Origin of the sequence: Photobacterium sp. SP02 (assembly GCF_038519165.1) — a bacterium.
Taxonomy (GTDB): domain Bacteria; phylum Pseudomonadota; class Gammaproteobacteria; order Enterobacterales; family Vibrionaceae; genus Photobacterium; species Photobacterium halotolerans.
The window spans coordinates 114525-172195 of the sequence record NZ_JASJOJ010000003.1; the positions used below are offsets into that span (position 1 = coordinate 114525).

At 49.2% G+C, this 57671-nt stretch carries 47 protein-coding genes (2 of these 47 cut by a window edge); 31 read left to right on the top strand and 16 right to left on the bottom strand.

The genetic code is table 11. The annotated features are described in order from the left end of the window. A protein-coding gene (locus tag P0Y67_RS02410; protein ID WP_027251068.1) for a helix-turn-helix domain-containing protein crosses the window boundary here: on the bottom strand, positions 1–430 show its 5' portion. The gene continues 200 nt to the left of window position 1, outside the view; only the first 430 of its 630 coding nucleotides appear in the window; it begins with the start codon at positions 428–430; its stop codon lies beyond the left edge, outside the window. Positions 431–1002: 572 nt separating this feature from the next. Between P0Y67_RS02410 and P0Y67_RS02415 the strand changes: the two genes are divergently transcribed. The 3 genes from P0Y67_RS02415 (at position 1003) to gcvP (ending at position 5764) form a co-directional block, all read left to right on the top strand. Then, entirely contained in the window at positions 1003–2298 is a 1296-nt protein-coding gene (locus P0Y67_RS02415) for a serine hydroxymethyltransferase (protein ID WP_027251067.1), read from the top strand. A gap of 101 nt (positions 2299–2399) precedes the next feature. Beyond that, on the top strand, positions 2400–2774 hold the full coding sequence (gene gcvH / locus P0Y67_RS02420; protein WP_027251066.1) for a glycine cleavage system protein GcvH: 375 nt from the start codon (positions 2400–2402) through the stop codon (positions 2772–2774). Positions 2775–2881: 107 nt separating this feature from the next. Then, positions 2882–5764: an aminomethyl-transferring glycine dehydrogenase gene (gene gcvP / locus P0Y67_RS02425; protein ID WP_342390591.1), complete on the top strand. Its 2883-nt coding sequence runs from the start codon at positions 2882–2884 to the stop codon at positions 5762–5764. 99 nt (positions 5765–5863) lie between these two features. On the opposite strand, the gene P0Y67_RS02430 is transcribed toward gcvP, so the two are convergent. Further along, the gene (locus P0Y67_RS02430) at positions 5864–6499 is read right to left on the bottom strand and encodes a LysE family translocator (protein WP_342390592.1); all 636 of its coding nucleotides are present in this window, start codon (positions 6497–6499) and stop codon (positions 5864–5866) included. Between the two features lie 272 nt (positions 6500–6771). Between P0Y67_RS02430 and P0Y67_RS02435 the strand changes: the two genes are divergently transcribed. The 11 genes from P0Y67_RS02435 (at position 6772) to P0Y67_RS02485 (ending at position 19973) form a co-directional block, all read left to right on the top strand. After that, entirely contained in the window at positions 6772–7698 is a 927-nt protein-coding gene (locus P0Y67_RS02435) for a zinc dependent phospholipase C family protein (RefSeq protein WP_342390593.1), read from the top strand. Continuing rightward, positions 7695–8096 (top strand): hypothetical protein, encoded by a 402-nt coding sequence (locus tag P0Y67_RS02440; protein WP_342390594.1) that lies wholly within the window; start codon positions 7695–7697, stop codon positions 8094–8096. The genes P0Y67_RS02435 and P0Y67_RS02440 overlap by 4 nt, the downstream gene beginning before the upstream one ends. A gap of 515 nt (positions 8097–8611) precedes the next feature. Then, positions 8612–9853: an ATP-grasp domain-containing protein gene (locus P0Y67_RS02445; protein WP_342390595.1), complete on the top strand. Its 1242-nt coding sequence runs from the start codon at positions 8612–8614 to the stop codon at positions 9851–9853. Further along, positions 9838–11049 carry an MFS transporter gene (locus tag P0Y67_RS02450; protein ID WP_342390596.1) on the top strand — a complete coding sequence of 404 codons (1212 nt, stop codon included), beginning with the start codon at positions 9838–9840 and terminating at the stop codon, positions 11047–11049. The genes P0Y67_RS02445 and P0Y67_RS02450 overlap by 16 nt, the downstream gene beginning before the upstream one ends. A 4-nt stretch (positions 11050–11053) precedes the next feature. Further along, a complete protein-coding gene (locus tag P0Y67_RS02455) occupies positions 11054–12565 on the top strand; it encodes an FAD/NAD(P)-binding protein (RefSeq protein WP_342390597.1) in 1512 nt (503 codons plus the stop codon). Positions 12566–13140: 575 nt separating this feature from the next. Continuing rightward, positions 13141–15027, top strand: coding sequence for a thiamine pyrophosphate-binding protein (locus P0Y67_RS02460; RefSeq protein WP_342390598.1), 1887 nt, complete (start codon positions 13141–13143; stop codon positions 15025–15027). 94 nt (positions 15028–15121) lie between these two features. Next, a complete protein-coding gene (locus tag P0Y67_RS02465) occupies positions 15122–16747 on the top strand; it encodes a flavin monoamine oxidase family protein (protein WP_342390599.1) in 1626 nt (541 codons plus the stop codon). 244 nt (positions 16748–16991) lie between these two features. After that, on the top strand, positions 16992–18029 hold the full coding sequence (cobT, locus tag P0Y67_RS02470) for a nicotinate-nucleotide--dimethylbenzimidazole phosphoribosyltransferase (RefSeq protein ID WP_342390600.1): 1038 nt from the start codon (positions 16992–16994) through the stop codon (positions 18027–18029). Then, complete coding sequence (locus tag P0Y67_RS02475) at positions 18030–18809, top strand: adenosylcobinamide-GDP ribazoletransferase (RefSeq protein ID WP_342390601.1); 780 nt, start codon at positions 18030–18032, stop codon at positions 18807–18809. It begins immediately after the preceding gene. Position 18810: 1 nt separating this feature from the next. Beyond that, on the top strand, positions 18811–19365 hold the full coding sequence (gene cobU / locus P0Y67_RS02480) for a bifunctional adenosylcobinamide kinase/adenosylcobinamide-phosphate guanylyltransferase (RefSeq protein WP_342390602.1): 555 nt from the start codon (positions 18811–18813) through the stop codon (positions 19363–19365). Next, positions 19362–19973 (top strand): histidine phosphatase family protein, encoded by a 612-nt coding sequence (locus P0Y67_RS02485; RefSeq protein WP_342390603.1) that lies wholly within the window; start codon positions 19362–19364, stop codon positions 19971–19973. Before cobU ends, P0Y67_RS02485 begins: the two co-directional genes overlap by 4 nt. Positions 19974–20096: 123 nt before the next feature. On the opposite strand, the gene P0Y67_RS02490 is transcribed toward P0Y67_RS02485, so the two are convergent. Then, positions 20097–21557 carry an aerolysin family beta-barrel pore-forming toxin gene (locus tag P0Y67_RS02490; protein ID WP_342390604.1) on the bottom strand — a complete coding sequence of 487 codons (1461 nt, stop codon included), beginning with the start codon at positions 21555–21557 and terminating at the stop codon, positions 20097–20099. Positions 21558–22101: 544 nt separating this feature from the next. On the opposite strand from P0Y67_RS02490, the gene P0Y67_RS02495 reads away from it, so the two are divergent. From P0Y67_RS02495 to P0Y67_RS02505, 3 genes are all read left to right on the top strand, one after another. Continuing rightward, complete coding sequence (locus P0Y67_RS02495; protein ID WP_342390605.1) at positions 22102–22452, top strand: GlpM family protein; 351 nt, start codon at positions 22102–22104, stop codon at positions 22450–22452. A gap of 105 nt (positions 22453–22557) precedes the next feature. Then, positions 22558–23022, top strand: a complete 465-nt coding sequence (locus tag P0Y67_RS02500) for a DUF3291 domain-containing protein (protein ID WP_342390606.1) — start codon at positions 22558–22560, stop codon at positions 23020–23022. A gap of 101 nt (positions 23023–23123) precedes the next feature. Then, entirely contained in the window at positions 23124–23537 is a 414-nt protein-coding gene (locus P0Y67_RS02505) for a cupin domain-containing protein (protein ID WP_342390607.1), read from the top strand. A 110-nt stretch (positions 23538–23647) separates the two neighbouring features. On the opposite strand, the gene P0Y67_RS02510 is transcribed toward P0Y67_RS02505, so the two are convergent. Beyond that, positions 23648–24436 (bottom strand): hypothetical protein, encoded by a 789-nt coding sequence (locus P0Y67_RS02510; protein WP_342390608.1) that lies wholly within the window; start codon positions 24434–24436, stop codon positions 23648–23650. A 326-nt stretch (positions 24437–24762) separates the two neighbouring features. On the opposite strand from P0Y67_RS02510, the gene P0Y67_RS02515 reads away from it, so the two are divergent. Both P0Y67_RS02515 and P0Y67_RS02520 read left to right on the top strand, forming a co-directional pair. Further along, entirely contained in the window at positions 24763–25191 is a 429-nt protein-coding gene (locus P0Y67_RS02515) for a DUF2000 domain-containing protein (protein ID WP_342390609.1), read from the top strand. 16 nt (positions 25192–25207) lie between these two features. Continuing rightward, positions 25208–25840 carry a LysE family translocator gene (locus P0Y67_RS02520; protein WP_342390610.1) on the top strand — a complete coding sequence of 211 codons (633 nt, stop codon included), beginning with the start codon at positions 25208–25210 and terminating at the stop codon, positions 25838–25840. A gap of 48 nt (positions 25841–25888) precedes the next feature. Here the strand turns inward: P0Y67_RS02520 and P0Y67_RS02525 are convergent, their stop codons facing one another. Then, positions 25889–28318, bottom strand: coding sequence for a metallophosphoesterase family protein (locus P0Y67_RS02525; RefSeq protein WP_342390611.1), 2430 nt, complete (start codon positions 28316–28318; stop codon positions 25889–25891). Between the two features lie 297 nt (positions 28319–28615). Here P0Y67_RS02525 and P0Y67_RS02530 point away from each other — a divergent pair, with 297 nt between their 5' ends. Together P0Y67_RS02530 and P0Y67_RS02535 are read left to right on the top strand one after the other, a co-directional pair. Next, positions 28616–30034, top strand: coding sequence for an aminotransferase-like domain-containing protein (locus P0Y67_RS02530; RefSeq protein ID WP_342390612.1), 1419 nt, complete (start codon positions 28616–28618; stop codon positions 30032–30034). Positions 30035–30128: 94 nt separating this feature from the next. Next, the gene (locus tag P0Y67_RS02535; protein ID WP_342390613.1) at positions 30129–30353 is read left to right on the top strand and encodes a hypothetical protein; all 225 of its coding nucleotides are present in this window, start codon (positions 30129–30131) and stop codon (positions 30351–30353) included. Positions 30354–30407: 54 nt separating this feature from the next. Here the strand turns inward: P0Y67_RS02535 and P0Y67_RS02540 are convergent, their stop codons facing one another. Further along, positions 30408–31025: a glutathione S-transferase family protein gene (locus tag P0Y67_RS02540; RefSeq protein WP_342390614.1), complete on the bottom strand. Its 618-nt coding sequence runs from the start codon at positions 31023–31025 to the stop codon at positions 30408–30410. 545 nt (positions 31026–31570) lie between these two features. On the opposite strand from P0Y67_RS02540, the gene P0Y67_RS02545 reads away from it, so the two are divergent. Continuing rightward, positions 31571–32491 (top strand): M14 family metallopeptidase, encoded by a 921-nt coding sequence (locus P0Y67_RS02545; RefSeq protein ID WP_342390615.1) that lies wholly within the window; start codon positions 31571–31573, stop codon positions 32489–32491. Positions 32492–32556: 65 nt separating this feature from the next. On the opposite strand, the gene P0Y67_RS02550 is transcribed toward P0Y67_RS02545, so the two are convergent. From P0Y67_RS02550 to P0Y67_RS02570, 5 genes are all read right to left on the bottom strand, one after another. After that, positions 32557–34938, bottom strand: coding sequence for a glycoside hydrolase (locus tag P0Y67_RS02550; RefSeq protein ID WP_342390616.1), 2382 nt, complete (start codon positions 34936–34938; stop codon positions 32557–32559). Between the two features lie 196 nt (positions 34939–35134). Next, positions 35135–36061 (bottom strand): DUF2861 family protein, encoded by a 927-nt coding sequence (locus P0Y67_RS02555; protein ID WP_342390617.1) that lies wholly within the window; start codon positions 36059–36061, stop codon positions 35135–35137. Between the two features lie 3 nt (positions 36062–36064). Then, positions 36065–36709 (bottom strand): response regulator transcription factor, encoded by a 645-nt coding sequence (locus P0Y67_RS02560; RefSeq protein WP_342390618.1) that lies wholly within the window; start codon positions 36707–36709, stop codon positions 36065–36067. Beyond that, a complete protein-coding gene (locus P0Y67_RS02565; RefSeq protein WP_342390619.1) occupies positions 36706–38142 on the bottom strand; it encodes an ATP-binding protein in 1437 nt (478 codons plus the stop codon). Before P0Y67_RS02565 ends, P0Y67_RS02560 begins: the two co-directional genes overlap by 4 nt. Before the next feature lie 104 nt (positions 38143–38246). Beyond that, the gene (locus P0Y67_RS02570; RefSeq protein WP_342390620.1) at positions 38247–39665 is read right to left on the bottom strand and encodes an aminotransferase-like domain-containing protein; all 1419 of its coding nucleotides are present in this window, start codon (positions 39663–39665) and stop codon (positions 38247–38249) included. 119 nt (positions 39666–39784) lie between these two features. On the opposite strand from P0Y67_RS02570, the gene P0Y67_RS02575 reads away from it, so the two are divergent. Then, complete coding sequence (locus P0Y67_RS02575; RefSeq protein ID WP_342390621.1) at positions 39785–40702, top strand: EamA family transporter; 918 nt, start codon at positions 39785–39787, stop codon at positions 40700–40702. Positions 40703–40809: 107 nt separating this feature from the next. Here the strand turns inward: P0Y67_RS02575 and P0Y67_RS02580 are convergent, their stop codons facing one another. Next, positions 40810–41535, bottom strand: coding sequence for a glutamine amidotransferase-related protein (locus P0Y67_RS02580; RefSeq protein WP_342390622.1), 726 nt, complete (start codon positions 41533–41535; stop codon positions 40810–40812). Between the two features lie 83 nt (positions 41536–41618). Between P0Y67_RS02580 and P0Y67_RS02585 the strand changes: the two genes are divergently transcribed. Continuing rightward, positions 41619–42434 carry an AraC family transcriptional regulator gene (locus P0Y67_RS02585; RefSeq protein ID WP_342390623.1) on the top strand — a complete coding sequence of 272 codons (816 nt, stop codon included), beginning with the start codon at positions 41619–41621 and terminating at the stop codon, positions 42432–42434. 15 nt (positions 42435–42449) lie between these two features. Here P0Y67_RS02585 and P0Y67_RS02590 read toward each other — a convergent pair whose 3' ends face one another. Continuing rightward, entirely contained in the window at positions 42450–43868 is a 1419-nt protein-coding gene (locus P0Y67_RS02590) for an MATE family efflux transporter (protein ID WP_342390624.1), read from the bottom strand. An 864-nt stretch (positions 43869–44732) separates the two neighbouring features. Here P0Y67_RS02590 and P0Y67_RS02595 point away from each other — a divergent pair. The 3 genes from P0Y67_RS02595 to P0Y67_RS02605 all read left to right on the top strand — a co-directional run bounded on the left by P0Y67_RS02595 (position 44733) and on the right by P0Y67_RS02605 (position 48471). Then, positions 44733–45431, top strand: coding sequence for a PEP-CTERM sorting domain-containing protein (locus tag P0Y67_RS02595; protein ID WP_161457051.1), 699 nt, complete (start codon positions 44733–44735; stop codon positions 45429–45431). A gap of 76 nt (positions 45432–45507) precedes the next feature. After that, complete coding sequence (locus P0Y67_RS02600) at positions 45508–47679, top strand: cytochrome-c peroxidase (RefSeq protein WP_342390625.1); 2172 nt, start codon at positions 45508–45510, stop codon at positions 47677–47679. Between the two features lie 255 nt (positions 47680–47934). Beyond that, positions 47935–48471, top strand: a complete 537-nt coding sequence (locus P0Y67_RS02605; protein ID WP_342390626.1) for a hypothetical protein — start codon at positions 47935–47937, stop codon at positions 48469–48471. Between the two features lie 59 nt (positions 48472–48530). Here the strand turns inward: P0Y67_RS02605 and P0Y67_RS02610 are convergent, their stop codons facing one another. From P0Y67_RS02610 to P0Y67_RS02620, 3 genes are all read right to left on the bottom strand, one after another. Continuing rightward, on the bottom strand, positions 48531–50093 hold the full coding sequence (locus P0Y67_RS02610) for a cytochrome-c peroxidase (protein WP_342390627.1): 1563 nt from the start codon (positions 50091–50093) through the stop codon (positions 48531–48533). Between the two features lie 162 nt (positions 50094–50255). Then, on the bottom strand, positions 50256–50573 hold the full coding sequence (locus tag P0Y67_RS02615; RefSeq protein WP_342390643.1) for an AzlD domain-containing protein: 318 nt from the start codon (positions 50571–50573) through the stop codon (positions 50256–50258). Beyond that, positions 50573–51349: an AzlC family ABC transporter permease gene (locus tag P0Y67_RS02620; protein ID WP_342390628.1), complete on the bottom strand. Its 777-nt coding sequence runs from the start codon at positions 51347–51349 to the stop codon at positions 50573–50575. The genes P0Y67_RS02615 and P0Y67_RS02620 overlap by 1 nt, the downstream gene beginning before the upstream one ends. A gap of 280 nt (positions 51350–51629) precedes the next feature. On the opposite strand from P0Y67_RS02620, the gene P0Y67_RS02625 reads away from it, so the two are divergent. The 4 genes from P0Y67_RS02625 to yegD form a co-directional block, all read left to right on the top strand. Next, positions 51630–54554 carry an MHYT domain-containing protein gene (locus tag P0Y67_RS02625; protein ID WP_342390629.1) on the top strand — a complete coding sequence of 975 codons (2925 nt, stop codon included), beginning with the start codon at positions 51630–51632 and terminating at the stop codon, positions 54552–54554. A gap of 1 nt (position 54555) precedes the next feature. Beyond that, a complete protein-coding gene (locus tag P0Y67_RS02630) occupies positions 54556–55536 on the top strand; it encodes an HD domain-containing phosphohydrolase (RefSeq protein ID WP_342390630.1) in 981 nt (326 codons plus the stop codon). A 413-nt stretch (positions 55537–55949) separates the two neighbouring features. Further along, on the top strand, positions 55950–56426 hold the full coding sequence (locus tag P0Y67_RS02635) for a hypothetical protein (RefSeq protein WP_342390631.1): 477 nt from the start codon (positions 55950–55952) through the stop codon (positions 56424–56426). Between the two features lie 108 nt (positions 56427–56534). After that, positions 56535–57671 carry the 5' portion of a molecular chaperone gene (gene yegD, locus P0Y67_RS02640; protein WP_342390632.1) on the top strand. It continues 216 nt past the right edge of the window, so the window shows 1137 of its 1353 coding nt (coding positions 1–1137); the start codon lies at positions 56535–56537; the stop codon falls past the right edge of the window.

Consider the following 57671-nt stretch of genomic DNA (forward strand, 5'->3'; position numbering starts at 1 on the left):
CAAAATGACGGGCACGAACCCGCGACTTAAAAGGCATCATTTTCTTATTGCGTAACTGGGTCGCCAGCAATTCATGCTCATAGGTCGTGGTGGGATGTGGCTTGCCTTCACCCTGGCGAGTGATATCTCTCCGCCCGGTGGCAACCAGCTGCTTGGGCGGCGCAAACAGTTGCGGAATATCTATCTGTAATCCGGTGGCCAGTTTCTGCATCGCCTGGAAAGTCGGCGAGATTTGTTCATTCTCAATTTTAGACAAGGTTGAACGCGCCAATCCGGTGCGCTTGCTGGCCTCTTCCAAGGTCAGACCATGAGCCATACGTATTTCTTTCAACCGCTTGCCTAACTGCAACGGCTCAATATTCTCTGACTCCCGTTCCCTGGCGACAGTCAGTGATGGGTACGGATCCACTTGCTGTTCATCACTACTCATTTTGCCCTCCGAGGCACGTCTTTCAATCATTCTTACACAAGCTGTTAACAAGTGGGAAGCCAGGCAAAGGCAAAACCATGACCTACACAACATATTTGAAATAAAGTTTCCAATAGGAAACACAAGGTAAACCCTGACGCTTTTTCCAGGGCCAGACACTCAGATTTTCCAACGCAGATATCGTTACAATGACAACGCAAAAAGCAGCATAATCGGCCATCAGAGTGCATGATTACTGGCATCAGCCACTAAAAAGAATTAGAGCTGACACACATTTCCGCCAGATAAATAGCGAAAATTTGGTCCCTATCATAGAAATTTACATGACAAGAAGCAAACGTTTGCGTAAGATTGCGGCCACTAAAGTGAACGATAATCCACTATTGGAAATTCTGGTTTGATCCGTTATCAATAGAAACGTATGTAACGCACTTGTTAGGCAAATGCACTTCGGTGCTTCGCTTAAGCCAGGGAAGCGATAACAACGAGACATAACGACATATACCGCTCTGCGTACCGATATCACCGTACAGCACGAACCGGTTCAGAGCGCGAATTGAGGATAACGTGAAATGAAAGCTTCATACCAAAACCACGACTTGGAAATGTTCTTCTCAACCAACCTTGCCGAGGTTGATGGCGCAGTGAATGCCGGTATTGCCGCAGAGCTGAACCGCCAGAATCAGCAAATTGAGCTGATTGCCTCTGAGAACATCGTCTCCAAAGCCGTCATGCAAGCTCAAGGCACCTGCCTGACCAACAAATACGCTGAAGGTTACGCAGGACGCCGTTACTACGGTGGCTGTGAGCATGTTGATGAAGTTGAGCGTATTGCCATTGCGCGCGCCAGACAGCTTTTCCAGTGTGAATACGTCAACGTTCAACCGCACTCGGGCGCCCAGGCAAACGGCGCTGTCATGCTGGCACTGCTGCAGCCGGGCGATACCATTCTGGGGATGTCTCTGGATGCCGGCGGCCACCTGACTCACGGTGCGCGCCCTGCCCTGTCGGGCAAATGGTTCAACGCCGTTCAGTACGGCGTACGTCAGGGCAGCTGCGACATTGATTACGATCAGGTGCGCGAGCTGGCACTTGAGCACAAACCCAAAATGATCATTGCCGGCGGTTCTGCGATTCCGCGTCAGGTGGACTTCGAAAAATTCCGCGCCATTGCCGATGAAGTCGGTGCCTATCTGATGGTCGATATGGCGCACATCGCAGGTTTGATTGCAGCCGGTGAACACCCGTCACCCCTGCCGCACGCGCATGTTGTCACCACAACAACACACAAAACCCTGCGTGGCCCTCGTGGCGGTATGATTCTGACCAACCACGAAGACATTAATAAAAAGATCAATTCTGCCGTGTTCCCAGGCCTGCAGGGCGGCCCGCTGATGCATGTCATTGCCGGTAAAGCCGTTGCCCTGGGTGAAGCGCTGGAACCCGAATTCAAGTTGTACATCAAAAATGTGATCAACAATGCCAAGGTGTTGGCAGAGACGCTGCAGGCACGCGGTTGTGACATTGTCACTGGCGGCACGGATACCCATCTGATGCTGGTTGACCTGCGTCCGAAAGGCCTGAAAGGCAATCAGGCGGAAGAGGCACTGGAACGCGCCGGTATCACCTGCAATAAGAACGGTATCCCGTTTGATCCTGAAAAGCCTATGGTGACATCAGGTATCCGCCTCGGTACACCGGCTGGCACCAGTCGCGGTTTTGGCGAAGCCGAATTCAAACAAATCGGTGAGTGGATCGGCGATGTGCTGGATGGCCTGGCAGCCAGTCCGGACGATAACAGCGAAACAGAACAACGCGTGAAGCAGCAGGTACAGAAACTGTGCAGCCGCTTCCCGCTGTACCAGTAAATTCATTTTAATGTGACAGAAAATGGTCGGCAGGCAGCTTTCGATTCCCGCCTGCCCTCACAAATAACAAAGATGCAGAAACATTGCGCGAGGAGATTTAAATGAGCAACCTAAAGTTTACTGAAAGCCACGAGTGGGTCCGCGACAACGGCGACGGTACTATCACCATGGGTATCACTGACCACGCTCAGGGCCTGCTGGGCGACGTGGTTTTCGTAGACCTGCCAGAAGTGGGCGACAGCACCGAAGCCGGTGAGTCTTTCTCTCTGGTTGAATCTGTGAAAGCGGCCTCTGACATTTATGCCCCTGTGACAGGCGAAATCGTTGAGATCAACGAAGAGCTGAGCGACAGCCCGGAACTGATCAACGAAGCACCGTTCGAAGGCGGCTGGATTGCTAAAATCAAGATTGCTGACGTTGAAGAACTGAGCAAACTGATCGATGCTGACCAATATCAGGCGGCTATCGAAGAGTAATGGAACACCGCGGCTTTCAACACGAAAGCCGTTTTTCCACCCAAGAGAATTCTCGCCATTGCCCAGATATTCACTGGCAATGTGTAGTAACTGTTCAGGAAAGAACCATGACCGACATGAACCTTTTACATGCACTCAGTGACGACAAAGCTTTCGCTGCCCGTCACAACGGCCCAAATGACGCACAGCAGACAAAAATGCTGCAGACCATTGGCGCCGACAGCATTGACAAGTTGATTGAAGAAACTGTACCGGCTTCCATCCGTCTGAAAGAAGCGATGAAGCTGGATCAGCCACAAAGCGAAGCAGACATGCTGTCTGCGCTGAAGACTGTTGCCCGTAAGAACGTCATCAACCGCAGTTTCATCGGTCAGGGTTACTACAACACCTTAACGCCGAATGTCATTCTGCGTAACGTGCTGGAAAATCCTGGCTGGTACACGGCTTACACACCGTATCAGCCAGAAATTTCTCAGGGCCGCCTGGAATCACTGCTGAACTACCAGCAGATGATCATGGATCTGACCGGTATGGAACTGGCGAATGCCTCCCTGCTGGACGAAGCCACTGCAGCCGCAGAAGCCATGACCCTGTGTCAGCGTGCCAGCAAGAGCAAGAGCAAAGCCTTCTTCATCTCTACCGACCTGCACCCGCAAACCATCGACGTGGTCGTGACCCGTGCAGAATACATAGGTATTGAGATCATCCGTGGCCAAGCTGAAGAGCTGGGCAACCACGAGGTATTCGGTGCGCTGGTTCAATACCCGGGCACAACAGGTGCTATTGCCGATCTGACTGACATCATTGAAAAAGCACACGCCAAGAAAACACTGGTGGCGGTTGCTTCTGATCTGCTGGCACTGACTATCCTGAAAGCGCCGGGCGAAATGGGTGCTGACGTGGTCATCGGCAGTGCACAACGCTTCGGCGTACCAATGGGCTTTGGTGGCCCGCATGCTGGCTTCATGGCAACTAAAGATCAGCACAAACGTACCATGCCAGGCCGTGTTATCGGTGTATCAAAAGATGCCAAAGGCAATCAGGCGCTGCGTATGGCGATGCAAACGCGTGAGCAGCATATCCGCCGCGAAAAAGCGACCTCCAACATCTGTACCGCTCAGGCGCTGCTGGCCAATATGGCGGCCTTCTATGCGCTGTACCACGGTCCGGAAGGCCTGCGTAAAATCGGTCGCCGCGTTCACCACCTGACGGCGATTCTGGCTGCGGGTCTGCGTAACGCGGGTCTGGAACTGGTGAACGATACCTTCTTCGATACTGTGACCATCAACTCAGGCAAACAAACCGATGCTATCTACAAGAAAGCACTGGCTGCCGGTATCAATCTGCGCAAATACAGCGACAAGCTGGGTGTCAGCCTGGATGAAACCACCAAAGTCACTGACGTCGAAGAACTGCTGGAGATCTTCACCGGTCAGGCACTGAAAGCCACTGCTTTCACAGACGATATTGCCGCTGACGAATTTGCCGCTATTCCGCAAAGCTGTCGCCGCACTACAGAGTTCCTGACTCACCCTGTGTTTAACCAGTACCACAGTGAAACGCAAATGATGCGTTACATGAAGAAACTGGAAAACAAAGACTATTCTCTGACCCACGGTATGATTCCGCTGGGCAGCTGCACCATGAAGCTCAATGCCGCAGCAGAAATGATCCCTGTGACCTGGCCTGAATTTGGCGGCTTGCATCCGTTTGCACCGGCCGATCAGACTCAGGGTTATCAGGAACTGGCGAGCAAGCTGTCTGAAATGCTGTGTGAAATCACCGGCTACGATGCCTTCTCACTGCAGCCTAACTCTGGCGCGCAGGGTGAATACGCCGGTCTGATTGCCATTCAACGCTACCATGCGGCCAATGGCGACAGCCACCGTAACGTGTGTCTGATCCCAAGTTCGGCGCACGGTACTAACCCGGCTTCTGCTGCCATGGTCTCGATGAAAGTTGTGGTGGTTGGCTGTGATGCCAACGGCAACATCGATGTCGAAGATCTGAAAGCGAAAATTGAAAAACACCGCGATAACCTGTCGTGCATCATGATTACTTACCCGTCGACGCACGGTGTGTATGAAGAAGCGGTGCGCGAAGTGTGCGAACTGGTTCATGCTGCTGGCGGTCAGGTTTACCTGGACGGCGCCAACATGAACGCTCAGGTTGGCCTGACCAACCCTGGTTTTATCGGTTCGGACGTCTCGCACCTGAACCTGCACAAAACCTTCTGTATTCCACACGGTGGTGGCGGTCCGGGTATGGGACCAATCGGTGTGAAATCACACCTGGCGCCTTTCCTGCCGGGCCATGTTGAATCAGTGAAAGCAACCGAAGGTGCTCAGTACGCAGTTTCTGCTGCCGAACTGGGTTCAGCCTCGATTCTGCCAATCTCTTACGCTTACATTGCGATGATGGGATCTGAGGGACTGACGCAAGCCACGAAACTGGCCATTCTGAACGCTAACTACGTGATGGAGCGCCTGCGTGATCACTACCCTGTGCTGTACCGCGGTACTCACGGCCGTATTGCGCACGAGTGTATTATCGACATCCGTCCGCTGAAAGAAGCCTCTGGCATCTCAGAAGAAGACGTCGCGAAGCGTTTGATGGACTATGGCTTCCACGCGCCGACTATGTCTTTCCCGGTCGCCGGCACCCTGATGATCGAGCCGACCGAGTCGGAAGATCTGACCGAGCTGGATCGCTTCTGTGACGCCATGATTGCCATTCGTCAGGAAATCGCCCGCGTGCAGTCTGGTGAGTGGACGCTGGAAGACAACCCATTGGTCAATGCACCGCACACTCAGGTTGATCTGATGGATGCGGAATGGACCCACGCTTACAGCCGCGAGCTGGCTTGCTACCCATCCGCGCACAGCAAAGGTGCCAAGTACTGGCCAACCGTCAACCGTGTTGATAACGTCTTCGGTGACCGTAACCTGGTCTGTTCTTGCCCTGGCATTGAGAACTATATCGAGGATTAATCAATCCTGATAGCGACGTAAAACAAAGCGAGGCGCATGGCCTCGCTTTTTGTTTATACCCCACACAGCAATAATTCATGCTTCTCTACTTCCTACCGGTTAGCTTTGTGAAGTGAGCAACAACCGGATCCCAAACACCCCAAACAGGCTTGCCGTAAAGCGGGATAACCATTTCTTGGTCGCGACACCAACTGACAATCTATGGCTAAGCGACGCAGAAATCCAGGCGATAAAATGGCACCACAACATGCCGTTAACGTTAAAAATCAGTCCGAGAACGATAAATGCCAATGCCTTATTATCGCTGGATACCGAGATAAACTGCGGCATAAATGCCAGAAAGAAAACAGCGATTTTGGGGTTAAACAGGTTGGTGATGAATCCCTGATAGTAAATTCGCTTCAACGATGCCTTTGGCTTTTTCATTACCTCAGTATTACCGGCCGCACTGCTGCTTCTGAGCATACTGATTGCCATATAGATAAGGTATGCCCCACCCAGCACCTTAACCACAGTAAACGCGGTCGCAGAAGTGGCCAGCACAGCGGATAATCCCAGGGCGGCGGCGACAATATGGATCAGCGTCCCGGAACCAATCCCGAGCGCAGCCGCAGAGCCCGCTTTAAACCCCTGCGTTGCCGCTCGCCCGGCAATCAGCAACGAGTCAGGGCCGGGAATCATATTCAGTAACAAGCCGGAGACAACAAACAACCATAAATTCTCAATACCCAACACTTTTCTTTCTCTCCTCGCTTTACACCCGGAAACTGCTCAACTCAGCAACACAACTACTGCAACCCAATGATCCGATGTCAACATTCTCTCGGGATGACCAGAAACCCGCACACTGATTAGCCGACGCACAATATACGGAAAGAGAAACACAGAAAAAAGCACTAAATCATACCAAATCGCGACAGAACCACACTGTCATTGTATGAATCAGATCGCATAATTATTCATTCACACCGTCTACAATCTCTCCAGCCATATGAATGGAGAAGATTATGCCTGGTGCATTTGCTCATATATCAACCGTCAATAAAGCTTCTGAGAATACAGCGCTCAGAAATCTGAACGTTCCGAAACACGTGAAGAAAACGCTGTCTCAATACAAAGCGTTCTTAGAATTTGGCTGTGTCAGCCCAGATTACCCCTACCTTGCAGTCGGAAATCATGCTCAAAATAAATGGGCGGATGAGATGCACTACAACGAGGTAGGTAAATTCATTGCTACCCTGATCGATCTCATCAAAAGACTGGACGAGCGCAACCAAGAGAAAGCATTCGCGTGGTTGTGTGGGTTTGTTGCTCATGTGGCTGCGGATATCACCATCCACCCGGTTGTAGAGCTGAAGGTTGGCCCTTACAGTGAGAACGCCAAAGATCACCGGATCTGTGAAATGCATCAGGATACTTATATTTGGTATAAGGTCATGAATTTAGGGGACATTGGTCTCGCAGACCGGGTAAAAGAAAATATTGGCAGCTGCGTGGATGATAGCAATGAGGATTCCATCGATCTGATCATTCATGATGTCTGGCAGACTGCCCTGGTCGCGGTTTACCCTCTCTATGCTCAAGAGTGTCCACCAGACATTAACCGCTGGCATCACGGTTTTCAATTCGTGGTTAATAACGCAGAAGAATCCCACAAACTTTTTGCCTGGGCTCGACATGTTGCCTCTTCGCAAGGCCTGACTTACCCGCTTTCAGAAGAAGTAAATCGTGAATTCATCGCAGAATTACAAACCCCGCATGGCATCCAACACTATGACGAGGTATTTGAGCGGGCCGTGTCGACCATCCAATTGTTTTGGGAGAAAACGGCTGAGGCTGTCTTTGAAAATGGGCCCACAGACTTCTTTAAGGACTGGAACCTTGATACTGGCCAATGTGAAAACGGTGTATTAACCGCATGGGAAAAATTATGAAACTGTTAATCAAGCTCGCTCTGTTGATGGCATTAACGTCATGCTCCGCCCAGGCAGAGTATTCCGATGAAACCATGTATGACCTGGCGTCTATCTTAAAAGATGTCGCACAAGCAGTAGATGGTGAGATTAAGTTTGGCGAGATAAACAATCTTGCTGATGACCAAATCATTGCGAAAGCCATGTCTTCCGCACCCGACAAACTGGCTAAACTCAACGAGTATCAGGTGATTTTAGAGATTCAGGGCGATAATGCCGTGATGTTGTTGTGCGACGGTGATGTGGCACTGATGGAAGATGCTGGCTGCAACACTGCTTTTGACAATAGCTACTGGCATCAGCCTCAGCACAACACATGTAAAATTTCGCTCAGCGCCAGTTCTGTCTGCACTGAGTAGACGCTCCTGAACGAGCCTCTCAGGCGCACGACCGGAAGTGAATATCATCAAAAACCGCCCAACGGTGAGCGGTTTCTGATGTGACTTCTTTATAACGTCACTGACTTCAGTGCTTATTTCACTTGAATCGTTACGGCATCAGACTCCGGCCATTCTATCTCGGTATCATTCAGATAACGGTCAAAGAAAGTCCCCACACTTTGTTTCACAATCGCGTGCATCCGATCGCCATCAATCCCTGAAAAATAACCAACAACACAGAGCGAAACTATTAGTTTCAGAGGCGCAATCCACCAGTAAACACTGTCAATCTTCCATGTAATTCGATCATGATCACATAGTTGCATATATAAGTACCACATTAATTCCATTTCAGCGCTGAATGGGCAAGTATCCCTGCCGATACTACGGATTGATGAACCATAAAAACCTTATTTCTTGGTTATTACATCTACATTACTGCTACAAATAAAAACAATCGAATCAATAAACAGGTGGTACAACAGAGGATCGTTATGTCAGCTCTCATTTTATCCAGTAAAAAGTTTATATTGTCTATTCAGCACCGCATCCGGGAAACATATTTTCAGGGAGACAGCATCTTAATCACAGAACAGTTATCTGCAGAAAACAGAAGCGAACTGACATCTCAATTTGGTGTGATCATCGAATTGGATCACTATTTTTCCCACCCGGCGACTGAGCTTTTACAGCGATTAACCGATAATGGGGTGCTGCCTGCTATTGAAACTGTCATCGCCTTTTCCGAAGGAGACATACTTAGAGCAGCGCACATCCGTGAAATTCTTGATATTCCCGGACAGCGTTTTGACCAAGCCATACTGTTCAGAGATAAAATCCTGATGAAACAGCATGCCGCCCGTTATGGCGTGGTCACCGCAATGCCGCAGGATGCCAATCAGGTTGCCAATTGGCAGTCGTTACCTTATCCCGTCGTGATAAAGCCGAAATCTGGCCGCGGCTCCCAGCAAACGCTCAAAGTCACCTCTTGCGAACATTGGGCTGAAATCGGTACCGACATTGACCCAACGGATATGATCATTGAACCCTTCATTGAAGGGGAAGTCTTTCACGTCGACGGTCTGGTAGTAAACGGAAAAATGTCTGTATGCAGCCCTGCCAAGTATGTGGGGAACTGTATGGATTTCGTTGGTGGCCAAAGCCTTGGCTCGTACACTCTGTCTGAATCAAACCCTCTTTATCGCCCTTTGACTGAATTCAGCAGATATTTACTCGAACATGTCTTCCCGACTCCTGAGCACTCCCTCTTCCATATTGAATGCTTCGTGGGAAACGATCAGCACATCACCCTGTGTGAGATTGCCTGCCGGTTAGGAGGCAACGATCTTGTCACTGAAGTTGAACTGGCTTACGGCGTGAATGTCGTTGAAGCCTATTTGCATGCCGAATTCAACTCAGAGTCACTTTGCCCGCAAGCCATGACTCCGGGGCAGCTCGGAGGCCGATTCCAGCTTCCGCCACAAACAGGCCGTTTGAGCTGTTCCGGAAATCCCCCCTTCAGACATGAGGGAATCGTCAAATTCCAATCCAGAGCAATTTCCGGACAGCACTACAATGCCATGACTATGTCAAACGATGCTCTGATTCACGTGATTGTCAAAGCTGATAGCGAAGCGAGTATGGAAAAGATTTTCCGCGACATTGCGCAATGGGCTGCCAGCGAATTCATCTGGTCTGCAGAGGCTGAGGAGGTGACATCATGCATGCAGAGTTAATTGCTGTGGCAAGAAATCCGAAGTATCGCCATTTCTGGCTGGCGAACATCATGAGTAACAGCGCAATTTGGATTCAGAATACAACCTCTTCAATCGCTTTAACGCATTTGTCGACCTCCCCTGCCGTCAACTCGCTGGTACAGGTCGCAGCAACCTTACCCTTCTTGTTGTTTGGCATTCTGGCGGGTCAGATTGGCGACAGATTCAGCAAGCCTCTGGTTCTGACTGTCGCTCAGCTCAGCCTTGGCCTGGTTTCGTTAACCCTAGCAGCCGCAACCTGGCAGGGGCTGCTTTCCCCGGCATTGCTGGTTGGGGTGACGGCTGCATTCTCTGTCGCAACCGTCTTCCGCATGCCCGTTGCACAGGCAGGGATTGCGCTGACCGTGCCCGGCGACCAGGTCAAACATGCGGCTGTCCTCAACAACCTGGGTTTCAATATTGCCCGTGCTGTCGGCCCTGCCGTCGCAGGAACATTGCTGCTTATGCTGGCTTACTATCAGGTTTACTTGGTCACGGCGACTTTGCTGCTTGCCGTTTCAGCCTATTTTTTCCGGGGATTTTACAACGAACGGACGGCCAGTACCGACCAGCCCGCTTTTGTATCCATTCGTAATGCGTGGCAACAAATTTCTGCCTCCGGGCTGTTTCGCCGCTGCACATTTGATGCCTGTGTTTTGTTCTTTGCTGGCAGCGTGATCTGGTCAATGATGCCTTTTATCGCCAAATATCACTTAAACCAGAGCACGGCCGGACAAGGCACCTTGATGGGAGCCACAGGTCTGGGCGCACTGTTAACGGTTATCGTATTACCGGCTGTGCTGAAACTTCGCCACAATCACCAGGGTTACTGGTTGTGCTATAGCCTGATGATCTCGTCGATTGCCACCATCTGGCTAAGCAGTAATCTGACTGTCATTTTCGCTGCTCTCATGGTTTTTGGGCTGAGTTGGAGCATGGCAGTCACCTTGCTCAATGGTGAGATTCAATCCTCTTTTCCACGGCAAATCCTCTCGCGTGTCATCGCGATATACCTGATTGTCATGTATCTGGCTCAGGCAACCGGTTCATTCTGGGCAGGCCTTATCAGTCAGTTCTTTGAGACAGATTCGGCCTTGCTTTTCTCGGTGGCTGTTTTAGTGCTGGGGCTGGGGTTACGAAGCTTACTTTTTACTTCCACTGATGCATGTGAGGAATAGAATGATGAAACGAATCACCTTAACCCTTGTCGGCGGCGGAGCGTCATCACTGGCCTTTCTTGATGCTTTTACTCGTCACTGGAACTGTCAACCCAATCAGGATGTTGTGATTTTTGTCATTGAGAAAAAAAGTGTCTGGGGTGTGGGTAATGCTTATACGGAGGATAGTCATTCCAATCTTCTTAATACCCAGGCAGGTGTGATTTCCGGACTGCCCGATCTACCCGGTGACTTCATGCACTGGCTCAAAGCGCACGAGTCAAAATGGCAACCGGATTATCCAGATTTCACCATTGAATCATCCAGCTATGCTCCCAGAGCGTTATTTGGCCGCTATATGCAAGATCGGTTTTACCGGGTTATCCGGCAAGCGGCCGAAAAAAACATCTTCATTTTGACGGTTGCAGCAGCCGTTTCCTCAGTTGAGATTTGTTCCGACTCTACCGGATATAGCATTTCCACAGAGTGCGGACACCAATTAAACAGTGATGCTGTGATTCTTGCTTGCGGCACACATAATAAAATCATGGAGCATTCACAGCACTCAGCGAAAGTCTTTTCAAGCCCGTATCCCGTACGTTCAGTGACCCGTGCCATTGACCTTAATGACGACGTCGTCATCGTCGGCGCCCGGCTCAGCGCTATCGACGTCGCCATTGGACTACTTGAACGCGGCCATAAAGGAAAGATCCAGTTCCGATCACGAGGTGGTTTTTTCCCAAGTGTGCGGGGAACGCAAGGGACATATCGAAATCAATTTTTATCTCCGGGATATATTGAACGGAACTTCGGGACAGTAACGCTTGCTGATTTAGCTCGGTTATTCCAGCAAGAACTCAACCATTACCGAAAACATAATGAAGATACACTGGAATCGCTGCAGTTCCCTACACCACCCGTGACTAATTTTCACTACTTTCTCAGCACAGAAATTGAACTCGCCAACGGGCCCAGAGGCTGGCAAGCGATTCTTTACAGCGCCAATGCTGCATTAGATATTATCTGGCGCAAGCTGATCGAGGAAGATAAACAGCGTTTCTTCACTGATAGCTGGTCTAATGCCATGGCACTACGGGTATCTATTCCGAAAGAGAATGCAGTAAAATTATTTAACGCTGTCAAGTCCGGGCAATTAAGCTATCAGGTTGGCGTCGAGACTAATCCGCAGGCTGATGCCATTGTGTATGCGACCGGGAATGCGCGGGATCTCACTCAGGCAGACTCGCCTCTATTACATCACTTGTTTGAGTCAGGACTTGCCGTCAGTCATCCCCATGGCGGGTTACAAATACTCAATAAAACCTATCAGGTTCTTGATGACAGAGGATTCGCACATGCCAACATTTTTGCTTTGGGTGAAATCACTAACGGAAACTTCTTATTTACCAGCGCTCTGGATCTAATTGTTGAACATGGATCACGATGCGCCACTTCTGTGATTGCTTCACTAACGCAACCTGAACCGCCTGTAGAAGAACTCCCCAGGAAACAGGAAGTCAGCAATAAAGTATGCTGAAACCGTTTATTCAGCGTTAGAACACTCATGACCACTGTCTTTGACTTCCAGAAGCTGGATTAGTGGCCCTCGTGAAAAATCCCTTCATTGCAAAAAAACAGGCGGCTTGAAAAAGGCCGCCTGTGTATCACAACTTTCAATGCTCAAATTTTAATGTCACTCGATTGTGGTATTAAAAAATTTTGGCTCAATAGTTATTAAAATTCTACAAACTTGATTTGTATTTATTAATCCCCCTTACCAAGGTGATTAATGGCAAAATCTTCCCTAGAAAGATAAAAACAGTTCCTAAAAAAGCGAGTATCTCCATTGCTTTATCCTGTTCTGAAAATACGCTCAATAAAGAACTGGATTTATAATCCATCAAATCCCTTTTTTCTTAACGCGTTAACCTTGAGTAAATATTTTAATGACATTAATGTCAATTAAAAACCATTCAGACACATCTTAAAACTTAACCAATAAGTTTGAAGAACACTCAACCCTGAACTAATGTCGAAATACCAAAAAGTAACCTTCTAATTACATCTTATTAACAGGGAGCGAGCTGTACCCTCTATCAACAAGGATAATTCATGTCTGACATGCCTCCTCGCATCATGCGCGATTATTTATATGATGCGCTCAATGAACTCAATATCCGCCAAATTTTTGGCGTTCCTGGCACCAATGAAATTCCAATTATCGACGGCACCTCCTACGCTGAAAATAATGTCGAGTATGTCGAATGTTTACACGAAAACATTGCTATGGGTGCGGCCATGGGCGCGGCACGCATGACGGGTGAACCCGGGGTGCTGGTCGTTCACATCACACCGGGCATCGCACACGGTATCGGCAACCTGTTCAACGCTTATCGCTCTCACACGCCGCTGGTTATACTCTGCTGCCAGCAACAAAACGAGCTGGTCACGCAAGAACCTCTGCTTTCGTCCAACATCAAAGAGTTAGCCAGTCAGTACTGTAAATGGTCGCATGAACTGCGCACACCTTACGAATTCCCACTGGTGCTGCAAAGGGCCTTCAAAGAAGCCAAAGCCCCGGCTTGTGGCCCGGTGTTTATCTCTATTCCCTGGGAATTCATGATGGCAAAACCCTTGCCAAGCCTGCCTGAAAAGCTGCCGGGTATTACTCGTATTCCGACCAATTTCGCCGGTGATCCGGATGAAATCAGGCGTTTGGCTGAGCGCTTTGCACAGGCCAAAAACCCTATCATCATTGCCGGTGACGGTGTCGGGTACGACAACGCCTCGGAACAATTGCAAGTATTAGCGCAAACTGTCGGTGCGCCTGTGGCGTTGCAGACCTTCAGTAGTTTGGCAAACTTCCCGAACGATGACTATCACTGGCAGGGAGAGCTGCCGGGTAATCAGGCCATGCTGCAAGCCATCTATCAGCAGCATGATGTGGCTTTTCTGGTGGGCTACAGTAATCAGGCCCAGGTTACTGTGTTTAATTATGCGGATGGGCCGCTAATCCCGACGTCTGTGGACATTTTGTACCTTTCAAATAATACCTGGGACATAGGTAAAAACTACTACGGCAGGCATGCCGTGCTGGGTGGGATCAGAGCCAGCCTGGAAAAACTGAATCAAGTCATGGCCGAATTGCCTGTTTCCGGTGACATGCAGCGCGAAAGGGACGCCCGCAATCAGTTATTGAGCAAGCTTTGCGAACAGCGCCGTCAGGACTGGGATGCGTATTTACAGCAAGCCCAGCAAGACGCCTCAGGTACCATTAACCCGGCACTGATCCCGCACTATTTATCTCAGGCCATTACCCAACAAGGGCTGGCGAACGAGTTTGTCTATGTGCATGAGGCCGTGTCTGACAGCCCAAGCTTTCAATACCTGATGCCGCTGAATCAGGAAATGAGTAAGCCGGTAAGCTACTACTGCGTATCAGGCGGTTCACTCGGCTGGTCAATGCCCGCATCGCTGGGTATTAAAATTCAACCCACCGCGATTCAGGGTGTCACCCCCAAACTGGTGATCAATGCGGTCGGTGATGGTTCGTCCCTGTTTTACCCGCAAGTGTGGTGGAGTGCCGCCAAATATCAGCTCGCCGTGTTATACATCATCACCAATAACCGGGAATACCATACCTTGCAAAATGGCCTCGAAGAGGTGATTGGCTCTTATGGCTGGGAACCAAAGAAAAAGCCGGTAGAGCCCGACCCTGCCGATCCAACCAGTTACCATAATTACGACGTTGATTATCTGTCGTTGCAGCATCCTCAGCTCAATTTCCATCAGATCGCCAATGCAATGGGGGCGGATATTCAGGGGCAAGTAGTAGAAAAAACAGGCGACCTGAATGCCGCTTTACAGCAAGCGATTCACTACGTACTGAATGAAAACAAACCTTATGTGCTGGACATCCGTACTGAACGCGATCCAGCCGCAGTCCAACAAAGCGGGGGGCGCTCAAAACGTCACCGACGTATCGACGTCCGCCTCTGAATTATTTCCACAAGCAGCTTCTGGATGAAATCAATCCGGATAATGTCAGCACTCTGGCCTGATCCGCCACATTCTATCTACAAGGAAAAGTAATATGAGTGAACATTATGATGTCGCCATTATTGGTGCTGGTGTATCGGGCGTTTACAGCGCCTGGCAGTTAAAAAAGAACTTCCCCGGTAAGCGCATTGCTGTTTTTGAAGGCAGCGATCGCGTCGGTGGCCGTTTACTGTCGGTCAAGGCGCCGGATGTCAATAACATGGTCGCTGAGCTGGGTGGCATGCGCATTCTGGATGTCAAGCGGCAGCCACTGATCCACGCATTACTGAATGAAATCAACCAGTTTTCTTCGCTGCCAGATCCGATAGAAACCTACCCTTTCCCGGTCGATACACCGGCCAATATCGCCTTTTTACGCGATGTACGGCTCCGGCTCTGGGATTATCAAAATAACCCGCATGCTGTGCCATACAACTACAGTCCTGACGCTTTCGGTAAAACACCCGGCGCTTTGGTTATTGAGGCATTCGATAAAATCGTTCCCGGCATTACCGCCATTGATCTTACGGAACAACAGCGCCGTGAAATGGCAATGAATGCGGAATTCAATGGCAAAATGCTGTACGAACAAGGCTTTTGGAATGTTCTGCAAGTTGTCATGAGCAGCGAAGACTACAGTTACTGCCGCGATGCCGGTGGCTACAATTCTACCTTGTCTAACTGGAATGCCGCCGATGCCATCCCCTGGTTTCTGACCGATTTCGGTGATGGTGTCGAATACCTCGGCTTTAAACAAGGCTTCCAGTCAGTACCATTAGCGCTGGCCAGAGAACTTCAGGCGATTGGTGGCGAGCTGTTACTCGGTCACAAACTGAATGGTTTTGAACAGGTGAACGGTGTATTTAGCCTCAATTTCACCAGTGAATTGGCGGACACGGCATACAATGCTATCCAGTGTACAGCCACGCATGTTGTGCTTGCTATGCCAAGACGCGCCATCGACTTACTGGAACCAAATTGTCCTGTTTTGCAGCAACCAGAAGTAAAAGCCTTAACCGGCAGTGTTACGCCAAGGCCGCTGTTTAAATTATTTACCACTTACGCATCCCCCTGGTGGGTTGAGCAATCCGGCATTGAAGCAGGACGCAGCGTGACTGACATGCCCGTCCGGCAAACCTATTACTGGCCAACCGACGAGGGGCAGCCTGCGTTACACGGCCCGGCAATCCTGATGGCAAGTTATGATGACGGCGTCAATGTGGGGTTCTGGGATGGCTACAGACAAAAACGTGGCCTGGCATGGAAACAACAGCTGGAAGTCCTGCCCTTACCAGAACACAAGGCATTTACCGGGCGTCTGTTGAAACAGCAAAATGTCGATCCGCAATGGGAAGCGCATCAGGCGCCTGAGTCTATGATGACCGAAGTCACCCGCCAGGTTAACCTGATGCATAATGTGTCTGCCACAGATGAGGCGCAAACGCTGCCGCTTCAGGCGGCATTTCGTGACTGGGGTGATGACCCTTATGGCGGCGGCTGGAACAGCTGGAATATTGGTGTGCAAAGTGATGATGTGGCCAATAACATCGTCCAGCCATTAGCGAATACTCACCTTTATATCTGTGGCGAGGCCTACTCCCACAGCCAGGGATGGGTCGAAGGCGCTCTGCAGACCGCACAGCTTATGCTGGCGAAACTGGACGTTCAGCTCAAGGCGTAAGGAAATGAATCACAGGCCAGGTATTATCTGGCCTGTGATGTCAATAACTGACAAAGCAGTGCCTTCTTTTAAGATAAGAACCGTCCCGTCCAAAAATTTGAGCTCTCCTGCAAATTCCATTCTCTGTTCCTGTCATTTTGGCGTAACAATATCAAACACTTTGCTTTCACTGGATAGTGGCCCCACTGGCGAGTAAACTGCAATACAGTGATTATGGAAACACTTAACCGGAGCGTTAGAAATCATGTTAGACACTCGCCACGCATCAGTCATTCAGGAACGCATAGATAACAAAACCAAGCCTCTGGGCGCGTTGGGGCAACTCGAAACCACAGCCCACCAGCTTGCTTTATTACAAAGTCAGGGGCAGAAAGAGGCGGTTTCTCAAATTTCCTTAACTCAGCCCACCATGCTGCTGTTTGCCGGCGATCATGGCATTGCCAAAGAAGGCGTCAGTATTGCCCCCAGCGAAGTAACCCAGCAAATGGTGCTCAATTTCCTTGCCGGCGGTGCGGCTATCAATCAGTTCTGCCGCATTAACAACATTGTTCTGAAAGTCATTGATTGCGGCATTCTGCTACCGGTGGAAACCGATCATCCTGATTTCATCGTCCAGCGTCTGGGTGCCGGAACACATAACCTCGCCCAGAAAGCCGCCATGAGTCAGCAGCAGGTTGCCGAGGGGCTGGAGTTGGGCAGTGCGATTGCAAAACAGACCATAGCAGCGGGCTGTAATCTGCTGATGTTCGGAGAAATGGGCATTGCCAATACCAGCAGCTCTTCCGCCTTACTGTCGGCGCTCAGTATGACAGACGCGGCCTATTGCGTCGGTAAAGGCACAGGGATCAGCGATGCCCAACTGGGCAACAAGATCAGTCTGATTCGTCAGGGTGTTGCCAGATACAATGAAAACGGTGAACCGGGTCCATTACGTGCCCTCGCAGAGCTGGGCGGTTTTGAAATCGTTCAGATGGTCGGCGCATTTCTGGCCGCCAGTGACCAACGCGTCCCGGTTTTGGTGGATGGGTTTATCGTTTCGATCGCCGCTTATATTGCCACATTGCTCAAGCCGGAAGCTCGTGATGTGATGATTTTTGCGCACCGTTCTGAAGAGCAAGGACATCAAAAAGTGCTAGCCCTTCTTGAAGCTCAACCTATGCTGGATTTAGGCTTGCGTCTGGGTGAAGGAACAGGTGCGGCACTGGCCTACCCTCTGCTTCGTGCCAGTGCTGAATTTTACAATAACATGGCCAGCTTCGCCGATGCCGGAGTCACGGTGTAAATGTTCAACCTTCGTTATCAGTACCAGTTGTTTTGTCTGGCGGTGTCTTTTTTCAGCCGCCTGCCCATTCCAGCGTCAACCCCTTATTCCGACGAACGTATGAATCGGGCCGGGCGTTACTTTGCGCTGGTTGGGCTAGTGCTGGGGGCGCTGTGTGCCATTGCTTACAGCCTGTCGGCAGCCTGGTTACCACCACAGTTTGCCGTCTTTATCACTATGGTGTTCAGCCTGCTTCTGACCGGGGCTTTTCATGAGGATGGCCTGACCGACATGGCTGACGGCATTGGCGGTGGCATGACGACTGAACGCCGTCTGATCATAATGAAAGACAGCCGGATCGGCACTTACGGTGCCGCCACCCTGATCATGGCCTTGCTGGGTAAATTTATCATGCTCAGCTATCTGGCTGTACACACCGAACTGGCCGTGATCCTGCTGATTGCCTACACACTCAGCCGTACAGTGGCGGCCTCACTGATTTTCGACATGCCCTATGTCAGCGACGCCAGTACCAGCAAGAGCAAACCTCTGGCCAATGCCCAGACCGTCCCTGAGTTGCTCTTTTCAGTGGCGACCGGTGTCCTCGTTTGCCTTGTGTTGACGCCCGATCTGGCGCTGGTGCTGATAGTGGCGGCGGTTCTGTTTCGGATCGGTTTCAAAGCCTGGCTGAATGCACGGCTTGGCGGGTTTACCGGTGACTGTCTGGGCGCCGCTCAGCAACTCATGGAACTCTTGATTTACCTGATCCTTATCACCTCAGTTCACAACCAGTGGGGATAAAATGACGATGCAAGCAACATTGAGCCTGATACTTGGTGGTGCACGATCCGGCAAATCACGTTTTGCCGAGCAGCAAGCCAAAGAAAAAGCCACACAGGGTCATAGACTGCATTATGTCGCCACCGCCACACCCTTTGATGATGAAATGCGCATGCGGATCAAACACCATCAGCAGCAACGTGGGGATGACTGGGCTGAACACGAATGTGCGTTGGAACTGGCAAATCTGTTAACTCAGTTTACCGCGAACGATGTGGTGTTGATTGAGTGTTTAACCCTCTGGCTGAATAACGTTATTTTCTCTCTGGGAGAAACATGCAGCAACGAGGCGCTGGAAGCGCGCATTGCCGAACTGGTCCAGGCTGCAAAAGACAGCCAGGCCCGGTTGATCTTTGTGTCAAACGAAGTCGGCATGGGGGTCGTGCCGCTCGGTGAAGTGAGCCGCTATTTTGTCGACAACGCCGGACGCATGAATCAGCAGTTTGCGGCCATTGCCGATGAGGTGACTCTGGTGGCAGCCGGCTTGCCACTCCAATTAAAAGGGAGCGCCAGGTGAAAACCTTCACCGTCACATTAGTCCGCCACGGCAAAGTCAATGGCGCACCCGCTTTGTACGGCTCAACGGATATAGCAGTGTGTCCCGAGACCAATCAGGCTATCTGCCACTCTCTCACCAAGGCTGGTATCAACTATACAACCGTCATCAGCTCTCCTTTGCGTCGCTGCTTATCGCTGGCTGAATTACTGGCAGGTGAACACACTCTGGTGTGCGAACCGGCATTAAAAGAAATGCACTTTGGTCAGTTAGATGGCACACCCTTTGAGGAAATAACCAGCGCGAGCGTAGAGTGGCAACAGCTTGAGCAATTCTGGCACGCCCCAGCCAGCTCAGGATTACCTGATGCCGAATCACTGGAAAGCTTCAGTATGCGGGTGACTGCCTGCTGGAGCAGGATAGTCAGCGAGCTGCGACACGATGTCGTGATCGTTACGCACGGCGGCGTAATTCGCGCCATAGTGGCGGATGTGCTTGGCCTCGACTGGAAAAATCCTCAATGGTATTCAAATTTAACGATTCGCAATGGCAGCGTCACCCAAATCCAGGTCACGCTGACAGATAACCTGCCCTATTTTGCCGTGAAGCAAATTGGCTCAATATACTGATCGATTTGGCCTGACTGTCGGCCTGTTCAAACCTGAAGCACAGGTACTTTCGATTGGAATGCGATCCGAACAAACCGGAAACCCCTTTGTGGTTTCCGGTTTTTTTCTTCTAGCTACAGAGCGTTACACCCCGGTATTGGCTTTTCTGACAGAGACCTGAACATCTTTCAAGCCGGCATCTTCAAGTTGATCCTGAATGCTTTTTTCCATTGAGGCCGTATTTGAGTCACCCTGAGGAAGAGCAATCTCTTCAAAATACAGCTCGCCGGTGAACTGATCTTCGGCGTAAAACTGGCCTTTAACGCGTGCTTTCTTCGGCGCCAGTACTTTGCCTAACCAATAACGGGTGTCATAAGAACCCGCCGTTTGCGCGATCCAGTTCCAGTCCCAGGTTTTGTTCATGCCCGTAATATCACGGTGATCCCACTGGAATTCCAGACTCTTTTCATTGCCGGCAAAGCGGCCAATAGCAAAGCTGGTATTAAAATCGGGTCTGTCTTCCGGGTGCCACAGCAATCCGTTGCCCGACCAGCGCATGAAACCATCAAAGCCCAGCTCATACGATACGTCCGCGTCAAAGACGTAAGGATAAGAGATATCAGCCCGGTACACGTTCAGCAGCACTTTCAGTGCGCTATTGGCCGGTACAACCGGTCTTGCCTGAATCGTTACTCTGTTACTTTCTTCACCGCTACTGGTGCTTCCCCATGCCTGAGTAGCGCCGAAAGTGACTGAAATCGATTTGTCTACGCCACCTGTGACATCAGGACTTTTGAACGTGCTGGAAACTGCGATACTTTCACTGAAGCTGTAATCATTACTCTGTGACCAGCTGGTTGACGTGTTGTAACTGATATCAATGACGTATTGCTGCTGAATGCTGGTTTTATTGACCGCCGTCGAGGAGATCGTATTCACCAGCTGACTATTTGAATTCACGATAGAACCGTCGATTTTAAATGAGGCCGGATCCATGGTGTATGCAAAGTTTTTCGCCTTAATGGTGGTCATATCCTGACAACGGTATCCGTCACACGGGCCATCATTACCCCGAATCTTCCAGGCGCTTTCGTTACTGTCCCACCAGACTCTCATGTCATCGCCAACCTGGCTTCCTTTCGGACCACCCACCCAGGCATAACCCATATGGTGAGCCAGATACGCGGCAGGTTTTACAAAACCGTCCTGATCATTGAGCAATGTCCATTCAACTCGCTCTTTAGAGCCTTCATCAATGGAAATAGCAGGGAAAGATAAAATGTTTGTGTCTGCATTAAGAGGATAACAAGCGGTATGGCTGGCGGTTCCCTGTTTAATTTCACCCATGTAACCGGGCCCCATAATGACCCAGCCATCGGCTAAAGTCACATAAGACCACTTTCCGATTTTATTCATGATCGAATCTCGAAAACGCAGTGCTTCTGAACGCGTGACTGGCCGGAAGTCGGCTTTACAGATTTCAGGACCGAGATTGTAATGAATTTCGACTTCCTCCGGATAAAACGCACTGGTTTCCAGTGCAGCAGCGGACGCTATATGACCAAAAGGTAATAAAATTAATAAAGGCGTTATTTGTTTTTTCATTGAGACCTTCTTATAAAAATGCTGGTTTGCATCAATGCAAAATCATATGTAGCTAATAAAAATATCGCGCTCATATGCAACGCCGTTATATCAATGCATTTAATAAAAAGTCAATGACTTATTTTTATTCCTCTCTTTATTCACCCAATTAAATATCCGGAATAAAAAAGACAAATAACATATCAGTACATCGCTATATTAGGAGATATGACACCTCATCAAGCCAAAAACAAAAAACCATCAAAAACAACATGATAAAAATAAAAGCAACGATGTAATCGATATCAAAAATTGAAACCTGCTTTCAGTGACAAGCTGTTATTAACAATAAAAGCTTTGACCTTCCATTACTATTTTAGCGATGCATCACTTTGTATCGATTAAAAAACATAGATAATAATGTAATAAAAATATCTATACCGTCTGGCTGTCCAGCTTCAAGCCTCAGTTGTAGAATATTTACTCTAGTGGTAAATACAAAATACTGTTCACAGTATTTTTATTTCTCTCGCTTATAATCTCTTTTTTTGATGGATTGATTTCAATGGTATCCCTGTTTCTTAAGTGTCTGCTGGGGGCGCTGGCTGTACTGCTGATTGCGATACTTTCCAAAAGTAAAAGTTTTTTCATTGCAGGTTTGGTGCCCTTATTTCCAACTTTTGCCTTAATTGCCCACTATATTATTGGCACAGAGCGCACCATGCCGGATTTGAGAGTGACCGCTCTGTTCAGTCTGTATTCATTAGTTCCCTATGCCGCTTATCTGGTAGCCGTGTACTACTTCAGTTATCGGTTTAGCTTATTCTGGACACTAGGTCTGGCAACTCTGGTGTGGGTCGGTTTCGCTGCTGCCCTGTTGCTTGGCTGGAGCCGCTTGTATACCGGCATCGCCTGACAGCGAATGCCTTATCACTATTCAACATACTGTTGATGTGGTTGAATTACGAGCAGCATCAAAGACAAACGCCCAGTATTGGCTAACCATTTTCAAGGAAGAAGCATGAAACTAGCGCAACTGAACATCGCCCTTGCTAAATACCCAATGGATGCACCTGAAATTAAAGATTTTGCCGATAACCTGGATCCTGTGAATGCCATTGCTGAAAGCAGCGAAGGCTTCATATGGCGGCTTCAGGATGAATCCGGCGATGCAACCAGTATTCACGCATTCGACGACCCCAATATGATAATCAACATGTCTGTCTGGGAATCGGTGGATACGCTAAAAAACTTTATGTTTAGGACCCATCACCGCGACTTCATGCGTCGTAAGGCTGAGTGGTTTCATCGTTCAGCGGAAGATACTTATGTGCTGTGGTGGGTAGAAGATGATCATATCCCGACCATTACAGAAGCCAAAGAACGCCTTAATTACCTGAGAGATAAGGGTGACAGCCCATTTGCTTTTACGTTTAAGAGCAATTTTACGCCCGACGATGCGCTGGCGTATGAGCTTGAAGCCTGATGACTTTCAGGACGCATCTCAGGACGCATCATAAATGTCTGCTATCTTTTTTGCATGTGTTCCCACCGTTTTGATACGCATGCAGAAAGAAAGGATTCAACATGACGCGAAAACAGCCGCAACACCTCGCCAGCAGCTCTATCCGACTGAAAGACGATGCAAGCATTGAGCTTCTTGAGATGAATGACACTTTCTGGCCACGGTTAATGGCCGGTGAGCTTGGTGATTTTCATCATCAATATCTGGTCAGCTTGCACGATTTCAGCTCCGACTGGTCTGGTAGCGAAGCACACCCCCAAGGCGATGAAATTGTCATACTGCTATCCGGATCGGCAACATTTCAATTGGAAATGCCGGAAGGGATACACGAGGTCAGGTTGGAGTCCCCAGGATCATACGTGTTTGTACCTAAAGGCGTATGGCACACAGCGAAAATAGCACACTCGGCGCGCATGCTGTTTATCACCGCCGGTGAAGACACCCAGCACAGACAGCATGACAGCATGACAGCATGACAGCATGACAGCTAAAATCTCGCGAATAAACCAGGGCACTCAATGAGTGCCCTGCTATCGTCACTATTCCACCTCGAAACTCACAGATTGATTCACCGATAACAAAGCACTTAGTTAAGAAACTGCATGTTAAGCCCGAGAAAAACCTGCCAGTCCGGATAGCCAGGACCATCATCAGCTACCGAAAACTGCGGCTCGACAAAGAGGTTATACACTGTGTTGCCTTTTTTAATGACCTGACCCGCACCTATTCCCAATGGCACGCTATAACTGTCGTTCTCAAAGTTATAGACCCAGATTGGCGCAGCTCTCAGATAGGTTCCGCCACCCAATTGATAAAAGGCGAACGGCTGAAAAGCGGCGGCATTGACATCCTGCCGCGCATCTTCTCCGGCAAAACTGCCCTGCCAGGTAAGTAAATAGCCGTACTGGAACACAGGCGAACTGGCGTTAAACAACACGTTTGCCAAACCGGCAGACCACTTTTCACTACCCAATTCGTCTTCAGTTGCTGTGGGAGCCGTAAGCTGAGGTCCAATACCGAAACTCACCGCGGGATTCCCCGTATCCATCAGGTATGCGGCAAAAACATTGAAATCACCCATACCGGTTTGATGACCACCGGTAGGCGTTGTCGGGTAAGTGTTTACGGGCAAAGACGCGCGCATGATCCAGTTTGTTTCACCGACGGAAAACGGCTTGGCGAAGCGTACCCAAAACTGATTCGCATACTCGTCAGATTCAGTGACCTCTCCAATGTAGTAATTTTGAAAATTAAGCGCTGTCATGTTTGCCAGAGGGTTATTCGCTTGAGCGGCAGAGCTATCTGCGGCAAGTACCCCACCGGCGTGCAGTATACCGCCCAATGCCACCCAAGATTTCAACCACTTGAATTTCATACCATTTCCTTTTAGCCGATTGCTAATATAAGACAAATGATGTCTGACAAACTCCGGGACACCAATGCACTGACATACCGTCTGCCACTAAGGCTACTTTTTCTTACAGTGATGAGAACAAAAGTAAACAGATAAGAATAAAACTAGCATAGAGATTCAATTCTGCATCTTGCTGTTACCGCACAGCATTTTCCTGCGCTTCCAACAATTGTCTGCTATTGGGTTGACGCTTCATCAGCAGATATGCATATTGTTTTTCTTGTTGCGAAACAGAGAAACAGCCTAAACCTTGCTGAGAAATATTGAGAGCATAAGGAAACGCATCAATGAGCTTGCCAGACGAAGATCAAAAGCGCTTTATTGCAATATTAAGTAAAAAAATGGATGCAGGACGAACACTGAATGTACTGGGACACCTGAGTACCGGACTCTCTCATCTGGTTAATCAGCAAGGAACTGAATACATTGATTATTATGATGCTGATGGCAACTGCCATCCGAGTCTGTCTCATTTTCCGTTTATTGTTCTGAAAGCAGATAACTCGAACAAAATCCGCAAAGTCAGAGAGGAAGCCATCCGGCATAAAGTTGCTTTTACCGATTTCACACACACCATGACTGAGGGTGGATCCATTGCTCAGCAAGCCCAGACCAAGGAGACCCCGGAAAGTGAATTAGAATACCTGGGGATCTGCCTGTTCGGTGACACAGAGACGCTGAAATCCTTTACCGGTAAATTCAGTTTGTACCGCTGAACCTGGAGCAGGAAAAATGCAATCGTACGTGTTCCTTTTACCTATTCTGACCTTGCTGACACTGGGCGCAATGACGCCCGGCCCCTCTTTTCTGCTCGTGGCTCAAACGGCCATGTCTGCATCCAGAAGGCAGGCGTTTTCTGTCGCACTGGGAATGGGAACTGGCGCTCTTATCTTTGCCTTGCTTGCGTCATTTGGCTTAGTGGCATTATTCAAAACAGTGCCTGAGCTGTATCTGACCTTTAAACTACTGGGTGGCTTATATCTGTGCGTGTTGGCATTGCGTATCTGGAAGCAAGGGGATCAACCAAGCGTTCAATCCATAACGACGGTTAAAACGAAAAGTGTGCATTCATCCTTTATCTTCGGCTTAACAACTCAGCTCAGTAACCCTAAAACTGCCATGGTTTTCAGCAGTGTATTTGCCGCTTTACTGCCCGCAGAGGTGCCCTCACTCACACCAATCTTTTTAAGCCTGGGTGTTTTCCTGACAAACTTTGGCTGGTATGCCATAGTCGCCGTGCTGCTTTCAACAGAACGCGCGCAAAGCTTGTATCTCAAAGCCAGAAAAGGATTTTGTCGTGTTGCTGGCACTCTGCTGGGTTTATTCGGCGCTAAGTTGCTGATGTCAACGTCAGCCGATCTATAACGGCATCATCAAGATGCCGTTATGTTTTAATCAGCCTTTTGAGTGACGTTAAGGCGTGGTCAGTGAGAGCTGCACATGATCAATATGAACATCTGCCATGCTGCCTGCTTTTTTCACTGCGCGCAGTGTCAGTTTCACCTCCCGGGTCGCCACTGGTAACAACAGAGTTGAGGCATTATTCAGCCACGCTTGTTTCTTACTCTCGGTTTTAACCACAGTCGGCTGACCAATGGTGTTTCCGTTATTGTCCATAGGTTGTAGCGTCACTACGGCATGATCGCCGTCGCCCCAGCCATTGCTGTGAAAACTGAGCCGAACGAATGCGGAAGACTGATCAATCACACTGCTGAAGGTACTGACATCCAATGTTTGGCTCAGATCATCATAGGCAGCGTTACCAGCAGCGGAATCATTCGGGCGGGCGCTGAAGTAATAGTCCCCTTCTGCGGCCGTGATATTGTCGATATCCTGCAGCACTCGCCAGTAGCCCTGCTCGACTGTCCAATTTGAAAGATCCTGCGCTTCCGCGCCGCCATTCTGAATAGGTAATGCGGTTGTCGTTCCGGCATCAATGGCTAATGTCGCCGTGTCACTCCAGTCAGACCAGCCCAGATTGTCATTACGCACTCTGGCACGCCAGTACCAGGTATCTCCCGGGAATAACGTCAGTACAGGTGCCGAGCTGCCGTTGAACGGGTCACGGTACGAATCATGGGAATGTTCTGACGATCGTTTCTGCCATTTGTAGGTTTCATCATTGCCCATTTTCAGCTGGCCTGAAAAATCAGCCAGATTGATTGTAGTCAGATCAACGCCCGCCTGCGTATCTGTCGGCATCCCCTGAATACTGCCATCCTGCATCGGCCAGATGTTGTGCGCCCGGGTTTGATTCCCCCAGATATCAAAAACCTCTGAATCAAACTGACTGGCTTTGCTCAGTTGCCATTGCACTTCATAAATGGCGCCAGGATCAGGATGGCTTATCGCCAGATTCAACTGATTGAAAGCGTGATTACCGTTACCGGCCAGAACTTGTGGCGCCTCTGGCACAGCCGGACTGGCTTTCATGGTCAGGGTATCGGACACAGTAAAGGTATCATCCAGGCTGGCAAAACCGCCCCCTTTCGAGGCCACAGTGGCAGTGTAGCGAGTCAGCTGCATGGAAGGTGAACTCTGCTGATTGAACGTCAGCAGGTTAAACCCGAACTCACTCTGACTGATGGCAAAGGTATCGTAATCGCGGGTATCTGTCTGGTAGTAGTTATCATCATTGATTTTTTCGCGATAGCCCGCTGCGGTTGCGGCATTAAGCCAAAGGTGCCGGGTATCCATGGATTGCCCGCGGGAATACGCGTGGGTATGCCCAAATAAATGGCCAGTTATCTTGCCGCTTGATCGGGAAAAATCTTCCATCTCAGCCACCATCTCGCAACTGCCGATACTTTCGCCCGAGAGCCAGAGTTCAGACAGGCACGGATGATGGAACATACTCAGGACATAATCGACGTTATTATCCGCCTGGGTGTTGATCAACAACTCGCGCAGCCACTGGCGCTGTATCCCCAGAATCTCCGCGTTAAATTTACCGTGGTTCTTGGAAATCGGATAACTGTTCAACCCGACCAAACGTAAGTTGCCGTAATCCAGTGCATACCATTGTTCTTCATAACCTGCCGAGCCATTTTCAGGTTGCTGGAAGAAATGACGGTAATTGGTCAGCTCAGGATTACCGTAAAAATCATGATTACCGGGAACGGCCACCAGCGGAACATAAGGGGTGATGGCTTTCATCTGGTCGAAAAAATCACGACGCCACTGCAACATGCTGTCGCCGCTGTTGACTATGTCGCCGGAAATCGTAATCGCCGCAATCTCTGACGCACATTGCTCCGGCTGACTATGACACACAGTTGGAATAATGCCTTTGGTAATGAGATCGTTCAGCGCCCCCAGGGTGCTGTTATTTTGTGTGTCACTGATGGCAACCACATTAAAAGGGGCGGGTGTTGTCCCGGCCGCCGGATAGGTTTTGAACACATAACGCTCAGAAACAGCCGACACGCCTGACGGGCTGCCATCGCCACTGACCACGTAATACTCGTAACGCGTATCTGTGCTTAATCCCTTGATTGCCGCGCTGTATAAATGCGTGCTGTCCACGGCAACAGGCTCAACAACAGTAAATTCATCTTGCGTCTCTGCCGGTCTGACCCAAACCGTCGGGGACGTGTCTTCCGTTTCAAACAACACAGCCATGCTATTGGCTGTAGGTTGCTGCAGATACGGGTGAATAGTAAACGTCACCGGTGTTAATGCAGTTGGAGGCGGAATAGCCAGCTCCTTCCCAATCTGGCCTACACCACCACTGCCATTTTCATCTTCCTTAGCGGCTTCAGTGCTCTCATTACAACCCGCTAGCAAGGTACTTGTCAGCAAGATAGCCGTAATACTGGCCAAATGCCTGTTTTTGATCGACATGTTTAATCCTTATTTTTCTCTATTCCATGAAGTAAACTGGACTAGTCCAGCTTTCAGTCGATGATGCTAAATGGTCTGTATGACAGAGAATCTAAATATGGATGACACTTATCTATCAGTTTGTTGACAATGAAATATTGATCTTAGCCTTTGTACTGTCGCCGACTTCACTGCCTGGATCTTTTTGTTGACGGGCTCACATTGAGCAATGTGTCTCAGCTCAGGAAGCGACAAACTGGCTTGCTTTACCGTTTTGGCATGATATGTTCTGAACTTCGACTCGGTGCAGCTAACCAAATGACTAAATATCAATCACTTGCTAATGATCTCAGGCAACAAATCCGCCAACAGATTTGGCGTTCCGGCGAAAAAGTGCCGTCTGTGCGAGCGAGCAGCCACCAAACCGGCTACGGTACGGCGACTGTGTTGCAGGCGTATCAATTGCTGGAAAGTGAAGGATGGCTGGTGGCTAAACCGCAGTCCGGGTATTTTGTCGCACCTAACATTCAGGCGCTGACCACTTCGCTGCCGGAACCTCTTCAGGCGCCGGTCAACATTAATGATTTACTGTTTGATGTCTTTCAGCGCACTAAAGACAGCGATATCGTGCCTTTCAGCTCGGCGTTTCCCGACTCCAGTTTGTTTCCGCAGCAGGAACTGGTCCGCAGCCTGTCCAGTGCATCGCGCAAGATGGACAACAGAAGTGCATTAACGCACCTGCCGCCCGGCAACCATGATCTGCGCCGGATCATTGCGCAAAGGTATGTACAGCAAGGACTGCAGGTTGGACCGGATGACATAGTGATCACCTCCGGCGGCTTGGATGCACTGAATCTCAGCTTACAGTTTGCCACTCAGCCTGGTGATTATGTCGCGGTTGAATCGACCACATTTTACGGGGCACTTCAGGCAATAGAGCGGCTGAAGCTGATACCGGTAGAAATAAAAGCCAGTGCTGACGGCGGCCTGGATCTGATTGACTTAGCTGAAAAATTATCGACTTATCCGATAAAAGCCTGCTGGCTGATGACCAATATCCAGCACCCGCTTGGCTACTCTCTCAGCCAGAAGCGAAAACAGGAATTAGTGCACATTCTCAGTCGGCATAACGTCTTTCTGGTTGAAGACGATGTGTACGCAGAACTGTATTTTTCAGCGGAAAAACCGGTACCGGCCAAAGTTTTCGATCAGCAGGATCAGGTGCTGCTGTGTGGTTCATTCTCCAAGTGCCTGTCACCGGGATTCCGTATCGGCTGGGTCGTGGCAGGAAAACACAGCGAAGCCATTCAGAAACAGCAATTTTTATCGACCATATCCAGCAGTGTGCCGGTACAGCTCGGGATCAGCCATTACCTGCTTCATGGCGGGTATGACAACCATTTGCGCAAGCTGCGCAGTACATTGCAAGACAGAAAAAGCGCCATGATACACGCGATACGGCGCTATTTTCCGAGCAGTGCGACTGTGACAGATCCCGCAGGGGGCTACTTCTTGTGGCTGACGTTTCCAGCTCCGTTCGACAGTCACGCATTTTATGAGCAAGCCCTTGAGAAACGCATTGCAGTGGCACCCGGGACGTTATTTAACGGCCGGCAAGACGATGTCAGGCATATCAGGCTCAACTATTCGTACGAGATGAATGATGCAAACCTGGCTGCGATAGCGACTCTCGGCCAGCTGGCTAAAGCGTGTCTCAATGGCAAAGTGCCGCCATAAACTACTGTTCGGTAAAATAGTGCACCAACTGTATCAACAGGAAAAACCTCGGCTGTGATGAAATAGTGACTCTCGCTAGCTAAAGGGTCACAGCATGGAAAGAACTACTAAGGTTAAAGACGAAGTCAAATTCATTTATATCGCCATTGTCTGCGTCTTCCTGGTCGTGTTAGGCCATTTCGTTTTGATGAAAGATATCGCTTATTCTGCCTGGGCTGAGGCGACTGCAGCAGCCATCCCCTTTCTGCTCATCGGGCTGGGCGTGGCAGCCGTTCGCCGGGCAGCAAACATTGATAAGAAAAACACTTCGGCTGATTAAATAACACTGCGCTCCCCTGTATTGGTTCAGGGGAGCGCAGTTTGTCAGCCGGCGTTAGTCATGGGCGGCTTCGATCTCGTTCGATTTCAGGTACGACGGATGGGTCACCAACTGCTGCGCATAGGCTGCAATGTGAGGGAAATGCGCGAGTGCGCCACTGGTGTGCAGGATTTCCACGATGAATGACATCATGATATCGGCCCCTGTCAGCGAATCCCCCACCAGATAACGTTTGCCGGCCAATGACTGATCGACATACGCCATGACCTTGGCAATTTCCCCTTCGGCATAACCGGCAAGAAAGTTAGTTTCACAACCGTCTTTGTCGACGAACATCTTCAACAACAAAGGAAGAATGGCCGAACTTTCCGCAAAATGTATCCATTGCAGATAGGCAACATAATCTGCCGTGCCACGCTCAGGTGCCAATTTACCCTTGCCATACTTGTCAATCAGGTATTCCGTAATAGCCCCGGATTCAGTGACAATCAATCCATCATCCTCAATCACCGGAGACTTACCCAAGGGATGAACCGCTTTCAGCTCTGGCGGCGCAAGAAATGTTGCGCTGTCACGTTGGTAAGGGACGATCTGATAGTCCACCCCCAGCTCTTCCAGCAACCAGATAATCCGCTTGGATCGTGATTTATTCAGGTGATGCAATGTGATCATAATGCTGTTGCCTCATTGGTCCGATTGAACTTAACAGTCTGTTTATTAAACACTTGAACTGTAAACATTGCTCAGACTAAACCATTACTGTGTCAGTCACCATGACTCCTTTTGAAAATTGATAAACCAGATCCATTAACGCACCGACACGGTCCGACGATAATCATTTGAACCGAGAGGACACAAAATGCAGATAAGCGGATTCGATTGATCTGCATCAAGCCGCTTTTTGTCACACAAGATAAAGTGGAGCTCTCCATGTTTTTGGGAAATGCATGTGTACGTTTGCCCCTGACTTGCAGGGGCTTTTTTTCACTCCAGTCCTGCCCTGCCCACTCTCCTTTTCTGTCTCTTCTCTCCGGTACGGCAATGCACTGGGGTTCCAGCTATATTTATGTCAATACTGACTGCCGCAAAAGCACCGGATGAATGATTTAGCTGTTGTTCTCAATGAAAAATATCTTCCGCAGCCAGATGATTGAACACGCGCTTCAGGAGGAGTAAGCTTCTGACGCCTGAAAACACATCATTAAATAAGGACAGCTATGAGCAGTAAGCGTATCTACCCGATTGGCACTCCTGGCCAGAAATGGACCATGAAAGAAAAGGCAGAGTGGCTGGCCCGGCTCACCATCAAACGTTCCTATCTGGACGAAGTGGTCACTAAGATCGACGCGCTGAAAGATCGCTTTGATGTCGCTCAGTATGGCGCTCTGTCGTATGACACAGAAAAGTACCCGCTGTTCGTCATCAAATCCCGTCACTGGAATGCGCAAAAGCCGACCATTCTGGTCACAGGTGGCGTGCATGGCTATGAGACCAGCGGTGTTCATGGCGCGCTGCAATTTGTCGATGAAAAAGCGCAGCACTATAGCCAGTATTTCAATATTCTGGTTGCCCCTTGTGTCAGCCCCTGGGGTTACGAGACCATTAACCGCTGGAACCCGCATGCGATCGATCCGAACCGTTCCTTTTACGACAACAGCCCGGCGGAAGAATCGGCGGCGCTGATGAAAATGGTTAAAGATCAAGGCGCAGAGATCCTGGCTCACATCGATCTGCATGAAACCACAGATACCGACGAAACCGAATTCCGCCCGGCTTTAGCGGCACGTGATGGTATTGACTACAAACCCGGCAGCATTCCTGACGGTTTTTACGTGGTGGGCGACACCGACAATCCTCATGATGCCTTCCAGAAAGCCATCATAGATGAAGTGCGTAAAGTCACCCATATAGCCCCGCCTGATGACGAAGGAAACATCATAGGTTCTCCGGTTTCTCAGGAAGGCGTGATTGATTATCCGCTGAAGAAACTCGGCCTGTGTGCCGGTCTGTCAGACTGTCAGTACAGCTCCACCACGGAAGTGTATCCGGACAGCCCACTCGTCACGCCAAGCGAATGCAACAACGCGCAAGTCGCGGCGATTGTAGGGGCACTGGAGTATATTCTGAAACAGCAATAATCTGCTGATCCAGCCTGTGTGGCAGCCCGTTCGGCTGCCACAATATTCGACGCGCTCACAGTGATTCACTGAGATTGCCAGGTAATAACCTCAGAAGGCTTACCGTTAGCCTGCGATATCACTGCCCGGATACTCATGGCGGGCAATGTCACAAGCTGGCTGTCTAAGCGAACTTGAGTCACATTATGGCTGAAATTTGCCACTATCTGCGTGCCATCGCTGAATCTTGTTCTTTGCAATGAGCCATCACTATTCAGCCAGTCAAATCCCACTAATGCCTTATCCCAAAGTGCCTGATGCAATGGCATAAATCCCTGCTGGTAATCTTGTAATGCTTTGATTCTGGGTGAAGTCGCAGAGGCTGCTTCATCACGGGTTAAATGCACCATGGGCGGCGTGTTATACAGCATGCTGGTCAGATCCCGGATGCCTTTCACATCAGAAAACTTCAGGCTATCCATATGCCAGTGATGGTTATTGATCAGCTCATCATGAAACACCGCCTGGTATAAGGGCACTTTAAAAGCCGGCGAGAAGAACAGGGTTCGGTACGGCTCCTTCACTGTTGCCGGCTTAAAAAAGAACGCCGGCTTATTATCCGGGTACCAGGCGCCAAGGTAATAGTGTGACTGACGGTTATGCTTCATTTCTTTATCCGTCCAGCCAAATCCTGTGGTTTCCATGCCATGCGCAAACACCACACTTTGGGTGGTGATACTGTTGCCATCTTCCGAGCCCAGCAGCACCCCTTGCCCGCTCACCCACTCTAGTCGGTCGTTGAAGGCCTGCGCCATTGCCCGCTCGGACATACCGCCGGTCGCAGCACTTTCATTCCCGGATGCAGCCAAGCGGCTTTTCTCGGAATAATCTTCACGCACCATACCTGTTGCATCAACGTCCAGAAACAGGCTGTTAAACTGCCCCAGCTCAAGAATGCGTGAGATGCGCTGTTTGGCATAATCAGTTTCACAGCCGGGGTTGAGGTAATTACCTTGCCCGCGAAACCCCGCCTGATGCTGCCCATCGGCGCGTTCAATAGCGCAACGCGTTCTGATTGCTTCTGGGATGTGCGCTGTTAACCAGCTCTCGTTATCCGTTTTATAAATAGCCGTATTATAAGAATCATAAGTCGCGACCAGATATCCCGCCGCCTTTGCCTGTTCAATCACCTCTGGCTGATAAAAAGCGGGTAACCAGTTGTCCAGCCCCAGCCACAATTTCTGCAGTCCTGCTTGCTTGAGTGTTTCAAGTACAGGCGAAGACAGGCTTTGTCCCCATTTGTCAGGAGCAATCAGAAATGGCGCCGCATAATTTGCTAAATACGCTTTCCTTTTTTGAATCGCAGCAAACTGGCCGGTAATTTGCTCCCATGGCCCCACATCTTCGCTAAAAGGAAAAAGCGCGGACAAAGAGTGATTAACAGCCTCGACCAAAAGGCGTTGTTGATAGCGATCCAAGCTGGCAGGCTGATTAGCTGTTGCCAGTGGCAGCAATTGTGTCTGGGCTTCACGGCTCGCGAAGGCACTTAGTTCTGACTGATGAAAGTACCATTTCAGCAACCCAGTCCAGTCGGTCACATCACTTTGCGAGATACCGTCACTACCGAACAAGTACACATGGCTCGCGCCGATGATTTTGCTGACATCCGGATTGCGGGCAGCCTTATCCCGCAAGCTTTCTCTCTCGCCCTGCTCGTCTCGCCAGCGCCGGTAACGGATGGCGCCAGACAGCCTGTCTTGCCCGCTATGGATCAAGACCTGAAAAGGCTGATTCCAGTTCAGAGGGGTAAAAGCGTGGCTGGAGACCATATCAACAGCAGGTGAGGTTTCAGCCGCCTTTGCCGTTACCTCTTTGAATGCCAAGGCATTGTTAAATGGATTGACTAACAGATAAGAAAAATATCTGGCCGGATAATCAAGCTCATTTTCGTTGTCTGCGTTCAGCTGACTGTCAGCCCGTTGCCGGACTTTCTGAGTCCAGAACGGCATTTTAAGATCCTGCGTGGAATTACTGCCTGAATATTCATCCTGTAAATACCTCGCCCAAAGCCTGTGATTAACAGGCACTCTGATCCCTTCATTAAACGGTAACAACAGCTCGGTAGTGGATGTTTCCGGCAAATCAAACCAGTTCAACACCATGGGGTGACTGCGAGTGATACTGGCACCGGAAAGCAGCTGAAACTGGAGCTTAAGATCGTCTGATTCTAATTGCGCTGTCACCCTGATATTGCTGGGTTGCCACAGCCATGACGCTTCATCACGCTGAGAAATCTGCCGTTGGCTGACACTTTGCTTTTCGTTATTTACCCTGGCACCCGCCTGGTTCAGATCGTAAATCAGGCTGTCGGTATGCCAGGTAATAGCGAGCGATTCGGGATCAATCTCGACTCGCTGATGGTTGTCACGCAGTGAAATAGTGTCGGCAGCCACTTTGCCAACAGGCATTAGCAAAATAGCTGAAAGTAATATCGCTTTACATGGCTGCAAGTGCGCTCGCTGGCCCCTCACAGGAGCAGCTTTCAATAACATGGGGTTCTTCATCCTAATACCTTGGGTTAATAAACACGGGTATTACACCTGGTACCGGACACCAAATTGTCACCCCTATGTCTTCATTCGCCCAGATGGACAGGATGAGTGATTAGTCTGTCAGCATGTACCTGACAGGCACTGTCAGCCGATGCACGTTTTCAATTTTAATCGCCCCTTGAAAATAACTGTCTGCCACTACCGCACTTAGCCAATTCGCATTATCAGGCCTGTCACGGGGCGGCACGCCATGCCCCTTGGCATCCAATGTTATGTTTTCAGCAGGTGCTGCCAGCTGATAGTCACTGTCAAACCATTGCCACTGCAATCTCTGCCTCTGACAGGCATTTCGATTTGCATAGAGATCCGGTGAAAACACGAAAACCCCGCCAGTATTCTTTTCTGCCCGCTGTAACTCAATCGCTGGTGCCCTTGCTGTTTCCTTCAGTGAAGTCAGGATCAACGAATAATGTTTCTCCCCAATATTCAACTGATAGTAACCGTCAGGCACGGATTGAAACCATTCCCGGCTTTCCAGTTCGCTATAGCCCGCTTCTGGCGTTGAAGTTGCCCCCGAGAGCCATTGGTTGCCCCGCGAATCCGTCAGGCTCACTTCCATTGCATGTCCGGCGCCATCAATCGAGAGTTTAAGCTGATACACCCTCTGGCTGAGATTCACTTTATCTTGCATTGACAGCGAAATACGGGGCTGGTCAACCCAATCTGATAGTGTTCCCGGATACTCAGTCAGCCTGCGTCCACAATCTGACTGATTAATCAGCTGCTGAAAAACAGGTTGCCATAAGTCCGGGGCAACCGGTTCTGTCCTCTGCTGCAGAACTAGCTGTAACTCCTGCCACGCCAGCAGCATATTGTGATCGGCCAGAGCCTGATAAACCCGCTGTAGTGGCGTGGGCATAAACCAGCCACCGGCTGCGGTACTGTCGGTCTGCACCTGATCAGAGGCTAATGCAGGACGACATACAGAAGCGGCAAGCAACAGGGAAAATACCATGGCTTTAGTGCTAAAAAATCGCACGGATTACTCCTTTCTTAACCGGTAGCCAACGCTGCGGACTGTATCGATTGCCAAAGAAGGAAATTTCTGCCGCAAATGCAGAACATGATTGTCGACTGTCCGGGTAGAGGGAAATGCCTGATACCCCCACACCTTATTCAAAAGTTCATCCCGGTGATAAACCCGTCCCGGATTCTGAACAAGCAACGCAAGCAGCTGAAATTCTTTAGGTTTTAGTGGGATATTTTGCTGATCCATCATGACAGTCTGATAAGACAGGTTCACCACAAGGTTGCTATATTGGATCTCAACCTCCCCTAACGGGCGAAGTTGCGCCTGAATCCGGGCCAGCAGCTCCTGATGTGAAAACGGTTTGATGACATAATCTTTCGCGCCGGCACTTAACCCTTCAATACGGTGATCGACATCGGTTTTCGCCGTTAAAATGATCACCGGTAGTGCTTTCACTGACAGCCAGCCAGGCAGCCATTTCACACTGTCACCTTCAGGTAACTGGCGGTCCAGTACGACCAGATCGGCCTTAATCCAATGTTGTTCCACATCCGATATTTTTTTGACCCAATCACAGCGATAACCGTTTTTGCTCAGATACATCGAAAGACCTTCACCCAGCAACACATCGTCCTCAACCAGCAAAACCCGGCTCATAGTGGCAGCTCCAGAATGTACCTGGTTGGATGCCGTAAATGCGTCAAGCGCCCGCCAATCCGGCGCATGATGCGGTTGACTATCATCAGCCCAATCCCCATACCGTCCCCTTTATCAGTAAGTAACCACTTTTCCCAGCGCGCAGGCGATGCTCCCTGATCCCTCACCTCAATAAGCAGGCTGTCAGAGATTTGGGCATCAAGGTATATCGGCGGTTTGCCATGTAAAACGGCATTGCGCAGAAGATTATCCAAGCACACGCCCAGCCAGTAATAAGGCAGCGACACCCTACGATCTCCATCGATATGGCAGTGCAAGTCATACTGGCTGGCTATGCTCTCCAGCCACTCTGAAAACTGAGCGTCTTGCTTATCAAGCCCTTCTTCCCGGCGTCCACTGAGAAACCCTTTGCTGGTTTCTGTCAGCCGGTAGAGACGCTGGTAGTCGCCCAGCAGCCGGTAAAACGCATGCTGACTTTGCTCGTTCAAGTGATCATATTCATCTCTGAACTGCTCCACCGTAAAACCAAGGCTGGTAATGGGTGTTCGCAATTCGTGCGTCAGCAATTGCAGGATAAACTGTCGCTCTTTCATTTCCCGTCGTCGCTCCAGCCCCAGCCTGAAAATCAGCCCCAGAATAATGACCAGCAAAATAAGCATGCCGCCCTGCCACCAAAGCACATTGGTACGACGAGGCTCAATACATAAGTTACTGTACTGAAAGCGACAACTCTCGCTGATCTGGTCAGTAGAGCGGGTGATCCTGATACCCGCCTTGTCTGCTATCGGTTGCCATTGCTCCGGGCTTAACACATCAATGCCAGTCAGAGTGTTGCGCCACAAGCGGCCACTTTTCGTCAGAAAATACCGCGAGCCGCCCAGAATGCCCGACTGACCCGTATCGGAAAGTGCGGCGAATATACCGTGTAACGGATGCAGCGGATGGGCAAGAGTCAGGCTGTTGGCATGCTGTTGAAGAAATGCATTCGCGTCGCTTTCTTCATGATGATCTTTCAGGTAGTTCACATACCTGTCTGCATAGCTGCCGCCGGCTGGGTGTCTCTCGGACAGGTGCTGACTCCATTGCGATGGAAGTTTACCGTCGCGGCACAAGATCAGTTCAAATTGCACCGCTCTGCGCCAATCCGCACTGTCACTCAACACATTGTCGTCTTCAGAGCAGTGGTTATGAATGTGATAAAGTCTTTCTATCTGCGCCCAGCTGAACCGTTTTAAATCTGGGTACTGGCTGACAGGTAACAGCAATTCCTGGGGATACTGATTCAACGACTGCTGGCTGATTTGAGCCTCGCCCTGCACTGTCGCAATACGATCAGAAAATGCCTGCCATTGTTGATGGGCCAGATATGTTTCCGGCTGCCCGCATACAGGCAAGGCCACTAATAACAGCGGAAGCAATGCATTCCTGACCATTTAACTCTCTCAGAAAAAATAATGCGCGATCATACACAATGCTTGTCGTGACATTGTCTCCGCAATGTCACTGTTTGGCATGTTATAAGCGCCGTTCCATGTGGTTATTCGTCAGTGATTGCCCTGTTAACCACTGCAATCAATGTGTCCAGCGCGCATTTGGCTGCGTTATCCGGCTCTCCCGGTTCGGGCAGCGCGTAGCCGATATTAATCCGCAGGCTGTCCCGGTACAGATCCCGCAAAGTGAAACACTCACCCAGCCTGATATCCAGCTTAGCCTCAATCAGCAAAGACTTAATTTTTGCCTCATCCATGCCTGGTATCTGTAACCAAAGTACTAACCCACCAGCAGGATCACTGATGCGAACGGTTTCCGGCAGATGCTGCTGCAAATATTCTCGGTAGCGCCGCTTATGGAGCAACAAATCAAACCTTTGTGTTTTCAAATGACGCGCATACTGGCCACTATCGATAAAATCAGCGACGGCCAACTGTATCGGCAGCGATACACCAAAGCAGCCTGCCGCATGTTTGCTCAGATACTGATTCAGATAACGCCCCGGCAAACACCAGCCAAGACGATAGCTGGCAGCCAATGTTTTGGATACAGAACCGCACCAGAGTATATAGCCACTTTTATCGTAATATTTTGCAGGTAACGGCACTGTATTGCCGTGGGGTAATTCCATGTACACATCATCTTCAATCACAGGAACTTCATAACGGGAAGCCATCTCTGCCAGTCGCTGCTTTTGTGACGGTGACATCGTAATACCCTGAGGATTCATATGAGTCGTACAAAAGAGACCGGCTTGAACCGTCCCCTGCTGCATATGATGCTCTAACTGATCCAGATCTATGCCGCTGTCCACAGACGGAATCTCCACGATATTGCGCGACATTTCCCGCAATAAGGTTAACAGTCCGTTGAAACATGGCGAGCTGACAGCAATGGCATCGTCAGGTTGAGTACAGACTTCAATGGCCGTGCGTATGGCATCCATGCAGCCGTTTGTGATGGCCAATTGCTCAGCGGCGAAATGAAAACTGTAATTCGCAAAATGTGCAGACAAGACACTGCGCAACATAGCCTCACCCTGCCGGGTTGGGTAAAAGTTCAACCTTTCACCAAGGCGCCGGTTAGTACGCCGGAAGCTCTGTTCCATCTGACTGGTCAGTTTATGAGTGACTTCAAAGCGGGAATAACCCAGCGGACCGGCGAACTGACTGTCAGGCGTATTTCCCTTGTCCAGCGAATAGTCAGACGCCAATGCCAGCTGACTTTCAAACTGCGCCAGATCCGGTAAGCGCAGGGTTGAGCGCTGTGCTACGTAATACCCGGATTGCGGTTTAGCGACAATCCAGCCCTGAGATTCCAGATGCTGATAACAATTCAAGGTAGTGGTCATGCTTACCTGATGTAATTGTGCAAACTGGCGCAATGAGGGCATGCGGACTTGAGCAGCCAGCAGACCTGATTGAATATCGGCAATATACTGCTCGGCTAATTGTTTATACCTCATGGCGTACCCTTTCCTGCTTGAATCATAAACTGTGCTCTTTTTATTGTTAGAAATTGTATCTGCACCTTTCTGCGAAAGAAATCCACAATGTTGATTAAATCAACAATGGAGTACAACGTATGACATTTAAAGATGCCTGCCTGGGCTTATTCGTGATGTTCATTTGGGGCATCAATTTCTCTGTGATCAAACTGGGCGTCAGTCAGGCTGATCCTCTGCTGATGACTGCAATTCGATTCACACTCGCGACAATGCCACTGATCTTCTTTGTTCGTAAACCGGATGTCGCCTGGCGTTACCTGGTGAGTTACGGTGTGCTGTTTGGATTGGGTGTATGGGGCATGGCATCCTGGTCAATCACCGCCGGACTGTCTGCGGGAATGACATCAGTGTTACTGCAGACCAATGTCATTTTTGGTCTGTTCATTGGTTATCTGGTTTTTCGCGACAGATTCACAATACACAAAGTCATTGGCGCCCTGTTTGCGTTTACCGGGTTGGCTTTATCCCTGATGGCCACTGACGGCACCATAACAATAAAAGGTGTGGCTTTAGTGATGATATCAGCATTGTCCTGGAGCCTGGTCAGCACCCTGGTGAAGAAATCAGGCACCCGACAACCCTTTGCCTTCAGTATCTGGGGCATGGCATTTGCGCCTCTGCCATTGCTGCTCTTTGCACTCTCGCTAAATGGTACAGATATCATCACCACCACGATTAACAGCTGGAATGGCTACACCACTTTCTCAGTCCTATTTCAGGCCTATCCGACCACGGTATTTGGCTACTGGGTATGGAATCGTATGCTGGTGAAGTATCCGCTCAGTACGGTCGCACCGGTCAATCTGATGGTGTCAGTATTCGGCTTGCTCGGCGGCTATCTCTTTTACGGTGAGCATGTCGGTGCTTTACAGGTCATATCTGCAGCCATGATTCTGGCGGGTGTATTCATTATTCTGCTCAAACCCGGTAACACCTTTTTGGCTGCCAGACTGGCTCAATGGCGTGTAAGGAAAGTCTCTGATCAGAAAGTCTGATTGTCTAAGCCACCTGATAACAGGTGGCTTTTCGTATCAGCCTGAATAAGTGCCTCGGGTACATCCAACAGAACAGCGATTACACACTATCGAAAATAACAGCAGCTTTATATTAGATTACGGCGCGACTCAGCCACCAGCGCATCCAAAAAGCTGAATAAGGCGCGGTTCATTTCACTGTAATCGGCATTGCGCAATTGATCAGCCGTCTGAATGAAAGGCTTATTTTCGTGATTGTTGAGATCGTCGCCAGAATGTCTGATGAGACCTTCCACCGAGTCGCGGGTAAATTCGGGGTGGCACTGAAAGCCATAGGCTAGCGGGGTATAACGCACAATCTGGCGCGGACAGCCCAGACTGGTTGCCAGCACCTGGCATTCAGGTGTCAGCCCCGGCATGTCATTATGCCAGTGACCAACAACCAGTTCAGGCGGAAACCCTTCAAACTTGCGATCCAGCCTTGCGTGTTTGTTAAGCACGATAGGAAAGCAGCCCACTTCCGGTTCCAGACTCCGGCTATGCGGCGCACCTAACGCTTCCCCAAGAAGTTGTGCCCCCAGGCAGAACCCGACCACGGGCGTTTTGCTTGCGACAGCTTTTTTGATCAGCGTAATTTCCGCTGCGGCATCAAAATGCGGGCACTCTTCTCTGGTGGTTGCCGGACTTTGCGGGCCACCCAATACAATCAGCAGATCCATATCATCACCGCGTTCTGGTAGTACCTCGCCCAGATAAACACGCGAATATGACGTCGAATAATTACGTTGATCAATCCACTGTAATAAAGCGCCTGGTCCTTCAAACGCTTCATGCATAACAAAATGTACTTTCATTGCTTTTCCTTTGCGTTTTGTATTTGAGTTTCGATAACACAACCCATACTATGCGCGAAACGATCCGGTCAGGTAGCGACAATATGACAAAAAATATCGATAAAAAGACATATGCAACACCTGATGGCAATACACTGATCGCGACCTATTCGTGCCAACCTCTTCTGATCAATACCCTGAACATGGCCAAAGGCTTTCACGACAAACCGCATCAGCACGCATGGCATCAGATTATTTTTCCATCCAGGGGATTATTGAAATGCAGCACTGACACACATCAGTTCTATATCCCGCACCACAGGGCATTGTTTATCCCGGCACACACCCGGCACGAGTCCAGGGCGCTGCAGGACACCACATTTATCGCCGTGTACCTGAACCCTGAGTCCTTAACCCACTTACCGGCTTCCAGCCAGCCGATTGAAGTGACGCCGTTTTTCCGCGAACTGATCCTGAAACTCAGGCAATTCGTTTTGCGCGATCAACAGCAACCACCTGGCATCTTGCGCCTGCTGGCAGTACTGGAAGACGAGTTAAGCGCAGACAAAGACAGTTCACTGGAGCTGCCCATGCCGCAAGATCGCCGGCTTGCGCCTATAGTCGATGAGCTGCTGATTCATCCCGGCAGCACAAAAACTCTGGCGCAATGGGCTCGGCAGACCGGCGCAACCGAACGGACATTGTCCCGGGTGTTTCAGAAAGAAATTCAACTGACGTTTCCGCAGTGGCGGCAGCGCCTGCGGCTCATGACGGCAATGACGCTGCTTGAACAGGGTTTACCGGTGCAGGATGTGGCCCATGAAATTGGCTACCAGTCTGTTTCCGCTTTCATTGAAGCGTTCCGGCTGGCCTTCAAACTGACCCCGCAGCAGTTTAAGCATCAGCGCACTATTGAGTAACTGCACGCAACTGAGCTACTGATTGCCTTTTTCAATTAAGGCTTCATCCGTGATATGCACTATCTGTTGCTCTTCTTCAGTCAGCCGGGTCTTTTTCCACGTTCCTCGCTTAAACCAGCAAAATGCAAATACGGCGACCACCACATTGGTGACAGCAAACGACCACCAGATACCGTTATCCTGCAGCGCCGTATGTTTTGACAACACATAGGCCAGCGGAAATTGCACCATCCATTGTGACACCAGTGCAACCATCATGGCGTTCTGCATATTACCTGAGGCCCGAAACGCGGAGACGACGCAAAGCTGTACCCCAATACCGCCCCATGTCAGGCACATAGTACGCAAAAAGTGGGCACCTTCTTTGATCACCTCAGGATCATCCGGGATAAACACAGCGATCAGATGAGGAGCGAAAACATAGAATACTATGCCAATCACCGTCAGACCGAGAAAGCCCCACAGCGTGCCCAGCAAGGTGATTTTTTCTGCCCGCTCAATCTGGTTCGCCCCTATGTTCTGCCCCACCAAGGTCGATACTGCCATCGACAGCCCCATGGCCGGAATCATCACAAACTGCAGCAGGTTGGAACCCACGCCATAAGAGGCAATCGTCACTGTCCCGAAACTCGCCACCAGAAACGACAGAATGATCATCCCCAATGCACGGGCAGACAGCTCTACTGAGCCAGGGACACCCAGAAAAAACGCTTTTTTAATATAGGCAAAATCGGGCTTGAAGTTGTGCCATTCCAGCTGAATGCCATGTCTGCCCCGCATGAACACCATAAGACCCAGTATTGCAGCAATTGACTGAGTGACCAGTGTCGCCAGCGCCGCCCCCATTACACCCAGTCCTTCAAAACTGCCAAGGCCAAAAATAAACAAAGGGTCCAGAAAAAAGTTGAGGATCACAGTGCCGAAGACAATCATCAGCGGGATCTTTATCTGCCCGATCCCCCGCATCAGCGACTGAAACATGGCAAATAAAAAGACAAAAATCACCCCGATAAACGACACGTGCATGAACTTGAGCGCATCGCCATAGACCTTTTCGCTCACGCCCAGTAACGTCAGGAAATAGGGCGACAGCAAATAGCCGGTTAACCCCAGCACCGCAGACGTGACCGCGACCATCAGCATGGTCTGAGCGGCCACATGGTTCACTTTGTCCCGGCGTCCTGCCCCCATGTATTGTGCCGATAGCGTTGCGCCCGCCATGGCTAACCCTGAGCCTAACGCGATCACCAGAAAGGTAACGGGCATGCTGACAGACACTGCCGCCACTTCAGATGCGCCCAAGCGTCCCACCCAAAATGCATCTGTCAGCTGATAGGCCGACTGAAGAATATTGGTCAAAATAATGGGAACCGCCAGCGAGATAAGTACTTTGTTGATGGGACCTTCGAGAAACCGGTTTTGCCTGTCTGTCATCGCCATGCCTTATGTTGTTATCGTTATGAATACGTCTTGAAGATGCGGATACTTAAGTCAATATAGTTAGTCAGGCCGCTATAAGCACTCGTTTTTGTGGTCTTTCTGCATGGTCTTTTCGAATGCTCTTATTACAGTTTGATAAATGATCATCTGCTTCTGGTATTGCGGTTACAGCGGGGTTTGCTGCTATTGTCAGTGCCGATGGCAAACAAAGCATGCAGGATAATACACTGAGTGGAGATATTCTCAGCTCCGCCTCTTATCTTGCTCTCACCCAGCGATACATTGTCATTAATGACCCTCGCCAGATCATAATGCAGCAATGAATAACAAACAGTACACTGATGGCATTATTGCGATAAAACCCAGGCTCAGGAAAATTCAGTTACCACTCAAATCTTCACTGAACCATCAACACATCAAGAATAACAATAGCAATCATTAACAACAGTATTATTGTGAGTATTAAAAATAAAGAATATTTATCCAACCATACATTGACGCAGTCAATATAAATGACAACAGGCAGAAAATATAAAGTCCCTCATCCTTTCTTAACTTTATTATTACTTTACTATTATTTTATTAGACATTCGCAGAAACAAACTCATACATCAAAAATCCAGGCAATTGATTTTTAATGACAAAATAAAAGACATACAGTAATGACTGACTATCACGACATGAAAAACATAGAACCAATTTAACTGTCAGAAAAAATTACACCACAAAAACAAACACGACAAAAACCAAGTAAAAAACAAATTCAAATCAATACATTAAGCCATAAAATAAAAACGGCATGATTTTGGCATTAATTTGTCGTGAGATAATTAAATACTAATAAAGCAGGGGTGTATCATGAAAATCTCATCTACGTTTCGAACTGTTCGCACTGGCTTATATATCTCTGGCCTCTTGTTATCATCAACGTCACAAGCAGGTCTGGTCGACATATTTGCGTTTTCCAGCTACTTTTCTCCCAACAATACAAATATTTATGTAGACACACCACTCGACAACTACGGTATTGGCTACAGTGACGTTCCCTACGAGTTTGTCACCTCTTTCACATCTGCGCTTGATGGTGATAATTACGGCACGTTACAGTGGCAGATCAAAAATAACTCCGGCAGTAGCTTTACTGATGTTCACATTGTCGGTGTATTAGATGCAGTCATTGATTTTTACGGCGATGATGATTATGCCTATAATGCCGGCAACAGTGCCGACAGCTGGGAGATAAATGACAGCTATGATCTGTCCGGAAACTTTTACTACTACGGCTTAGCTCTCAATAATTCGGTGACTCCAGCTTTCTTTTCACATGGCCTCGCGCTGGGTTTTAACATCGATGAGTTCTCGCACGGTTCTATTTTATCCTTTACCTATACCCTCAAAGACTATGGCCCAGGGTTGCATTTAACCGACAACTATTACACCGATTTATATTTCGACGGTACGTATCAAGTTCCGGAACCCGGCTCTCTGCTCCTGTTCACTACTATTTTATTTGGAGCAAGTGTGTCACTAAGAAGACGTCTTAAAATTAACTCATAGATTTATTTAACATTAACCAATAATAAAATCTCTGAAGTAAGCATTGATTGTTGTTTATTAATGCGAGGGAAAAATAATGAAAAAAAGTAGAAAAGCAATACGCTTTGGTGCACTCGGTTGCACCATTGCTTGTTTTAGCTTGGGGGCTGTATTTTTTGCACAATCTGAAATACCTGCCGAAGAACCTGAACCCATAGAAAGTTTGATTCCTGAAGCTCTCACGAACCTGCAGGCACCTCTACCTGATTTAACCGGTATTGTAAGAAACAAAAACATCGCCATAAAACTTGGCAAAGCCTTGTTTTGGGATCAGCAAGTCGGTAGTGACGGACAAGCCTGTGCCAGTTGCCACTTCAAAGCGGGGGCTGATGGCAGGGTCACCAATATTCTTACCCCCGGCCTGCTGCGGGTCGATGCCAACGGCAATCCCGACCCTGATACTGAGTTTGGCGGCACCGTACCACCCAGTCCGGCAGCAACGGAAGGTTTCACCGCCGGTAACCAAGTGGCCCGAGCCAATATCACGCTCACCCCGGATGATTTTCCATTTCACCAGTTAGTTGATAAAGATGACCGCAATTCAGCCATTGTTTACTCCACCAATGACTCCGCCACATCACCGGGAACCTTCGATGGTTCATTCGGCACTGTGATTCCCAGAGATCTGAATGAGTATTGCGGTGACCCGGAAGGCAACATTTTCCATACACAGTCCAACCTGGCGACGCGAAAAGTCGAGCCGAGGAACACCCCAACGGTCATCAATGCTGTCTTTAACTTCAGAAACTTTTGGGATGGTCGCGCCAACAATATCTTTAACGGTACTGACCCGTTCGGACGTCGTAATGAGCAAGCAAGGGTGATGATCCTTAACGGCCGTACTCCCGAACTTGCCCGGATCGATCTCAACAACGCCAGTCTGGCTTCTCAGGCTGTCGGGCCTGCATTAAGCGATTTTGAAATGTCCTGTGCTGGCAGACAGTTTGCCGATCTTGGTCGACGCCTTGTGAGCCTGCAGCCACTGGCACAGCAGGATATCGCGAGCAATGACAGCCACCTGTCCGATCTGGTTCATCCCAGCGGCAAAGGTTTGCGAGCCAGCTACGCTCAGTTGATTCGAATGGCTTTCGAGCCGCAATACTGGGCAGCCCGTGGCAACTTTGTCATTGATAACAGCGGCAGCGAACCGGTACTGGTGAGTAACAGCCAGGGCTATACCCAAACCGAGATCAACTTTTCTCTGTTCTGGGGTATTGCCATCATGCTTTACGAAGCTGAACTCATTTCCGATGATACGGCGTTTGACCGCTTCAGAGGATGTCATGAACCTTCTTGCTCACCCGCCATTGAACCCGATGAAAGTGCGCTCTCTGAACAGGAAAAACAAGGACTTATGGTATTCATTGATAAAGGGAAATGTGTGAACTGCCACAAAGGCCCAGAGTTCACCTCTGCCGCCATTCACCTGCAAGCGGAAAATCAGGAAGAAGGTCTTGTTGAGCGAATGATCATGGGTGATAACCAGGTTGCACTCTATGATAACGGTTTCTACAACATCGGAGTCAGGCCAACCAAAGAGGATCTCGGTGTCGGTGCTGTTGACCCCTGGGGCAACCCGCTGTCTTTTACCCGCCAGTATTTTGATATTTTGCTCGGCAATAATGCGCCCGATCCGTTTGACGTCGATCCCTGCACCTTTGAGGTTCCTGTACTCAGTGACCTTCCTTGCGACTCCGCGCAGCAAACCAATGCGCTACGAGATAGGGTAATCGCAGGTCTGGAACGTGATGCTGTTGACGGTGCCTTCAAAACGCCCGGGTTGCGGAACATCGCGCTAACAGCACCGTATTTCCACAGTGGCGGTGCGGCGACGCTTGAACAGGTTGTCGAATTCTACAACCGGGGAGGCAACCGCAGAGGTTCCGAGTCAAACAATAACTCTGGCTTTGGTGATAATGTTTCCAATCTGGATCCGGACATCAGGCCGCTGGGCTTAACCTCTCAGGAACAAGCCGATTTAGTGGCCTTCCTGAAAGCGTTAACCGATGAGCGGGTACGTTGTGCCCAAGCACCGTTCGACCACCCAAGCTTAACGGTTTCCAATGGCCATCTTGATCAGGACAGCAACAATGATAATCGCGCCGATGACATTCTGATCACCCTGCCGGCTGTCGGAGCGTCCGGTTTACCCTTCAGCCAATGCTGGGCAAACTCAGGCGATTTGTTCAATCAGGGAGGACCGCTGTAACGCTACGGCAATCCAGAACAATAACACCAGTCAAGGCCAATACCGTTTGGCCTTGACTGGCCTTGATTAGCACAGGCACCGCATCACATTCGCAACCTAATCGCACGTCACAGAATGAAACATGGCGAACAAACACCACGCCAATAAGCCGCATACTCTGTACCCCAATATGGTTCACAATAATGTTCTTGCTTCCGGCAGACTATACTTTACTCGTTACCTGCTCAGCACCGTCATTCGACTAAGGATAACGGTATGAAATTTGCCAGATATCTGCCCCTGGTAGTGCTTGTGACAGCAGGGATCCCTGCTATCGTCAATGCCGATGACAAACAAGCAATGCTGGATGATGCATTGAGTGCAGCTCCCCCCACACTCAGAGATAAAGTCACCGTAATGGACTGGGATAACAATGTCTTACAAAAAGGCTCCAGTACCTATACATGCTTTCCAACACCTCCTCAACTGGAAGGGACAGCCCCTATGTGCATGGATGGTCCGTGGATGGCATGGGCGCAAGCCTGGATGAAAAAAGAACCCGTTGAAACCAAAGCCATAGGTATTTCTTACATGCTGGCGGGTGACGGCGGCGCAAGCAATATCGACCCTTATGCGGAAGGTAAAACGGCAGATAATCAATGGGTGGTTGAAGGACCACATTTAATGATTATCACACCAGACAAAACCTTACTCGATTCGCTTCCCACCGATCCCAATAACGGCGGGCCATATGTGATGTGGAAAGGCACCCCCTATGAACATATCATGGTGCCAGTGGGGCCAAGAAAGTAAGACAAAATAAAGAAGAAAAGAGCGAGATAATCATCTCGCTTTTGTTTTTATTTATAGTTTCATTTTTTGCCTTTTTTCGGCGGGTTACTGGTGCTTTTATAGGGTTTCGGTGGTTCCACTGTCGTGGTGTCAGTGAGTGTTTTCAGATACGCAACGAGCGCCGCTTCTTCATGAGCCGTTAATCCCAGATCACCTGTTACACCACCTATGGTCAATAGCGGTGCATCGGGCACTTCAGGTGCAGGCCAGCAATTATTCGCCAACGCCTCTTTTTCAGTCACGATACTCGCAGGGCAACGAGTCACACCAAAATCTAATGCGGTCTGACCGTCAACATCTGAGGTATTGTAGAAATGCACAATACTTTCCAGACTCTTAAACCAGCCATTGTGGGCATACGCTTTGGTAAATCCTTTTCCCGGACGTTTATCAACATTACGCAGCGTTGGTGTTTTGTGAGCACCAATAAAGGCATTCTGAATACTGAATGGAGGGAATGGTAAAGAAGCATTCGGATTTAAGCCTAAGTTTACCAGTGTGGGATGTAACCCGATATCCGGTAAGGGTGAACCCGGTAGCTCGTAGTTTCTTGGCACGCCAATCGCGTGATAGCTGTCATCGGTATACCGCTCAAGAGGATGCGTCCCATTGGCACCATTGCTGTTATGACAAATAACACACCCAGCCTGGCCATAAAACAGGTCATGCCCTTCGTTTTCAAGATCGGTGAATCCAGCTAACGGGAATTGTTGATTGTCGTCTTCTGCAAGAGCAATATCCCGTTTTGAGTTAAAGCGATTGTTATCTTCAGACATTTGCCATGCCGCCAGAGCAACAGCAAAACGTGCAAAGGCCGTGGCCGATTCATCTGCAGACTGACAAGATAAATTCACGCCCCATGCTGAATAGTACAATTCTTTACCCCATTTGGTGGATTCCACTTGGCTACACACATCTTCTTTACTCTTGTGGTTTTGCTCGACAGGGTTCAAAAATGGGCTGGCAAAGGCCTGATCAGCAAGGGAACCAAGATATTTAGAGTAAAGTGCTTTTTTCTGCCAACTGGCATCGTTAACATCAAAAACCAAATTGGTATTTTCGACAATGTCTCCATTAGCACGCCCATTCCAGAATGCGCCACCGCAGGGGAAAAAACCGCACGCTCCCTGGCCCGCAAGCTGGAGTTTCTGCAGACCTTTCGCTTCTCCGTCATGCAGGAAACTGACATATTGATTGGTCGGCGGCTTCAGACCCCCGGCATTTTTCACCGTCGTTTTTTCTTGTCCCTCTTCTAAATCTTGTGGTCTTAAATGAGGCCTTGCCCCGGTAACTGCGACCTGATGTAAATTCACACCGGATACATTGTACGTACCGCCCGTATTTGGCGCGTGGCAAGTCGCACAAGACATTCGATTTGGATCTGAGATGTTTTCAAAAAATAATCTTTTTCCTAATTCCTCTATAGGTTGTAAATCGTAGTCATTCTCATTGCCATTTTTAGCTTGTGAGTTAAATGAAAATAGCATTGACATAACCAGAACGGATGTTCCGATTATTTTCATCGGTTTTAAATATGCACTGACTTTATCAGGCTGCCTGCCTTTTGATGCTTGCATAGCCATGGTTAACCTCTTCTTTTTTTCCACGCACAAGTCAGCCACCCATAAAATCGGGCAGCTATGAGAGCGTTAAGTCTTGATTAACCAACTATAACTTAAGTTTATAAATCCGAATTTCTCATAAAAGAGAAAACTATTTAAATCAATAATATAAGCAACAAAGTCTCATTTTATAAAAAATGATACGCAAAAAAACACCACCATGCTTATCACGGCCGTTAATAAAACATTCTTTGTTTTCAAAGCGATTATAATCGCAACAATGGCGCCAATTAAATATGGGTTACTATACGTGATATCAACAGTATTTTTCTCGGGCAAAAAAACAATAGGCGCCCAAATTGCGGTTAGTACAGCCGGGCTCGAATAACTTAAAAAACGCTGAGTTTGATAGTTCAGTTTTATAGGCAATCGGGGTTCTAAAAATAGATAGCGACTTGCGAAAATAATCAGCGTCATTGCCAATATAGTTAGCCAGAACATCATTTTTCTTCCTGCTGTTTTTCTGTTACTTCACCATGAATCAATGTATTTCCCATCAAACGTTCAGACATATATCCGCCTAACATAGCGGTTAAACTGGCTATCATCAGCCCGCCTTCTATGTCCAGAGCTGCCATTAAAACCGACATCACCAAAGCAATCAGTACTGTGATCAACACCGGCCAGCGCTGAATACTGGGTACGACGATAGCGATAAAAGTGGCGGCGATGGCAAAATCCAAACCCAGGCTGTCCAGATTCGGGATAAATTTTCCCGCGAAAATGCCTGCTAATGTGGCGATGTTCCAGCTGATGTAAAACCAAAGTCCGGCGCCCAGTGCATACCAGGGCTGGAAACGCTGGGGGGACTGGTTGCCACACAAGGCAAAAAGCTCATCGGTCAGAAGGAAACCCAAACCCAACCGCCAGCGAAGCGGAAGCGGGCTGATCACGTTTCGCATCGTGATGCTGTACAACAAGTGCCTTGAGGTAATGAAAAAGGTGGTCAGTAAGATGGTCACAATACCGACCCCGGCTTTCAGTAACCCGGTCGCTACCAGTTGCGCCGCCCCGGCAAACACTATCGCTGACATGGCCACACTCTGAAACACGTCCAGCCCGGCATCAATAGCAAAGGAACCGGCAAGTAACCCCCAGGGGATAACGGCCACACATAAAGGCATCACAGCGAGTGCGCCTTGTTTAAACAGCCGTCGTTTCTCCTTGCCAGTCAGTAAAACGGCAGATGTTTCCTTTGATATTTCTCTTTCTTTCATTGCCTTACTACTATACACACTACGAAAACAGTCACTTTACGCCAAAACAAAACCTCAATCTTGTACAAATTTGTCTTAAACAGTAATAAGAGTGTCAGTTCATAAGGTAATCACTGTTTATTGATATTGTGTTGATTATTAGCACTTACTAACGTCCCAATGGTTTACTCTTCCTGACCGACAGGATAATGTGAGCGCCCATTGACATAAAAATACAACACTATTTTAACCTAACCGGTTATCTCGCATCAGATGACGGATAACTGGTCTTTGATGAATCATGATTGCAGATCTCTTTTCGCGTTTTTTTATCTCCGACGGCACAGACCCAAGCCTTCTGGTCTCTGGTGAATATAACTTTTCACTGATTGCCATCTCTTTGCTTATCTCTGTGGGTGCCTCTTTACTGGCGCTTTCTTTAGCCGAGTCGGCCAAACAGAGCCGTAGCCGCTTACTGCGCCGCCTGCATATACTGACAGGCGCAGCTTCGTTAGGGGTGGGTGTATGGGCCATGCATTTCATTGGTATGCTGGCGTTCGAGCTGTGTACCACAGTGAACTACGACATCAGCACTACCCTGCTTTCCGCCATCCCCAGTTTTCTTGCATCCTGGGTAACGCTCCATTTACTGACGAAACGGGCTGTCAGTAATGCACGACTGATACTGTGTGGTATAACCGTCGGCCTGGGTATTGGCTCAATGCACTACATAGGCATGGCGGCGATGGTACTGGGTCCTGCGCTAAAATATGACCCGGCCTTATTCGCACTCTCCATAGTTGTCGCCGCCTCATTAGCCACTCTGGCGTTATGGATCAGTTTTGATCTGCGTAAACACCGCTCAATGCCTGGTTATCAGATCCAGCTCATTGCCAGTGTTGTCATGGGACTGGCCATTGCAGGCATGCATTATACCGCGATGGAAGCGACCCGTTTTGTCGGCCAGCCCGATCCGGCATTTATCCCTGGCAGCCAGCGTCATTACTTACTGGCTATTACCATTTCCATTGTCACCGTATCCCTGAGCCTGATCATTGCGGCTGTCAACGCCCTGACCCGCTACCGCTCTTTACTGCAGCACAGTGAAGAAACCGCTGCTGAGCTGAAAGCCACCATAGATACCGCCGTCGACGGTATTATTAAAATGTCTCACCGCGGTATCATCTTGTCATTTAATGCCTCTGCAGAACGTATTTTTGGTTATCACGAGAGTGAAGTCATTGGCAGGAACATCAGCATGCTGATGCCAGAACCCTATCAAAGCGCGCACGATTCCTACCTGGAAAATTACCGCAAAACCGGGACAGCGCGCATTATCGGCATTGGCAGAGAAGTCACGGCATTGCACAAAAATGGCCTGATGAAGCCGATCCGTTTATCTATCGGCGAATCCAGACTCAATGGCGTCAGCACCTTTGTCGGTGTGATCACAGACATCAGCAAGCAGAAACAAATGGAAGCCGATCTGCGCCGTTCCAAAGAAGAAGCAGAAATCGCGGCTCAGGCAAAAAGTACCTTTCTGGCCAACATGAGTCATGAATTGCGAACGCCAATGAATGCCATTATCGGTTTTTCCGAACTCATGCTGGACGGTAAGATGAGCACCGAACAGCAAAGACATCTGGGCATTATCCGGCACTCTGCAAAAACTCTGCTCAACCTGCTTAACGATGTACTGGATTCTGCCAAGCTGGAAAGCGGGACCACACAGCTTGAATCCCGTCATTTCTCTCTTCGCCAAATCTGTGAGCAATTGATCGCCACCCAATCTCTGTTAGCCAACAAAAAAGGCATAGAACTGACAATGCGCTATGAGTCGCAGCTCAGTGAATATTTCCAGGGTGATCCGCTCCGCGTTCAGCAAATTATCCTGAACTTACTGAGTAACGCGGTAAAGTTCACCGAGCGGGGTTATGTCAGACTGGACATTAGTTCCAGCCGCACCAAAGGCATCACCATTCTGGTTGAGGACACGGGGATTGGCATTGCGCCAGACAGACTGGAGAGCATCTTCGCCCCTTTCTCGCAGGCAGACAGCACTATGTCGCGCCGTTTTGGCGGCACAGGTCTGGGGACGACCATAGCCAAACAGCTGGTTGAACTGATGGACGGTAAAGTCGCCGTCTACAGCCAGCCCGGTCAGGGCTCCACCTTCCGTGTCGATCTGCCATTACCGGCAGGCCAGTCCACTCAGATTGATGACAACACAACAGACAATGTGCACATACCACCGATGACCATACTGGTGGCAGACGATGTCGAGCAAAATCTGGAGCTGATGTCCGGATTATTAAAAAGAGATAATCATCAGTTAATCACGGCCAGAACCGGGACAGAAGCCATAGAGCAATATAAGTCCAGGCACATTGACATCGTTCTCATGGATGTTCAGATGCCTGAACTGAATGGCCTGGAAGCCAGTAAAGCCATCCGGGCTTACGAAAAAGAACAGCAATTAAAAGAAGTTCCTATTATTGCTTTAACGGCAAGCGTACTTGAAAAAGACAGGCGTAACGCACTCGCCGCCGGCATGAATGGATTTGCCGTCAAGCCGATCGATATCTATGCGCTGAAAGCCGAAATTGCTTACCTGAAAGGGATTATCACCCAGGCCCCGGTTCACCCTGAGAAACAAGACGACAATCAGGATACCCTGATCGATCTGGAAAAAGGACGCCTGCTCTGGGGCAATGAACAATCACAACTCGCCGCCATACAGAAATTCATCAGTCAGCCACAGCACCACCCGGATTTTCTGGCTCGTCTGCTCAGTGGCAGCCAGACAAAAGCCCTGTCACATGTACACCGCCTGAAAGGCGTGACTGGCAACCTGTGCATGCCGGGTATCCATCACTGCATGAAAAAACTGGAACAAGCATTACAGCGTGACGAAAATACCGTTCCGCTGTTTACTCAATACCGCGAAATGTTTAATGCCATTACGCTGCTGCTCACTTCAGTAGAGGATTTCTCTGCAGAGCCTGAGCATCAAACAGCGGCAGCCCTAAACCATGACGATATAAGCAAAATCATTCAGCAACTGGAACAGGGTGAAATGCCGGATTGCGCTTTTTCAGCGGTTAAATCCCAGCTCCCTGCAGAACTGGCAATGGATGTGGAATCGGCCATGAGCGATTTTGAATTGGACCGGGCAGCCACGCTGCTGAATAATTATCTCGTCAGCCAGCAGACTGTGGAGGCATAACATGGATGAACGTAAAACCCTTCTGGTAGTGGATGATGAACCTGCCAATTTGCAAGTGCTGAAAAACATTCTGGCATCGGATTACCGCCTGCTATTCGCCCGGGACGGCAGCCGCGCCATTGCACTGGCTAACACAGAAAAACCCGATCTGATCCTGCTGGATATTATGATGCCAGGTCTGTCCGGCTATGAAGTTATTGAACAGCTTTCTGCCGCACCAGACACCAAACACATTCCGGTGATCTTCGTGACCGCGCTGTCAGACACTAAAGATGAAACACAAGGTTTTGAATTAGGCGCCGTCGATTTCATCACCAAACCCGTCAGCCCGCCCGTTGTCCGGGCCCGTGTGAAAAATCAGCTGTCGCTGGTCAAAATGGACGAGCTGAAATCAACAAGACTTTCCGTGGTTCAGAAACTGAGCAGAGCAACTGAATATAAAGATAACGAAACGGGTCATCACGTAATCCGTATGAGTCATTATGCCCACACGATTGCAAGAGCTGCAGGTTACAGCCCGGCGTGGTCGGAAACCCTGCTCCATGCAGCCCCCATGCATGATATCGGCAAAATTGGTATCCCGGATCATATTCTGCAAAAGAAAGGGGCACTGTCTGGTGAAGAGTGGCAAGTCATGCAGCGCCATACCCTGATAGGGGCAGAAATTTTGGGAAATGACCCCTCCGAGCTAATGCAGATGGCCAAAAACATCGCCGTCTATCATCATGAAAAATGGGACGGCACAGGCTACCCTTACGGTTTACAGGCAGAGGCTATTCCCATTGAAGCGCGTATAACAGCCATTGCCGATGTATTTGATGCCCTGACAAGCAAACGCCCTTACAAGCCGGCCTGGAGCATTGAAGATGCTTCTGACTATATCTGTAAACATAGCGGCACCCACTTCGACCCGGTTCTTGTCGAGGCCTTTAATCGTTGCCTGTCAGAATTAGTGGATTTGAAAAAAAAGTGGCCTGAATAAGATCCGCAGAGAAATAGATGCATCAACCTATTCGATGCTTCTTTTCGATGCATTCTTTGACAAAATATAAGCAGTATCATGCGATGCCATCACGTACGGAAAAAAGCCAGAAAGTATACTGCCGGCAGTTGCCACCTAAATTCAGGCAACACTAATTTACATAAGCCTTAAATTTCATAATCTTATGTAACAGTACATTTAATTCATCAAAATGAGACTCCCACAGCATTTTCATCATTTCAAACACCATAAAAGCGAAAAACTGACATTCAAATGTTAAAGAACACGGCATTATATGAAATTATATTTGTTGGGAAATGTTGTTAACTCATGAAGCTTTGCATCTGTAAATTTGTAACTACAGCTATGGCGATAAAATGCGATGCGATAAACAGGCAAGTGGTGCGTAAATAATGTACTGCGTACAATGCGGTGTTCGAACGCTGGATAAACCTGACGGTACTCCGGTAGAAATGTGTAAAAAATGTACTGAGGGCGAACAATCGCAGTCTCACGATACTCTGCGATCAAAATACTCACTCAAATTCAGGCTGGCGATAGGTTTTCATGCCCTTTATGCGATTATCTGGCTGATATGGGGCATTGTTTCAGGTTTTCAGGCCGCCATCGACGGCATCATGAACATTGAAACCAACAATTTCTCTATGGTGCTGCTGGCTGTGTTAATGATAGTGCTTCACCTCACTGCCGGATACGGACTCTTGATCCGCCATCCCTGGGCTGAAAAAGCCACTATGTTGTTTGGCTGCATCCTCTTTTTCTTCTACCCCTGGGGAACAGTGGCCGGTTCTACCTTAATTTATTCGCTGATCCAGCTCCGTTACGACTACACGCTCACGTCAAAATTCTTCCGTAAGCTTTATCGCTAGAAGCAGTTCTGCGAGACGCAATGCAATTCTCGCGCTCTGCGCTTCCTTTTCTTGTCTTAGGCCGAAATTTTCGTACACTGGTCGGCTTTTTAGTTGTCAGGAGGAAGTATGTACATAGGTTTCGACTACGGCACAGCCAACTGCGCTGTTGCTGTTATGGAGAATGGTCAGCCAAGGTTGCTTCCCCTTGAAGGCGAGAGCTTTTTCATTCCTTCAACACTGGCGGCACCAAGCCGCGAGGCCGTCAGCGAGGCGCTATTTCGTCACTATGACATCAAACCCGCTGATAAGATTGGAGAGCAATTACTGCGCCGTTCGATCTCTGCCAACAAAGACGATGACATCATCGTGGATGCGCAGGCCTTACAGTTTGGTCAGCAGGCGCTGGACACCTACCTCAATGATCCTGATGAAGTGTATTACGTCAAATCACCAAAGTCCTTCCTTGGCGCTTCCGGTTTACATGACATCCAACTGAGCCTGTTTGAAGATCTGGTCTGCGCCATGATGGCAAACATCAAACACCGCAGTGAAAGCCAGTGCGGTGAGAGTATCACCCATGCTGTTATCGGGCGCCCTGTCAACTTTCAGGGTACAGGCGGAAGTAAGGCCAACCAGCAGGCCGAGAGTATTCTGCGCCGGGCGGCAACGCGCGCCGGCTTCAAAGCGATAGAATTTCAGTTTGAACCTGTGGCTGCCGGTCTGGAATACGAGAGCCAGTTGCAAGAAGACAAAACCGTCCTTGTGGTCGATATTGGTGGCGGTACCACCGATTGCTCCGTGCTGCAAATGGGACCGGGCTGGTTAAATAAAGAAGACAGAACTGAAGGATTGCTGGCCCACAGTGGCAGCCGCGTTGGCGGAAACGATCTGGATATCGCCCTCGCCTTCGAGCGTATCATGCCTTTGTTTGGCAAGCACAGCACCAACCAGCGCGGACTGGCAGCGCCGATCAGCCAATTCTGGAACCCGGTGGCGATCAACAATGTGGCCGCACAAAGTGATTTTTACGCCAGCGCGAACTTAGCCGTACTGCAACAGCTCGTGCGGGACTCCGCTGAACCTGCTTTGCTGCAAAGGCTGCTGCAGGTCTATCACCATACCTTAGGTCATCAGCTGGTGCGTGAAGCCGAACTGCTGAAAATCGCGTTATCCGATTCGGCCAGTGCCAGCACTGAGATCCGCATCGGACAGGAAACACTGCCGATCAGCTGTACCAGTCATGAACTGGCAGAGGCGGTCAAC

Excerpts from the sequence above, each read along its gene's own strand:
- P0Y67_RS02415 (WP_027251067.1), top strand. The coding sequence starts at position 1,003 with ATGAAAGCTTCATACCAAAACCACGACTTGGAAATGTTCTTCTCAACC.
- gcvH (WP_027251066.1), top strand. The coding sequence starts at position 2,400 with ATGAGCAACCTAAAGTTTACTGAAAGCCACGAGTGGGTCCGCGACAAC.
- gcvP (WP_342390591.1), top strand. The coding sequence starts at position 2,882 with ATGACCGACATGAACCTTTTACATGCACTCAGTGACGACAAAGCTTTC.
- P0Y67_RS02435 (WP_342390593.1), top strand. The coding sequence starts at position 6,772 with ATGCCTGGTGCATTTGCTCATATATCAACCGTCAATAAAGCTTCTGAG.
- P0Y67_RS02440 (WP_342390594.1), top strand. The coding sequence starts at position 7,695 with ATGAAACTGTTAATCAAGCTCGCTCTGTTGATGGCATTAACGTCATGC.
- P0Y67_RS02445 (WP_342390595.1), top strand. The coding sequence starts at position 8,612 with ATGTCAGCTCTCATTTTATCCAGTAAAAAGTTTATATTGTCTATTCAG.
- P0Y67_RS02450 (WP_342390596.1), top strand. The coding sequence starts at position 9,838 with ATGCATGCAGAGTTAATTGCTGTGGCAAGAAATCCGAAGTATCGCCAT.
- P0Y67_RS02455 (WP_342390597.1), top strand. The coding sequence starts at position 11,054 with ATGAAACGAATCACCTTAACCCTTGTCGGCGGCGGAGCGTCATCACTG.
- P0Y67_RS02460 (WP_342390598.1), top strand. The coding sequence starts at position 13,141 with ATGTCTGACATGCCTCCTCGCATCATGCGCGATTATTTATATGATGCG.
- P0Y67_RS02465 (WP_342390599.1), top strand. The coding sequence starts at position 15,122 with ATGAGTGAACATTATGATGTCGCCATTATTGGTGCTGGTGTATCGGGC.
- cobT (WP_342390600.1), top strand. The coding sequence starts at position 16,992 with ATGTTAGACACTCGCCACGCATCAGTCATTCAGGAACGCATAGATAAC.
- P0Y67_RS02475 (WP_342390601.1), top strand. The coding sequence starts at position 18,030 with ATGTTCAACCTTCGTTATCAGTACCAGTTGTTTTGTCTGGCGGTGTCT.
- cobU (WP_342390602.1), top strand. The coding sequence starts at position 18,811 with ATGACGATGCAAGCAACATTGAGCCTGATACTTGGTGGTGCACGATCC.
- P0Y67_RS02490 (WP_342390604.1), bottom strand. The coding sequence starts at position 21,557 with ATGAAAAAACAAATAACGCCTTTATTAATTTTATTACCTTTTGGTCAT.
- P0Y67_RS02495 (WP_342390605.1), top strand. The coding sequence starts at position 22,102 with ATGGTATCCCTGTTTCTTAAGTGTCTGCTGGGGGCGCTGGCTGTACTG.
- P0Y67_RS02500 (WP_342390606.1), top strand. The coding sequence starts at position 22,558 with ATGAAACTAGCGCAACTGAACATCGCCCTTGCTAAATACCCAATGGAT.
- P0Y67_RS02505 (WP_342390607.1), top strand. The coding sequence starts at position 23,124 with ATGACGCGAAAACAGCCGCAACACCTCGCCAGCAGCTCTATCCGACTG.
- P0Y67_RS02510 (WP_342390608.1), bottom strand. The coding sequence starts at position 24,436 with ATGAAATTCAAGTGGTTGAAATCTTGGGTGGCATTGGGCGGTATACTG.
- P0Y67_RS02515 (WP_342390609.1), top strand. The coding sequence starts at position 24,763 with ATGAGCTTGCCAGACGAAGATCAAAAGCGCTTTATTGCAATATTAAGT.
- P0Y67_RS02520 (WP_342390610.1), top strand. The coding sequence starts at position 25,208 with ATGCAATCGTACGTGTTCCTTTTACCTATTCTGACCTTGCTGACACTG.
- P0Y67_RS02525 (WP_342390611.1), bottom strand. The coding sequence starts at position 28,318 with ATGTCGATCAAAAACAGGCATTTGGCCAGTATTACGGCTATCTTGCTG.
- P0Y67_RS02530 (WP_342390612.1), top strand. The coding sequence starts at position 28,616 with ATGACTAAATATCAATCACTTGCTAATGATCTCAGGCAACAAATCCGC.
- P0Y67_RS02535 (WP_342390613.1), top strand. The coding sequence starts at position 30,129 with ATGGAAAGAACTACTAAGGTTAAAGACGAAGTCAAATTCATTTATATC.
- P0Y67_RS02540 (WP_342390614.1), bottom strand. The coding sequence starts at position 31,025 with ATGATCACATTGCATCACCTGAATAAATCACGATCCAAGCGGATTATC.
- P0Y67_RS02545 (WP_342390615.1), top strand. The coding sequence starts at position 31,571 with ATGAGCAGTAAGCGTATCTACCCGATTGGCACTCCTGGCCAGAAATGG.
- P0Y67_RS02550 (WP_342390616.1), bottom strand. The coding sequence starts at position 34,938 with ATGCCTGTTGGCAAAGTGGCTGCCGACACTATTTCACTGCGTGACAAC.
- P0Y67_RS02560 (WP_342390618.1), bottom strand. The coding sequence starts at position 36,709 with ATGAGCCGGGTTTTGCTGGTTGAGGACGATGTGTTGCTGGGTGAAGGT.
- P0Y67_RS02565 (WP_342390619.1), bottom strand. The coding sequence starts at position 38,142 with ATGGTCAGGAATGCATTGCTTCCGCTGTTATTAGTGGCCTTGCCTGTA.
- P0Y67_RS02570 (WP_342390620.1), bottom strand. The coding sequence starts at position 39,665 with ATGAGGTATAAACAATTAGCCGAGCAGTATATTGCCGATATTCAATCA.
- P0Y67_RS02575 (WP_342390621.1), top strand. The coding sequence starts at position 39,785 with ATGACATTTAAAGATGCCTGCCTGGGCTTATTCGTGATGTTCATTTGG.
- P0Y67_RS02580 (WP_342390622.1), bottom strand. The coding sequence starts at position 41,535 with ATGAAAGTACATTTTGTTATGCATGAAGCGTTTGAAGGACCAGGCGCT.
- P0Y67_RS02585 (WP_342390623.1), top strand. The coding sequence starts at position 41,619 with ATGACAAAAAATATCGATAAAAAGACATATGCAACACCTGATGGCAAT.
- P0Y67_RS02590 (WP_342390624.1), bottom strand. The coding sequence starts at position 43,868 with ATGACAGACAGGCAAAACCGGTTTCTCGAAGGTCCCATCAACAAAGTA.
- P0Y67_RS02595 (WP_161457051.1), top strand. The coding sequence starts at position 44,733 with ATGAAAATCTCATCTACGTTTCGAACTGTTCGCACTGGCTTATATATC.
- P0Y67_RS02600 (WP_342390625.1), top strand. The coding sequence starts at position 45,508 with ATGAAAAAAAGTAGAAAAGCAATACGCTTTGGTGCACTCGGTTGCACC.
- P0Y67_RS02605 (WP_342390626.1), top strand. The coding sequence starts at position 47,935 with ATGAAATTTGCCAGATATCTGCCCCTGGTAGTGCTTGTGACAGCAGGG.
- P0Y67_RS02610 (WP_342390627.1), bottom strand. The coding sequence starts at position 50,093 with ATGGCTATGCAAGCATCAAAAGGCAGGCAGCCTGATAAAGTCAGTGCA.
- P0Y67_RS02615 (WP_342390643.1), bottom strand. The coding sequence starts at position 50,573 with ATGTTCTGGCTAACTATATTGGCAATGACGCTGATTATTTTCGCAAGT.
- P0Y67_RS02620 (WP_342390628.1), bottom strand. The coding sequence starts at position 51,349 with ATGAAAGAAAGAGAAATATCAAAGGAAACATCTGCCGTTTTACTGACT.
- P0Y67_RS02625 (WP_342390629.1), top strand. The coding sequence starts at position 51,630 with ATGATTGCAGATCTCTTTTCGCGTTTTTTTATCTCCGACGGCACAGAC.
- P0Y67_RS02630 (WP_342390630.1), top strand. The coding sequence starts at position 54,556 with ATGGATGAACGTAAAACCCTTCTGGTAGTGGATGATGAACCTGCCAAT.
- P0Y67_RS02635 (WP_342390631.1), top strand. The coding sequence starts at position 55,950 with ATGTACTGCGTACAATGCGGTGTTCGAACGCTGGATAAACCTGACGGT.